At 66.7% G+C, this 57,281-nt stretch carries 49 protein-coding genes (1 of these 49 running past the window's edge); 29 read left to right on the plus strand and 20 right to left on the minus strand.

Annotated features, from left to right (window positions below; genetic code table 11):
* Positions 1-78 precede the first annotated feature (78 nt).
* Positions 79-1,524 (plus strand): dihydropyrimidinase, encoded by a 1,446-nt coding sequence (gene hydA, locus RSO01_RS25625; protein WP_147152769.1) that lies wholly within the window; start codon positions 79-81, stop codon positions 1,522-1,524.
* Positions 1,525-1,783: 259 nt separating this feature from the next.
* Here the strand turns inward: hydA and RSO01_RS25630 are convergent, their stop codons facing one another.
* The 3 genes from RSO01_RS25630 to RSO01_RS25640 form a co-directional block, all read right to left on the minus strand.
* Entirely contained in the window at positions 1,784-3,238 is a 1,455-nt protein-coding gene (locus RSO01_RS25630) for an HlyD family type I secretion periplasmic adaptor subunit (protein WP_147152772.1), read from the minus strand.
* Positions 3,225-5,366, minus strand: coding sequence for a type I secretion system permease/ATPase (locus tag RSO01_RS25635; protein WP_281291511.1), 2,142 nt, complete (start codon positions 5,364-5,366; stop codon positions 3,225-3,227). Before RSO01_RS25635 ends, RSO01_RS25630 begins: the two co-directional genes overlap by 14 nt.
* 171 nt (positions 5,367-5,537) lie before the next feature.
* Entirely contained in the window at positions 5,538-8,360 is a 2,823-nt protein-coding gene (locus RSO01_RS25640) for a beta strand repeat-containing protein (RefSeq protein WP_147152774.1), read from the minus strand.
* 302 nt (positions 8,361-8,662) lie between these two features.
* Between RSO01_RS25640 and RSO01_RS25645 the strand changes: the two genes are divergently transcribed.
* The 5 genes from RSO01_RS25645 to RSO01_RS25665 all read left to right on the plus strand — a co-directional run bounded on the left by RSO01_RS25645 (position 8,663) and on the right by RSO01_RS25665 (position 14,593).
* Positions 8,663-10,240, plus strand: a complete 1,578-nt coding sequence (locus RSO01_RS25645) for a winged helix-turn-helix domain-containing tetratricopeptide repeat protein (protein ID WP_147152868.1) — start codon at positions 8,663-8,665, stop codon at positions 10,238-10,240.
* A 157-nt stretch (positions 10,241-10,397) separates the two neighbouring features.
* On the plus strand, positions 10,398-11,633 hold the full coding sequence (locus RSO01_RS25650) for a carbohydrate porin (RefSeq protein WP_170303351.1): 1,236 nt from the start codon (positions 10,398-10,400) through the stop codon (positions 11,631-11,633).
* 129 nt (positions 11,634-11,762) lie between these two features.
* Complete coding sequence (locus tag RSO01_RS25655; protein ID WP_147152778.1) at positions 11,763-12,695, plus strand: LLM class F420-dependent oxidoreductase; 933 nt, start codon at positions 11,763-11,765, stop codon at positions 12,693-12,695.
* Between the two features lie 87 nt (positions 12,696-12,782).
* Positions 12,783-14,027, plus strand: coding sequence for a PQQ-dependent sugar dehydrogenase (locus RSO01_RS25660; protein ID WP_147152870.1), 1,245 nt, complete (start codon positions 12,783-12,785; stop codon positions 14,025-14,027).
* Positions 14,027-14,593: a Rossmann-fold NAD(P)-binding domain-containing protein gene (locus RSO01_RS25665; RefSeq protein ID WP_147152780.1), complete on the plus strand. Its 567-nt coding sequence runs from the start codon at positions 14,027-14,029 to the stop codon at positions 14,591-14,593. Before RSO01_RS25660 ends, RSO01_RS25665 begins: the two co-directional genes overlap by 1 nt.
* Positions 14,594-14,748: 155 nt before the next feature.
* On the opposite strand, the gene RSO01_RS25670 is transcribed toward RSO01_RS25665, so the two are convergent.
* The gene (locus tag RSO01_RS25670) at positions 14,749-17,601 is read right to left on the minus strand and encodes an FAD-dependent oxidoreductase (RefSeq protein WP_147152782.1); all 2,853 of its coding nucleotides are present in this window, start codon (positions 17,599-17,601) and stop codon (positions 14,749-14,751) included.
* A 184-nt stretch (positions 17,602-17,785) separates the two neighbouring features.
* Between RSO01_RS25670 and RSO01_RS25675 the strand changes: the two genes are divergently transcribed.
* Positions 17,786-18,688, plus strand: coding sequence for a dihydrodipicolinate synthase family protein (locus RSO01_RS25675; RefSeq protein WP_147152784.1), 903 nt, complete (start codon positions 17,786-17,788; stop codon positions 18,686-18,688).
* 29 nt (positions 18,689-18,717) lie between these two features.
* Here RSO01_RS25675 and RSO01_RS25680 read toward each other — a convergent pair whose 3' ends face one another.
* From RSO01_RS25680 to RSO01_RS25705, 6 genes are all read right to left on the minus strand, one after another.
* Complete coding sequence (locus RSO01_RS25680) at positions 18,718-19,422, minus strand: amino acid ABC transporter permease (protein ID WP_147152786.1); 705 nt, start codon at positions 19,420-19,422, stop codon at positions 18,718-18,720.
* 118 nt (positions 19,423-19,540) lie between these two features.
* A complete protein-coding gene (locus RSO01_RS25685; RefSeq protein ID WP_147152788.1) occupies positions 19,541-20,389 on the minus strand; it encodes an ABC transporter substrate-binding protein in 849 nt (282 codons plus the stop codon).
* Between the two features lie 149 nt (positions 20,390-20,538).
* Positions 20,539-22,038 (minus strand): amidohydrolase family protein, encoded by a 1,500-nt coding sequence (locus tag RSO01_RS25690; protein WP_147152790.1) that lies wholly within the window; start codon positions 22,036-22,038, stop codon positions 20,539-20,541.
* Positions 22,039-22,056: 18 nt separating this feature from the next.
* Complete coding sequence (locus tag RSO01_RS25695; RefSeq protein ID WP_147152792.1) at positions 22,057-23,220, minus strand: LLM class flavin-dependent oxidoreductase; 1,164 nt, start codon at positions 23,218-23,220, stop codon at positions 22,057-22,059.
* Positions 23,221-24,003, minus strand: coding sequence for an SDR family NAD(P)-dependent oxidoreductase (locus RSO01_RS25700; protein WP_147152794.1), 783 nt, complete (start codon positions 24,001-24,003; stop codon positions 23,221-23,223). It lies immediately after the preceding gene.
* Positions 24,004-24,016: 13 nt separating this feature from the next.
* Complete coding sequence (locus RSO01_RS25705) at positions 24,017-25,468, minus strand: amidase (protein ID WP_147152796.1); 1,452 nt, start codon at positions 25,466-25,468, stop codon at positions 24,017-24,019.
* Between the two features lie 98 nt (positions 25,469-25,566).
* Between RSO01_RS25705 and RSO01_RS25710 the strand changes: the two genes are divergently transcribed.
* On the plus strand, positions 25,567-26,841 hold the full coding sequence (locus tag RSO01_RS25710; RefSeq protein WP_147152798.1) for a serine hydrolase domain-containing protein: 1,275 nt from the start codon (positions 25,567-25,569) through the stop codon (positions 26,839-26,841).
* A gap of 5 nt (positions 26,842-26,846) precedes the next feature.
* On the opposite strand, the gene RSO01_RS25715 is transcribed toward RSO01_RS25710, so the two are convergent.
* Genes RSO01_RS25715 through RSO01_RS25725 form a run of 3 tightly spaced genes read right to left on the minus strand, consistent with a single transcriptional unit; the run spans position 26,847 to position 30,582 of the window.
* Positions 26,847-28,436: an acyl-CoA carboxylase subunit beta gene (locus tag RSO01_RS25715; RefSeq protein WP_147152800.1), complete on the minus strand. Its 1,590-nt coding sequence runs from the start codon at positions 28,434-28,436 to the stop codon at positions 26,847-26,849.
* A gap of 8 nt (positions 28,437-28,444) precedes the next feature.
* Positions 28,445-30,034 (minus strand): AMP-binding protein, encoded by a 1,590-nt coding sequence (locus tag RSO01_RS25720; protein ID WP_147152802.1) that lies wholly within the window; start codon positions 30,032-30,034, stop codon positions 28,445-28,447.
* The gene (locus RSO01_RS25725) at positions 30,031-30,582 is read right to left on the minus strand and encodes a TetR/AcrR family transcriptional regulator (RefSeq protein ID WP_170303352.1); all 552 of its coding nucleotides are present in this window, start codon (positions 30,580-30,582) and stop codon (positions 30,031-30,033) included. The genes RSO01_RS25720 and RSO01_RS25725 overlap by 4 nt, the downstream gene beginning before the upstream one ends.
* 158 nt (positions 30,583-30,740) lie before the next feature.
* On the opposite strand from RSO01_RS25725, the gene RSO01_RS25730 reads away from it, so the two are divergent.
* Together RSO01_RS25730 and RSO01_RS25735 are read left to right on the plus strand one after the other, a co-directional pair.
* Positions 30,741-31,751 carry a Bug family tripartite tricarboxylate transporter substrate binding protein gene (locus RSO01_RS25730; protein ID WP_147152807.1) on the plus strand — a complete coding sequence of 337 codons (1,011 nt, stop codon included), beginning with the start codon at positions 30,741-30,743 and terminating at the stop codon, positions 31,749-31,751.
* Between the two features lie 6 nt (positions 31,752-31,757).
* Positions 31,758-31,982 (plus strand): biotin/lipoyl-binding carrier protein, encoded by a 225-nt coding sequence (locus tag RSO01_RS25735; RefSeq protein WP_147152810.1) that lies wholly within the window; start codon positions 31,758-31,760, stop codon positions 31,980-31,982.
* Here the strand turns inward: RSO01_RS25735 and RSO01_RS25740 are convergent.
* Entirely contained in the window at positions 31,969-33,177 is a 1,209-nt protein-coding gene (locus tag RSO01_RS25740; protein ID WP_170303353.1) for an MFS transporter, read from the minus strand. The two genes, RSO01_RS25735 and RSO01_RS25740, sit on opposite strands and share 14 nt — an antisense overlap.
* 14 nt (positions 33,178-33,191) lie before the next feature.
* Positions 33,192-35,423: an arylsulfatase gene (locus RSO01_RS25745; RefSeq protein WP_147152815.1), complete on the minus strand. Its 2,232-nt coding sequence runs from the start codon at positions 35,421-35,423 to the stop codon at positions 33,192-33,194.
* Between the two features lie 86 nt (positions 35,424-35,509).
* Between RSO01_RS25745 and RSO01_RS25750 the strand changes: the two genes are divergently transcribed.
* From RSO01_RS25750 to RSO01_RS25795, 10 genes are all read left to right on the plus strand, one after another.
* Positions 35,510-36,274 carry an alpha/beta fold hydrolase gene (locus RSO01_RS25750; RefSeq protein WP_170303354.1) on the plus strand — a complete coding sequence of 255 codons (765 nt, stop codon included), beginning with the start codon at positions 35,510-35,512 and terminating at the stop codon, positions 36,272-36,274.
* Between the two features lie 5 nt (positions 36,275-36,279).
* Complete coding sequence (locus RSO01_RS25755; protein ID WP_147152821.1) at positions 36,280-37,011, plus strand: DNA-3-methyladenine glycosylase I; 732 nt, start codon at positions 36,280-36,282, stop codon at positions 37,009-37,011.
* Positions 37,008-37,751: an aspartate/glutamate racemase family protein gene (locus RSO01_RS25760; protein ID WP_147152823.1), complete on the plus strand. Its 744-nt coding sequence runs from the start codon at positions 37,008-37,010 to the stop codon at positions 37,749-37,751. The genes RSO01_RS25755 and RSO01_RS25760 overlap by 4 nt, the downstream gene beginning before the upstream one ends.
* Positions 37,752-37,918: 167 nt before the next feature.
* Positions 37,919-38,761, plus strand: a complete 843-nt coding sequence (locus tag RSO01_RS25765; RefSeq protein WP_147152825.1) for a fumarylacetoacetate hydrolase family protein — start codon at positions 37,919-37,921, stop codon at positions 38,759-38,761.
* Positions 38,745-39,986, plus strand: a complete 1,242-nt coding sequence (locus RSO01_RS25770; protein WP_147152827.1) for an MFS transporter — start codon at positions 38,745-38,747, stop codon at positions 39,984-39,986. Before RSO01_RS25765 ends, RSO01_RS25770 begins: the two co-directional genes overlap by 17 nt.
* Positions 39,974-40,813, plus strand: a complete 840-nt coding sequence (locus tag RSO01_RS25775; protein ID WP_147152829.1) for an NADPH-dependent oxidoreductase — start codon at positions 39,974-39,976, stop codon at positions 40,811-40,813. The genes RSO01_RS25770 and RSO01_RS25775 overlap by 13 nt, the downstream gene beginning before the upstream one ends.
* Before the next feature lie 189 nt (positions 40,814-41,002).
* A complete protein-coding gene (locus tag RSO01_RS25780; protein WP_170303355.1) occupies positions 41,003-41,497 on the plus strand; it encodes a Spy/CpxP family protein refolding chaperone in 495 nt (164 codons plus the stop codon).
* A gap of 11 nt (positions 41,498-41,508) precedes the next feature.
* Positions 41,509-41,796, plus strand: a complete 288-nt coding sequence (locus RSO01_RS25785) for a hypothetical protein (protein ID WP_147152833.1) — start codon at positions 41,509-41,511, stop codon at positions 41,794-41,796.
* 219 nt (positions 41,797-42,015) lie between these two features.
* On the plus strand, positions 42,016-42,513 hold the full coding sequence (locus tag RSO01_RS25790; protein ID WP_147152835.1) for a Spy/CpxP family protein refolding chaperone: 498 nt from the start codon (positions 42,016-42,018) through the stop codon (positions 42,511-42,513).
* Between the two features lie 10 nt (positions 42,514-42,523).
* Positions 42,524-42,790, plus strand: coding sequence for a hypothetical protein (locus RSO01_RS25795; RefSeq protein ID WP_147152837.1), 267 nt, complete (start codon positions 42,524-42,526; stop codon positions 42,788-42,790).
* A 45-nt stretch (positions 42,791-42,835) separates the two neighbouring features.
* Here RSO01_RS25795 and RSO01_RS25800 read toward each other — a convergent pair whose 3' ends face one another.
* Positions 42,836-43,717, minus strand: coding sequence for a LysR substrate-binding domain-containing protein (locus RSO01_RS25800; protein WP_170303356.1), 882 nt, complete (start codon positions 43,715-43,717; stop codon positions 42,836-42,838).
* A gap of 96 nt (positions 43,718-43,813) precedes the next feature.
* On the opposite strand from RSO01_RS25800, the gene RSO01_RS25805 reads away from it, so the two are divergent.
* The 8 genes from RSO01_RS25805 to RSO01_RS25840 all read left to right on the plus strand — a co-directional run bounded on the left by RSO01_RS25805 (position 43,814) and on the right by RSO01_RS25840 (position 51,566).
* A complete protein-coding gene (locus RSO01_RS25805; RefSeq protein ID WP_218037456.1) occupies positions 43,814-44,782 on the plus strand; it encodes a tripartite tricarboxylate transporter substrate binding protein in 969 nt (322 codons plus the stop codon).
* Entirely contained in the window at positions 44,779-46,011 is a 1,233-nt protein-coding gene (locus tag RSO01_RS25810) for a CaiB/BaiF CoA transferase family protein (protein WP_147152841.1), read from the plus strand. Before RSO01_RS25805 ends, RSO01_RS25810 begins: the two co-directional genes overlap by 4 nt.
* On the plus strand, positions 46,008-46,760 hold the full coding sequence (locus RSO01_RS25815) for an enoyl-CoA hydratase/isomerase family protein (protein WP_147152843.1): 753 nt from the start codon (positions 46,008-46,010) through the stop codon (positions 46,758-46,760). Before RSO01_RS25810 ends, RSO01_RS25815 begins: the two co-directional genes overlap by 4 nt.
* 9 nt (positions 46,761-46,769) lie before the next feature.
* Entirely contained in the window at positions 46,770-47,558 is a 789-nt protein-coding gene (locus RSO01_RS25820) for an enoyl-CoA hydratase/isomerase family protein (RefSeq protein ID WP_147152845.1), read from the plus strand.
* 1 nt (position 47,559) lies between these two features.
* Complete coding sequence (locus tag RSO01_RS25825) at positions 47,560-48,744, plus strand: CaiB/BaiF CoA transferase family protein (protein ID WP_170303357.1); 1,185 nt, start codon at positions 47,560-47,562, stop codon at positions 48,742-48,744.
* Positions 48,741-49,541, plus strand: a complete 801-nt coding sequence (locus tag RSO01_RS25830; protein ID WP_147152849.1) for an enoyl-CoA hydratase/isomerase family protein — start codon at positions 48,741-48,743, stop codon at positions 49,539-49,541. Before RSO01_RS25825 ends, RSO01_RS25830 begins: the two co-directional genes overlap by 4 nt.
* Entirely contained in the window at positions 49,538-50,521 is a 984-nt protein-coding gene (locus RSO01_RS25835; RefSeq protein WP_170303358.1) for a Bug family tripartite tricarboxylate transporter substrate binding protein, read from the plus strand. Before RSO01_RS25830 ends, RSO01_RS25835 begins: the two co-directional genes overlap by 4 nt.
* Positions 50,522-50,588: 67 nt before the next feature.
* Positions 50,589-51,566, plus strand: a complete 978-nt coding sequence (locus RSO01_RS25840; RefSeq protein WP_147152853.1) for a Bug family tripartite tricarboxylate transporter substrate binding protein — start codon at positions 50,589-50,591, stop codon at positions 51,564-51,566.
* Here RSO01_RS25840 and RSO01_RS25845 read toward each other — a convergent pair.
* From RSO01_RS25845 to RSO01_RS25860, 4 genes are read right to left on the minus strand one after another with little or no spacing between them, the layout of a single operon-like run.
* Entirely contained in the window at positions 51,538-52,020 is a 483-nt protein-coding gene (locus RSO01_RS25845; RefSeq protein WP_246158797.1) for a GNAT family N-acetyltransferase, read from the minus strand. The genes RSO01_RS25840 and RSO01_RS25845 overlap by 29 nt on opposite strands.
* A 39-nt stretch (positions 52,021-52,059) precedes the next feature.
* Complete coding sequence (locus RSO01_RS25850) at positions 52,060-52,515, minus strand: potassium channel family protein (protein ID WP_147152855.1); 456 nt, start codon at positions 52,513-52,515, stop codon at positions 52,060-52,062.
* Complete coding sequence (locus tag RSO01_RS25855) at positions 52,512-53,642, minus strand: zinc-binding dehydrogenase (RefSeq protein WP_147152857.1); 1,131 nt, start codon at positions 53,640-53,642, stop codon at positions 52,512-52,514. The genes RSO01_RS25850 and RSO01_RS25855 overlap by 4 nt, the downstream gene beginning before the upstream one ends.
* The gene (locus RSO01_RS25860) at positions 53,642-54,385 is read right to left on the minus strand and encodes an SDR family NAD(P)-dependent oxidoreductase (protein ID WP_147152859.1); all 744 of its coding nucleotides are present in this window, start codon (positions 54,383-54,385) and stop codon (positions 53,642-53,644) included. The genes RSO01_RS25855 and RSO01_RS25860 overlap by 1 nt, the downstream gene beginning before the upstream one ends.
* A gap of 75 nt (positions 54,386-54,460) precedes the next feature.
* Between RSO01_RS25860 and RSO01_RS25865 the strand changes: the two genes are divergently transcribed.
* Positions 54,461-57,281, plus strand: partial view of a transglutaminase family protein gene (locus tag RSO01_RS25865; protein WP_147152861.1) — the 5' portion only. The gene runs 533 nt beyond the window's last position; 2,821 of the gene's 3,354 nt are visible here — the first part of the coding sequence; its start codon is at positions 54,461-54,463; its stop codon lies beyond the right edge, outside the window.

Here is a 57,281-nt window from a genome sequence, read left to right on the forward strand (position 1 = left end):
GTCCTCCCCCGTCTTCGGGGGAGGAGAAGAGCGTGAGCGGCATGCCGCTTGCTTCAGTAGCCCCTCCGGGAGGAACACATGGCCGAGTATGATCTCGTCATCCGCAACACCACCATTGCGACGGCCGCAGACGTGGTGAAGGGCGATATCGGCATCACGGCGGGCCGGGTGGTGGCCCTGGGCGAGCGGCTCGACAAGGGCAAGAAAGAGATCGACGCCACCGGGCTTATAGCCGTGCCGGGCGGCATCGATGCCCATGTCCATTTCGACCAGGACACCGCCGACGGCTCGGTGTTCTGCGACGATTTCGAGAGCGGCAGCCGGGCGGCGGCGGCCGGCGGCACGACCACCATCATCCCCTTCGCCTACCAGAGCCGCGGCCAGGGGCTGCGCGACGTGGTCGACCGCTATCACAAGCGCGCCAACGGCAAGTCGCTGATCGACTACGCCTTCCACGTGATCCTGTCCGACCCCAGCGAGAAGATCATGGGCCAGGATTTCCCGGCGCTGGTGGCCGAGGGCTACACCTCGTTCAAGGTCTACATGACCTACGACGACATCAAGCTCACCGACCGCCAGATGCTCGACGCGCTGGCCGCGGCGCGGCGCGAGCAGGCCATGCTCATGATCCATGCCGAGAATTCCGACTGCATCGAATGGCTGACCGAGCGGCTGGAGCTCAAGGGCATGACGGCGGCCAAGTTCCACGCGACGTCGCGGCCGTTCGTGGTCGAGCGCGAGGCAACCCACCGCGCGATCTCGCTCGCGGAGCTTCTGGACGTGCCGATGCTGCTGGTGCACGTCTCGGCCAAAGAAGCCATGCACGAGATCCAGCGCGCCCAGGCGCGCGGCCTGAAAGTCTATGGCGAGACCTGCCCGCAGTACCTGTTCCTGAGCGAGGAGGATTTCGAGAAGCCGGGCGACGAGGGCAGCAAATGCGTGTGCTCGCCGCCGCCGCGTGGCACGGACAACCAGGAGCACATCTGGACGGGGCTGGCGGCCAACACCTTCCATGTCCTGTCGTCGGACCACGCCGCCTTCAAGTACGACGACGTGCGCGGCAAGAAGCTGCCGGGTGCCGACAAGAGCTTCCGCAAGATCCCCAACGGCGTGCCCGGCGTGGAGACGCGCCTGCCGCTCTTGTTCTCCGAGGGCGTCAACAAGGGGCGCATCACCCTGCAGCAGTTCGTGGCGCTCGCCTCGACCAACGCCGCGAAGATCTACGGCCTGCATCCGCGCAAGGGCACGATCGCCGTCGGCGCTGACGCCGATATCGTGCTGTGGGATCCGAAGCGAAAGGTGAGCCTCACCAACTCGATCCTGCACCACAATTGCGACTACACGCCCTACGAAGGCCGCGAGCTCACGGGCTATCCGGTGATGACCCTGTCGCGCGGCGAGGTCGTGATGGAGGAGGCGAAGATGAGTGGCTCGGCGGGTCGCGGTCACTTCCAGAAGTGCGATCGGCCCGAGGCGGCGCGGCCACGCGGCAAGCCGCTGATCGATCCGTCGATCTTCAGTTAGAGCGGCATCCATCCAAACCAACTCATCCCTCATCCTGAGGAGGCGCGAAGCGCCGTCTCGAAGGATGGCAACAAAGGTGGTGCTCGTGCCCACCCTTCGAGACGCGGTCCTGCGGACCGCTCCTCAGGGTGAGGTCATCAGGTTCGGCTTGAGTGGACAATGCTCTAGGCCAGGGACGTTGTCATCCTGAGCGCAGCGAAGGATCTCATGCCGGTGGCAAGCGGCGATGAGGTCCTTCGCTGCGCTCAGGACGACAGGATCACCGCTCGCGCAACGTCTCCTGCCGGTAGCGCAGCAGCGGCGACAGGAGATAGCTCAGGATCCGGCGCGAGCCCGTCTTGATTTCCACCGTCACCGCCATGCCCGGCGACAGGTTGACCAGCCGGTCGTCGATCTGCATCTGGCTGCGGTCGAGCGAAACGCGGGCGCTGTAGTTCAATTCCTGGCCCTTGGGCTCGCTGGTGTCGTTCTGCGTCCCCAGCGCGCGGTCGTCGGCACGGTCCTGCCGGCGGTCGCGGATGATGGCGTCCTGCGAGACGCTCAGCACCTCGCCGTGCAGCAGGCCGTAGCGGGTGAAATTGAAGGTATCGACCTTGATCTCGGCCTGCTGTCCCGGATGGATGAAACCGATGTCGCGGTTCGGCACCAGGGCCTCGATCTCGAGCCGGCTGTCGCTCGGCACCACGACCAGCAGGGCCTGCGCCGGCGTGACCACGCCGCCGACCGTATGGATCGCGAGCTGCTGCACCATGCCGTCGACCGGCGCCGTCAGAAGCTGAAGCCTGGTCTTCTGCTCGGCCTTGATCAGCTCCTGGGCCAATCCGATCGCCTTCTGCTCCGATTTCGCGAGCTCGTCGGACAGGGTGCGCCGGTATTCGGCCTCCGCCTGGCGGCGCGTCTCGTGAAGCGTGGCGATCGCCGCTTCCGCTTCCTGCAGATGGCTCTTCTGGACGCCAAGCTCCTTCTGCTGCTCGACCAGGAGCTGCAGCGTCTCCAGATAGGCGATCTTCGAACCCAGGTCCTTCTCCATCAGCGTCCGGCGCATGTCGACGCGCGGCTGGATGACCGGGATCACCGTCTCGAGCTTATGGATGGTGGCCGCCGTGGTGGCCTGCTCGGCCTCCTTCTGCGCCTGCTGGCGGCCGATCGCGGCGACCTTGGCGCGATGCTCGCCGACCTGGTTCACCAGAAGCTGGCGTTGCACGGCGACCAGAGTGGCGTCGGCGTTGGCCGGCGGCGAAAAGACAGCCAGGGGATCGTCTCCGCCGGCCAGCGCCGCGCGCAGGCGGGCGACATTGAGCTGCTCGGCCAGAAGATCGCTGCGCAGGTGATCGCGGTCCGCCGCGTTCGCCGTCGGGTCGAGCTCGATCAGCACGTCGCCGGCCTTGACCACCTGCCCGTCCTGCACGCGGATCGAGCGCACCACCCCCGTTTCGAACGGCTGGATGACCTTGGTGCGGATGCTCGGCACGATCTTGCCCGTCGCCGAGGCCACGATGTCGATCGAGCCCCACCAGGACCAGGCCAGTGCCGCGCAGAACAGCGCGATGAGGGTGAACCCGATCGCTCGGCCGACGGGCGACGGCGGTGTCTCGACGATCTCGAGTGCGGCCGGCAGGAAGGCCAGCTCTTCGCGGCGCCTGTCGGCCAGGCGCACGACGTCGTTGGCGGGCGGCACCGGCTGGCGAGGATGGGCAAGACTAGTGGACTTCATGGATCCCTGCCTGCAACCGGTGCAACGAGGCGTAGCGGCCGCCGACCTTGATCAAGGTATCGTGCGAGCCGTCCTCGATCACGCGGCCGCCCTCGAGCGTGACGATGCGATCCATCGCCCGCACGGTCGACAGCCGGTGCGCGATGACCAGGACCGTGCGGCCCTTGACGATCTCGCGCATGTTCTCCTGGATGATGCGCTCGCTCTCATAGTCCAGCGCGCTGGTCGCCTCGTCGAAGATCAGGATGCGCGGGTTGGTGACCAGCGCGCGGGCAATGGCGATGCGCTGGCGCTGACCGCCCGAGAGGGTCGAGCCGCGCTCGCCGACGACGGTGTCGTAGCCCTCGGCGAGCTCGAGGATGAAATCGTGCGCACCCGCCAGGCGGGCCGCCGCGACCACGCGCTCCATCGGCATGGCCGGATCGGCGAGCGCGATGTTGTCGCGCACCGAGCGGTTGAACAGCACGTTCTCCTGCAGCACGACGCCGATCTGGCGGCGCAGCCAGGCCGGGTCGGCCAAGGCGAGATCCATGCCGTCCACCAGCACGCGGCCGCTCTCCGGCACGTAGAGGCGCTGCACGAGCTTGGCGAAGGTGCTTTTGCCTGAGCCGGAAGGCCCCACGATGCCGACCGTCTGGCCGGCCGGTATGTCGAAGCTGACGTCGTGCAGGACCTGCTGACCGTCCAGGCGATAGCGGAAGCTGACATGGTCGAAGCGGATGCCGCCTTGGATCGCTGGCAGGCGCGCGCGTCCCGGCATGTAGGTCGACTCGGCCGTGGTGTTGAGGATGTCGCCCAGCCGCTGGACCGAGAGGCGCGCCTGATGGAAATCCTGCCACATCTGCGCCAGGCGCAGCACCGGCCCGCTCACCCGGCTGGCCAGGATATTGAAGGCCACCAGCTCGCCGACCGACAGGCTGCCGTCGATCACCAGCTTGGCGCCGAAATAGAGGATGGAGGCGGTGACGACCTTGCTGACGAACTGCACCACCTGGCTCGCGGTGTTGCCGAGGCTCAGCACCCGGAAACTGGCCGACACGTAGCCGGCAAGCTGTTCTTCCCAGCGGCGCTGCATCTGCGGCTCGACCGCCATGGCCTTCAGCGTCTCGATGCCGGTGACGCTCTCGACCAGGAAGGCCTGGTTCTCCGCGCCGCGCTGGAATTTCTCGTCGAGCCGGCGGCGGAACAGCGGCGTGGCGGCGCCCGAGATCGCGACATAGATCGGCAGGGATCCCACCACGATCCAGGTCAGCATTGGCGCGTAGAAGAACATCACCGCCAGGAAGACGAAGGTGAAGAACAGGTCGATGACCAGGGTTAGCGCCGAGCTGGTGAGGAAATTGCGGATGTTCTCGAGCTCGCGCACCCGCGCCACCGAATCGCCGACCCGCCGGGCCTGGAAGTAGGCCATCGGCAGGGCCAGCAGGTGGTGGAACAGGCGCGCGCCGAGCTCGACGTCGATGCGGTTGGTGGTGTGGGAGAACAGGTAGGTGCGCAGGATGCCCAGAACGGTCTCGAAAGCCGAGATTGCCAGCAGGCCGATCACCAGCACGTCGAGGGTGCTGAGCGAGCGGTGCACCAGGACCTTGTCGATGACCACCTGGAAGAACAGCGGCGAGATCAGGCCGAACAGCTGCAGGAAGAACGACGTGACCAGCACCTCGCCCAGCAGGCGACGATACTTGTGGATCGCGCCCAGGAACCAGGTGATGTCGAAGCGGCGCGCGACGTCCGCCAGGCCGGCCCGACGGGCCATCGAGATCAGCCCGCCGTCCCAGACAGCGGCGAACTCCTCGCGTGTCATGAGGCTGGGCTGCGCGGTCTGTGGCGACTGGACCAGCACCTGGTCCTTGGAAGCCTTGGCCAGCACCATGAAGCCGCCATCGCGCAGGGACGCGATGGCAGGAAGGGGAGTCCGCGCGAGCCGCGACCATTCGGTCCGCCGGGCACGCGCCTTCAGGCCGAGAGCCTTGGCGCAGCGGATCATCTCCGGTGCGCCGATCTTGTCTGTTCCCAACCGGTGGCGAAGCTGCCCGCGATCCGCCGCCACACCTTTCAGGTGCAGCAGCATAACGAGGGCCTCGAGTCCCGGATCGGCCGGAGCGGCGGGGCTTGGGGAGGGGCGCACGGGCGTTCTCCGGGACTCGAGACTTGGCGTCAGACGTATGGCTGCGCGAGCAGCGGTGGCTGGTTCTTCAAGTGCGGCAGCATTTGGAGGGCCTCGAGTCCCGGGTCGGCTGGAGCGGCGGGGTTTGGGGAGGGGCTCACAGACGTTACTCCGGGACTCGAGGCTTGGCGGTCAGGCGTGCGGCTGCGCGAGCAGCGGCGGCTGATTCGACGTCGGATCGGCCATCGGCGTGCCGGCCGGGCCCTGGCTCATCGGAGCGAAGCTCGAGGCCATGAACTGGCCCAACACGGCCGACTGGATGACGACGTTGCTGCCGGGGCCGCCGTCGAGCACGTCCTGCCCGGCACCGCCGATCAGAACGTCGTCGCCCGCGCCGCCCGTCAGGGTGTCGTTGCCAGGGCTGCCGATCAGGACATCGTCGCCGTCGCCGCCGTTGGCGGTGAGCAGAATGCCCGAGAGGCCAGACGCCTCGATGACGTCGTCGCCGCCGAGGCCGTTGATCACGAGGCGATCGTTGTTCGCCTCGAAGCCGGTGATCTCCACGTCGGCGCCGCCCAGGCCCGACACGGTGATCACGCCGTTGTTGTTGGTGACCACGATCGCATCGTTGCCGTTGGTCGCGTTGAGGACGATCGTGTCCGCCGCGCCATCGGCGCCGCCCAGGTCGATCTTGACCTTGCTGACGTCGGTCTGGCTGAGGTCGCCGACCGTGATGAGGTCGGCGCCGCCCTTGGCCTGGACATCGATCGTCTCGACGTTGTCGAGATCCATCGTGATGTTGGCGACATCACGAGTCAGCCGGGCGTGCCCGCCATTGGCCGAGATGTCGATCTTCTCGGCGATGTTGGCGCCATTGAACAGGAGGGTGTCGGTGCCCGCCTGCCCGTCGACCGTGTCGTTGTCGTCACCCGGGTTCCAGACGAACGTGTCGTTGCCGGCGCCCATCCTGGCGATGTCGTTGCCATCGCCGCCGTTGATGAAGTCGTCGCCCTTGCTGCCGGTGATCGTGTCGTTGCCGAGGCCACCGTTGATCGTGAGCTTGACCTGTCCGGCGTTGAGACCGGCGGCGTTGATGGTGTCGTCGCCACCCTGCCCGTTCACCACCAGCGAGTCGTTGGCCCCCTCGGCGCCGGCGATCGTCACCTTGGCCGCGAGACCATTGACGACCACCGAGGCGCCGCTGCTGGCGACGGTGATGGCGTCGCTGCCCTGCGTGCCGTTGACGGTCACGGTATCGGCCGCGCCATCGCCCTGGCCGCTGCCCGCCTGCGCCGACAGGTCGAGGTTGACCTGCTTGACGTCGGTGCCGGAGAGATCGCCGACCACGATATTGTCGGCGCCGCCCAGGGCGTTGAACTTGATGGTCTCGACGTCGTCGAGGTCCATGGTGATGTTGGCGACGTCGCGGGTGAACAGCGCCCGCCCGCCGTTGGCCACGATGTTGATGTTCTCGGCGATGTTGGCGCCGTTGAACAGCAGCGTGTCGGTGCCTGCCTGACCCTCGACGATGTCGCTGCCGTCGCCCGGGTTCCAGATGAACGTGTCGTTGCCCGCGCCGAGCTGGGCTACGTCGTCGCCGCGGCCACCGGTCACGGTGTCGTTGCCGTCGCCGCCCAGGATCGTGTCCTTGCCCTGGCTGCCGATGACGATGTCGTTGCCGGCGCCGGCATCGATGGTGAGGCCGATGACGCCCGCAGGCAGGCCGGCGGCGTTGATCGTGTCGTTGCCGTTGCCGGCATTGATGGTCAGGAGGTCGCCCGCCTCCGTGCCGGTGACATTGACCTGTGCGCTGAGGCCGATGACCGACACGCTGGTGCCGGCGCCGACCACGCTGATGTCGTCGTTGCCGTTGGTGCCGGTGACGATCACCTGGTCGGCTGCGCCGTCGCCGACGCCACCCGTTGCGGCCAGGTTGATGTCGACCTGCTTGACGTCGGTGGCGGCGAGGTTGTTGACCGTGATCTTGTCGGCGCCGCCCAAGGCGTTGATCTGGACGCGCTCGATGTCGTTGAAGTCCATGTTGATGTTGCCGACGTCGCGGGTGAGCCGCGTGCGGCCGCCATTGGCCGAGATGTCCATGATCTCGCCGATGTTGGAGCCGTTGAACAACATCGTGTCGTTGCCGTCGCCGCCCTCCACCGTGTCGCTGCCGTCGCCGGGATCCCACTGGAAGACGTCGTCGCCGGCGCCGAGCAAGGCAAGGTCGTTGCCCTGCTGGCCGTCGATGAAATCGTTGCCGTCGCCGCCGATCAGAGTGTCGGCGCCGTTGCTTCCGAGAATGGTATCGTTGCCGGTGCCGCCGTCGACCGTGACGTTGATCAGGGCAGCCAGATTGCCGGTGGCGCTGAACATGTCGTCGCCGCCGTTCATGTTGACGACGAGCTTTTCGGTCGTGCCGATGTCGAGGCTGAACGGCGCGGGATTGAGCCGATCGAAGCGCACGCGGGTGCCGTTGGCGGTGGCGGTGAAGACCTCGGCGCCGTTGCCGCCATTGACCTCCGCCGTGTCGGTGCCGTCGCCGCCCTCGAACAGGTCGGTGTCGTCGCCCGGATTCCAGATCATGCGATCGTTGCCGCCTTCGCCGAACACCTGGTCGTCGCCATCGCCGCCGGTCAGCGTGTCGTTGCCCGCGCCGCCGAACAGGAAGTCGTTGCCGCCTTTGCCGAGAAGGGTGTCGTTGCCGGCCTGGCCGAACAGCAGATCGCCGCCCGAGCCGCCGACGATCGTGTCGTTGCCGTTGCCGCCGAACATCTGGGCCGGCGGCAGGGCGCCGTTGCTTTCGTCGAGCACAAGCATGTCGTTGCCGGCCTGGCCGAACACGAGCATCTGTGTGGTATTTGCCACAGTTGGCTGGCCGCCGGTGATCTGTACTGCGCCACCGTTGATCAGGATCAGGCCGGCCGCGTTACGGCTGATCGTGACGGCGTTATCGAGATCGTCGCCGAACACAGACAGCAGGCCGGCGCCGGGGATGAAGCTAGCCTTGATCGCCATGGTGGTTGTCCTTTCGGGGATTTGCCGCAGCGCAGATGAAGAGAGTCGGATCGACGCGCCTTGGTACGGACGGACATGCTTACCCGGAGGCCGGATGGCCGGCTTGAAGCCGCACTTCGGACGGCATTGTTTTTTTCTGGAGATGTCCTGAATTTTTTGTGCGTGCGACGGCGAGCAGGGTCTGCTACCGGCCCGTGCGCAAACGACACAGGCAAACGGGAAAAGTGCAGAGGTCCCGCTTTGCCACGACAAGGTCGTTTTTGAGCGAAGAATGGCTTTGGCGGAACGGTGGGGACAGCAGCGTGCAATTCATCTTTGCCGATCACTTGCTCGATACCGACCGGCGCGAGTTGCACCGCGGCTCCGAAGCCATCTCGGTCGAGCCGCAAGTCCTCGATCTACTGATTTGCCTCGTTCAGAATCGCAATCGTGTCGTAACGAAGGACGATCTCATCGCGTCGGTCTGGCGCGGCCGGATCGTGTCGGACGCGACCATGACCAGCCGCATCTACGCCGCGCGCAAAGCGGTCGGCGACAGCGGCCAGGGCCAAAGGCTGATTCGCACCATTGCCCGCAAGGGATTGCGCTTCGTCGGCGACGTGCAGACCCAATCGGGCCGTGATCAATCTGTGGCCGGGGCCGATCCGCTGACGTCGGACGAAATCCGCGAGCCCGCGCATTCGGCCTTGCCGCTGCCCGAGCGGCCGGCGATTGCCGTGCTGCCGTTCGACAACATGTGTGGCGACCCGGCGCAGGAATATTTTTCAGACGGCATCAGCGAGGACATCATCACGGCGCTGTCCAAATTGCGCTGGTTCTTCGTGATCGCCCGCAATTCCTCGTTCACCTACAAGGGCAAGGCCGTCCACATCAAGCAAGTCGCCGAGGAGCTCGGCGTCTCCTATGTGCTCGAGGGCAGCGTGCGCAAGCTGGGCGAGCGCGTGCGCATTACGGCCCAGCTGAACGACGTCACCACAGGTGGCCACGTCTGGGCGGAACGCTACGACCGCGACCTTGCCGACGTGTTCGCGGTCCAGGACGAGATCACCGAGGCGATCGTCTCGGCGGTCGAACCGCAAATCTATGCCGCGGAAAACTTCCGCGCCCGGCGCAAGCCGCCCGAGAGCCTGGATGCCTGGAATCTGGTGATGCGGGCCATGTCCCACTTCTGGCGGGTGACCCGACAGGACAACACGGCTGCGCAGGAGTTGCTGGAAAGGGCAATCGCCATCGACCCGAACTATGGCCAGGCGCTGGGGCTGCTGGCGACCAGTCACACTTTTGGTGTCCATATGGGCTGGTCAGACAAGACGGTTGCGCCGATCGCCGAGCGTGCGGCGCTGGCGGCAATCCGCGCGGACAGCGAGGATCCCTGGGCGCATCACGCCTTGGGCTGTACCCATCTGTTCGCGCGCCGGTTGGACGATTCGATCGCCGAGTTCGAAACCGCGCTGCGTCTCAATCCCAACTTCTCGTTGGCGCATTGCTACTACGGCATCACCTTGGCCGATAGCGGCCGCTGGCAGGAGGCTGGGGAAGCGGTTCACCGTGCGCTGCGGTTCAGTCCACGCGATCCATTATCGGCGATTTACTTCGGCGCCGCCGCCTTCGCCCAGTACATCGGGCGCAACTATGAGAAAGCGATGGAGTTCGCGCGCGAGTCAATCCGGCTCCGCGGCGATTTCGTCGGAGCCCGGCGCCTGCTGACTGCCGCCGCCGGCATGGCCGGACAGACCGAGGTCGCCGCGGCTGCGCTGGAGGAACTGCGCCGCGCCCAGCCCAACGTTTCTCTTGCCTGGATCGCAGACCGAATGCCGATCAAGCATGACGCCGACCGGGAACACTACCTGGAAGGCTTCCGCCGCGCCGGCTTGGACTGATACAGGCACGCTGTCATCCCGAGCGTAGCGAGGGACCTTTCTTGTTGCTTTAAAGGCCCCTCGCTACGCTCGGGGTGACAGCTGTGACTCACAGTCTTCTAGCCGTCATCGAACAAGTATTGCATACGTCGGCAGGGGGAACCGATCGATGCGCTGCGTGGCAGGAAGCGTTGTTCTCGCCGCACTGGCGGTGGCGACGGGGCGCGCTGAGGCCCAGACCTACGATCCGCAGGGCCAGAAGCTGGTCGGCAGGATCCACGATGCCAATCGCGCCGCCAAGAAGCGGCAGGAGCTGTCGCTCAGCGAGGAGGTCGACAGCGCCCACGTGCGCTATGCCAGGACCAAGAAGGAGATCGAGGACACGACGGGCATCTCCTACTCGATGGAAACGTCTTTCATGAGCCAATGGGGAACGCCCAACGGCGGCTACGGCGCCGTGCAGGCGATGTTCACGCCGGCGGTGAACTGGGATGCGTTCTCCTCGCCCTCGATCGGCAGCGGCTCCGTGCAATTCCATTTCCTGTCGGCGCAGTACCTGTCGGGCGCCTCGGGAACGAGCCTCGGCAGCAACATCAACCTCATCAGCCCGATCAACAACCAGCCGGATGCCAACAACCAGTTCGTGCAGCTCACCTATACGCACGCCTTCCCGGGCAACTGGCTGGCGATCTCGGTCGGCCAGTACGCCTTCTCGAACTTCGACGGCAACGCTTATGCCAACGACCAGCAGGTGAACTTCATCGGCTACTCGCTGACGCAGAACGGCAGCCAGAACTACAGCCAGGCGGGCCTCGGCGCGTATGCGCAGCTCAATCCCACCAGGGAAATCACCTTCGCCGCGGGCTTCCAGGACGCCAACGACTTCAGCGGCAGCTACATCCAGTTCCCGACCGTGGGCCAGGGCCAGTATGCCTGGTTCGGCTACGCCGCCTGGTCGCCCACCGTCAAGGACTGGGGCCAGGGCAACTACGCCCTGCTCTACTACAACCAGCCTGGCGTCTCGCTGCAGCCACTGGCCAGCAGCGGGCTCTCCTTCAGCGCCTCCCAGCCGATCGGCGACAAGGTCGGCCTGTTCCTGCGCGCCAACACGGCCTGGCAGTCGAGCTTCGCCATCCAGTCGTCGATCGCCGGCGGCGCCGTCCTCAACGACCCGGTGCAGCACAGCAGGCACGATCAGATCGGCCTCGCCATGGCCTGGAATGCGACGAACATGTCGCTCTTCACCGGCACGTTCGTTCGGCCGAGCGAGATCATGCTGGAGGCCTACTGGTCGTGGTCGGTGTTCAGGGGCTTCCTGGTCACGCCGGACGTGCAACTCTACCTGCAGCCGGCTCTGGCGCCCTCGAGCGACCTAGCGGCCGTCTTCACGATCCGCGTGACGCAGCTTTTCTGAGGCTCATGCCTCTCTAGGTGAGGGGGCGTCGAACGCTCGTGCAACCCCCTCGCCCAACCTCTCCCCCTAGCGGGGGAGAGGGGCATGAAGATATGACGGGGGAGGAGAAGAAAAGAGGAGGGAGCCCCCATGAAGTTCGGCATCCACAATCCGTCCTGGCTGTTCGGGCCCGACTCGGCGGAGATCTTCGAGGCCGTGAAGACCAAGGCCCAGTGGGCGGAGGATCACGGCTTCACCTGGTTCTCGGTGATGGATCACCTGATCCAGATCGGCAATGTCGGCGCTCCGGACGAACCCTTCATGGAGGGCTGGACGGTCCTGTCCGGCCTCGCCGCAACGACCAAGCGCATCCGCCTCGCGACGCTGGTCTCGTCGGTGCACTATCGCAATCCGGCTCATCTGGCGAAGATTGCCGCCGGTGTCGACCAGATCAGCCGCGGCCGCCTGACCTTCGGCATCGGCGCCGGCTGGTTCGAAACGGAGTACCGGCAGTACGGCTGGGAGTTTCCACCGCGGCCCGCGATGCGCATCCGGCAGATGGAAGAGGCGGTCCGGCTGATCAAGAGCATGTGGACCGAGAAGCGGACCACCTTCCAGGGCAAGTACTTCCAGGCCCAGGACGCCATCCTGGAACCGAAGCCGATCCAGAGGCCACATCCGCCGATCATGATCGGTGGCGGCGGCGAGCAGCTGACGCTGCGCGCGGTGGCCCGGCACGCGGATGCCTGCAATGTCGGCGGCTCACCCGACCAGGTCCGGCACAAGTACGAGGTGCTGCGCCGCCACTGCGAGGCGGAGGGTCGGAAGTACGAGGAGGTCGAGCGCACCAACATCATCAGCTTCGTCATTGCGCGCGACGAGGCGGCTCTGGCGGCCAAACGCCAGAAGCTCGCAGTGCCGGCGAACTACTATGGTGTCGCCGGCACGGTCTCCCAGATCACCGACCTGGTCGGCCGCTACCGCGATGCCGGCGTGCAGCTGCTGATCAGCAGCGCCTACAAGAACGACGCCGAAACATTCGAATTGCTTTCCTCGGACGTGATGCCGGGATTTGCCGGCTAGCTTTCTCCGACATCAGGGAGGTCATCCGTGAACTTCTCGACCCTCTTTGCCCATGGTGTCGCCCTGGTCGGCGGCGCCGCGCTCCAGATGCGGCGCCTGACCGAAGGCTCACCCGAGCCCGCGTGGGGCAGCGCGCCGGCCATCCCAGCGGCGAAACCGCAAGGCAGCATCCCGACGCTGAAAATGCCGACGGCCAAGGGCTGGGAGGCGGGACGGACACCGATCGCGGCCCCCGGGCTCAAGGTCAACGCATTCGCCGGCGTCCTCGATCATCCGCGCTGGATCGAGGTGCTGCCCAATGGCGACGTGCTGGTCGCCGAGGCGCTCAGCCTCGACAGACCACCCCGCTCCGTCTTCGACTACGCCATGATCACCACGATGCGGCGCGCCGACGCCATGGGGGTCAGCGCCAACCGCATCACGCTGCTGCGCGACAAGGACAGCGACGGTGTCGCCGAGACCCGCGAGCTGTTCCTCGAGAACCAGAGCCAGCCGTTCGGGATGGCGCTGGTGGACGACACTTTCTATGTCGGCAACACGGACGGCGTGGTGGCCTTTCCCTACACGGCCGGCGCCAGTCGCATCGCCGCGCCAGGCCGCAAGCTGGTCACGTTCAAGCCAGCCGGCCATTGGACGCGAAGCCTCCTGCTCAGCCCTGACAGACGAAAGCTCTACGCCGGTGTCGGATCGCTCACCAACATCGCCGAGCAGGGCATGGAGGTCGAGGAAGGCCGCGCCGCCATCTATGAAATCGACCTTGCGGGCGGAAGCAGCCGCATCTTCGCCTCCGGCCTGCGCAACGCCGTGGGGCTCGCCTGGGAGCCGACGACGGGCGTGCTGTGGACCGTGGTCAACGAGCGCGACGGGCTTGGTGACGAAACGCCTCCCGATTATCTCACCTCGGTGAAGGACGGCGGCTTCTACGGCTGGCCCTATTGCTATTGGGGGCAGACCGTCGACGATCGCGTGCCCCAGGATCCGGCCATGGTCGCCAAGGCCATCACGCCGGACTATGCCTTGGGCGGCCACACGGCCTCGCTGGGACTCTGTTGGGTGCCCGCCGGCACCCTGCCCGGCTTTCCCGAGGGCATGGCGATCGGCCAGCACGGCTCGTGGAATCGCAGCAAGCTCAGCGGCTACAAGCTGGTGCACATCCCGTTCGCCAACGGCCAACCCGCGGGGCCGCCGCGCGACATCCTTTCGGGCTTCCTGTCGGCGGACGAGAAGGAGTCCTACGGCAGGCCGGTCGGGGTGACGCTCGGCCACGATCGCAAGTCCCTGCTGATGGCGGACGATGTCGGCAACGTCATCTGGCGCGTAACGGGCGCGTAATGATCGACCCCAAGACCGATCGCGTCCTCATCACCGGCGCGGCAGGCGCCATCGGCACGGCGCTGCGTGCCGGCCTGCGCAGCCATTGGCGCCACCTGCGCCTCACGGACATCCGGCCGGTGAAAGACCCTGGCAACAACGAGGAGCTGGTCGTCGCCGACGTCACCGACCGTCCCGCCGTCGAGACGATGCTGCAGCACAACTACGACCGCTACGGCATCCGCTCGGTGTCGTTGCGCATCGGCACCTTCCGCCCCGAGCCGATCGACCAGCGCTCGCTCGCGACCTGGCTCAGTCCCGCCGACGTGGCGCATCTGGTCGACGTCTCGCTGCGCCATCCCGATCCAGGCTGCATGGTGGTCAACGGGTACTCGAACAACACGCGGCTGAAGACCGTCGATCCCAACTGGGCGACGCTGGGCTACCAGCCGGAGGACAACGCCGAAGACCATCGCGAGGCGCTGCGCGCCAGGGGCATCAACGTTGACGCGCCGGACCGCGGCGAATGGGAATGGCCGGAGCACGGCGGCTCGTTCCCGCGCACACCCGATCGGCCGGTTCGTTAACTCATTTCCTCCCCCGTCATACGGGGGAGGATACAGGAGGGGGAGAGCCGCACAGACGGCGTCTCCACGAAAGAGATCATGATCTGAAATTGGCAAGGGCCGGTCTGTTGCCTGCCCCCTCCCTACCCTCCCCCGTAAGACGGGGGAGGAGAAGATCAGCCGAACCGCCTTATCGAGTAAGCTTCCACCGGCAGGCTGGTCGAGCGCCCGGCCAACATCTCCGCGGTGAGTCGCGACAGCACCGGGGCCAGCGTGTAGCCGTTGGAGCTGACGCAGTTGTAGAAGCCCGGCAGGCCCGGCATCTCGCCCAGGATCGGCGCACGGTCGATGTTAACGTTCATGCCGGCCCAGATGCGGATGGCATGGAGATCGGCCAGTGCGGGCACGGCGCGGCTCGCGATCCAGAGATTGCCCTCGACGCTGGGGCGTAGCGCCCGCGACAGGCGGTTCTGCTCGTCGAGACCCGCCGTCCAGCCGCCGCCGATCATGAAGGCGCCCGAGGCCATCTGCTTCAAGGTGAGATGGCGATGGGCGTAGGCGACCAGCCGCGACAGCGTCGGCGCCGTGGGCTCGGTGACGACCATCTGCAGCGGCGCGCCGCGCACGGGAATTTCCACGCCGGCCAGGCGCGCGACCTCGGCCGCCCACGGGCCGGCCGTGTTGACCACGCGCCGGGCGCGGATCTCGCCGCGGCTGGTCGAAACCTTCCAGCGCCCGCCGTCGCGTTCGATTGCTAAAACGTTGCTGCCGCGCCGAAAGCGCGCACCCAGCGCCTTGGCCTTGGCGACCACGGCGTAGGTGCCCTTCAGCGGATTGATCTTGCCCTCGCCCGGGCACCATTCGGCGGCGATGGCGATGTCGCCGATGCAGGGTTCCAGGGCGCGCAGCTCGTTGGCGCCGATGAGCTCGGCGTCAATGCCGCGGCTCTTCTCCAGCGCGATCTTGCCCTTGAGGAACTCGATGTCGCGTTCGCTCTCGGCCAGCATCAGCCCGCCACAGACCTTCATCTCGAGGTCCTGGCCGGTGTCGCGCTGGATGTCGGCCCACAGCGCCACCGAGGCCGGGCCCAATGGCAGGGTGTCGGCGGCGCGATTGTTGGGCGGCGCGCCGAGGGCGAAGTCGAAAGCGAGGAGCTGCACATGCAGCGAGCCGGCATTGGCGCCGGAGGCCTGCAGGTTCACGTCGTCGCGCTCGACCACCATCGCCTCGATGCCTTCGTGCGCCAGCCAATAGGCCAAGCATGAGCCCGCAACGCCGCCGCCGATCACCAGCGTGTCGACGGTCTCGGCCGGCAAAGGCTCGGTCTCGCGCGGCCGCGCCATGTCGGGCGGCACGAAATCCTTGTGGCCGGTCCATTCCGGCTGTTCGACCGTGAGGGCGCGGATCGGCACCGGCTTGGCCGGCGGCCGCGGCGCGAACAGGCCGAACTCGCCGACCTCGGCCGTGGTCATGCGCGCGACCACCGAGGCGCAGTAGCGGCCCTGGCAGCGGCCCATGCCGACGCGGGCCGCGCGCTTCAGCGACGCGGGCGAATCGTGGCCAGCCGCGATCAGCCGGCGCAAATCGCCCGCCGTCACCTCTTCGCAGCGACAGACGACGGCGCTGTCGTCGATCGCGTCGGGATCGATCGGCGGTGCCTCGAACATCTGCCACAGCGCGGCCTGGAAGCGCGCGGCCCGGCGCTGCGTGCGCCGGGCCTCCCGTGGCTCGGCGATCTTGAGCCCGAGGTCGCTGGCGATGGCGGCGGCGGCCAGTGCGCCCTGCGCCATCGCCGCGTGGGCGCCGCCGAAGCGCGCGCCGTCGCCGATGGCGAAGACCTCGGCCAGGCTGGTGCGGCCGTTGCCGTCGGTGAGCGTCTCCATCGAGCCGTTGCCGCGCGGCACGAAGCGATGGGCGCAGCCCAATGAGCGCGCCAGCTCCGACGACGAGGCGAAGCCATAGTTCAACGCCACGATGTCGGCGTCGAAGCTGAGGTCGCCGGCCTCGATGGCGCGCACGCGTTCGTCGCCGACGAGTCGTGCGGCCCGGCGGCCCCAGTGCAGCTTGCCGGCAAGACGGGCGGCGAGCGACAGGCCGTCGATCATCAGGAAGGGATCGGCCAACGCGGCGCTCGCCAGTGCCTGCCATTGCCCGAAGCCAGGCCGCGGCGCCGCCTCGAGCACGCCCACCACGTCGGCGCCGCCGTCCAGAAGCTCGACGGCGGTCTGCAGGCAGAGCGGGCCATTGCCCGCGATCACGATGCGCTGGCCTGGCGCCACGCGGTAAGAGCGCGCCAGCGTCTGCAGGCCGCCGACGGTCATCACGCCGGGCAAGGTCCAGCCGGGGATCGTCGGCGACTGTTCGTAGGCGCCGGTCGCCAGCACCAGCCGCTTGGGCCGGTAAAGCGTCGACTGGCCGGCGACGACGGCGGCAACCTCTTGGGCTGAGAAGGCCGCCCACACCGTCGCCTCGTTGACGATGCGCGCGCCGGCCCGCGACGTCGATTGCGCCAGCACGGCGCCATCACGGAACTGGCTGTCGAGCGTGGAGATCTCGGCCTGGTGCGAGGGCGCCAGCGGCTTGAAGAACTGGCCGCCGGGATGCAGCCGCTCGTCGAGCACGACCACGTCGGCGCCGACCAGTGCCAGACTGCGCGCCGCCGACAGGCCGGCCGGTCCCGCCCCTACCACCAGCACGTCGCAGGCGATCTCCTCGGCCGGCCGGGCAGGTTCGGCGGTCGAAGCGGCGGCGGTCGGCGAGGAGCGCACGTCCATGCCGGTCGAAACCTTGGTGAGGCAGGCGCGCTGGCTCGGCCGGCCGTCGACCGTCACCAGGCAGTCGAAGCACACACCCATGCCGCAGAACGGCCCGCGCGATGCGCCCGAGCGCGCCTGGCGTACGGCGACGATGTCCGACGCGGCAAGTGCAGCGGCGATGGTCTCGCCTTCCAGCGCCTCGATCTGGCGGCCATCGAAGCCGAACCGCACCGGTGAGCCGGTCGGCCGCATGTCGGGATGCTTCAGGCGCATGGCGAAAGGTCTACAATGAGTCGGCCGGTGAGAGAACCGACAACAACCTCACCCTGAGGAGCGCCCGAAGGGCGCGTCTCGAAGGGTGGCGCGAGCACCTCGTCTGCAGCCCATCCTTCGAGACGGCGCTACGCGCCTCCTCAGGATGAGGTCGTGTTGGGGCGCCCGCCGATAGGAGTTTGAGATGAAGAAGTTTCGCGGCACCTACACGGTGCTGATCACGCCCTTCACGGCCGACGGCAAGAAGGTCGACGAGGCGGCGCTGAGGCGCCTGGTCAATTTCCAGATCGAGGAAGGCATTCATGGCCTGATCCCACTGGGCAGCACCGGCGAATTTTTAAGCGTGACGCCTGACGAGCGGCGCCAGATCGTCGAAATTGTTGTCAAGGAGGCGGCCGGCCGCGTGCCGGTGCTGATCGGCACCGGCGCGGAATGGACCGACGAGGTGGTGCGGACCAGCCGCGAGGCCGAATCGATGGGCGCCGACGGCGTCATGATCATCCCGCCCTTCTACAGCGTGCCGACCGACGACGAGCTCTACACCCACTACAAGAAGGTGTCGGACGCGATCGGCATCCCGATCATGGTCTACAACAACCCGGCGACGGCCAATGTTGACATGATGCCGGAGCTGATCGCGCGCATCGCCGAGATCCCCAACTGCCAGTACGTCAAGGAATCGACCCTCGATCCGACGCGCGTGCGCGACATCATGCGCCTCGCCGGCGACAAGATGACGGTGTTCGCGGGCGTGCTGGGCTACGAATCGTTCTGGCTGGGCGCCGAGGGTTGGGTCGCCGTCTGCTCCAACGTGATCCCGCGCTGGTCGGCCGAGCTGTTCGAGTTGGTGGCCGACAAGCGCGACATGGATGCAGCGCTCGCGCTCTACAATAGGATGACGCCGCTGCTGTGGTGGGTCGGCGGACCGCGCTACGTCTCGGGCACCAAGGCCTGCTTCGAGTTGATGGGCATGCCGATGGGCCCGCCGCGCCCCCCGCGCCTGCCGTTGCCTGAAGCGCAACGGCCGGCGCTACGCGACGTGCTGAGGAAGATGGATCCGATTTACGGGCTGCGTAAGCTCTTCTGACGCGAAATCGTGTGGAGTCGCCGCTGAGCTCAGTGATCGTCCCGCGCCAGCTGCTTGTCGGCGGCGCCGTAGGCCTTGCCGTAATACGCCTCGATGCGACGCTGCACGAAGTCCCAGCAGGTGGTCATCACCAGGTAGATGATGGCCACGACCATGAACACTTCCAGCACCTGGAACTTCTGCTGCATCAGGATCTGGCCGCGCCGCAGGACCTCCTCCATGGAGATCACCGAGGCGATCGACGTGGTCTTGAGCAGCCCGTTCACCGAGTTGCCGAGCGGCGGGATGATGACGCGCAGCGCCTGCGGCAGCACGACCAGGCGGAAGATCTGGAACGGTTTCAGCCCGAGCGCCCGCGCTGCCTCGGTCTGGCCCTTCGCCACCGACAGGATGCCGCCGCGCAGGATTTCCGAGAGATAAGCCGCCTCGTTCAGCGCCAGGCCGAGGATCGCCGATTCCAGCACCGAGAAGCGCACCAGGCCGAGCTGCGGCAGGCCGGTGTAGATGATGATGAGCTGCACCAGCAGCGGCGTGCCGCGGAAGATCCACACATAGGCCTGGGCGCTGCGCGACAGGGCCTTGTGCTTGGAGAGCCGCATCACCGCCAGCAACAGGCCGAGCAGGCCACCCAGGATCAGCGTGCTGATGGTGAGCCCGATGGTCCACAGCGCACCTTCGAGCAGATAGAGATTGGTGAAGTAGCTCCAGAAGCCTTCCCAATTCCAGACTGTCATTTGCGGGATCTCAGTTCCTTGCTGTCATCCTGAACGCAGCGAAGGATCTCATGGCGCTTCCAGCGATGTGCTCGTGGAAATGCCATGAGGTCCTTCGCTACGCTCAGGACGACAAAGGTTAGGCCGGCCCCGGGCCTTTGATGGAGAAGGACGCCTCGTCGATCTTCAGCACGCCGTACTGGTCCAGGAGCTTGTCGTAGGTGCCGTCCTTCCTGAGCTCGTTCAGCGCGCCGACGATCGCATCGGCGGCGGTCTTGTTGGCCAGCGCAAAGCAGGCGGTCTGCGGGAAGACGCCGCTGATCGCGCGCGTGAAGTCGCCGCGGTTCTGCATGAACATCGCCGTGGCGTCGATGCTGGTGGCGGCATCGGCCTGGCCGGCGCGCAACGCCTGGAAAGCCTCGGCGAAGTTGTTGAAGGTCATGACGTTGATCGGCTTCAGGCCCTTGTCGGTCGCCATCTTGGCCACTTCGCGCGTGCGCCGCTCCTCGATGCCGCCCAGCTCGACGGCGATGCGCTTGCCGGCGAGATCGTCGATCGTCTTCAGGCCCTGCGGATTGCCCTTGGCGGCGAGGAAGGAGATGGCCGCCTGCTCGTAGGGGATCATGTACATCAGCTTGGACCGCTCCTCGGTCCAGAAGATGCCGGTGTTGATCATGTCCCAGCGCTTGGCGGCCAGGCCCGGGATCATGGTGGCGAACTCGGTGCGGATGTATTCCGGCGCCAGCCCGAGCTTCTTGCAGCATTCGTTGGCGAGCTCGACGCGCATGCCCTTGAGCTCGCCCTTGTCGTCGACGTACTGCAGCGGCGGCAAGGTCGGGTTGATCGACATGACGAGCGTGCCGGCCTTGATGATGTTGGGCGGCGCGATCTTGGGCTGGGCCGACGCGAGGCCCGGCGCCAGCGTCAAAAGCGGAGCCGCGGCGCCCGCTTTCAGCAGGCTGCGACGCAGAATCGTTGTCTTTGTCATGTCAGTCCCCCAATCGGTCCCCCGGCGGAATGCAAGTTTGACGCCGAAGGCGGGGCTTGTCCCCGGCCGATTGAGATCATGTTGCACCAACCGATGATTACGGCGGCCGCGACTTTGAACGCCCGTCGATAGGCATCACGCCCCCTTTCTCATGTGGGGGCGACGAACCCGTAGCGCAGGTTGGAGGGATCGCGGCCGCGCCGCTCGTAGTCGGTCTTGAGCGCGGCGAAGCGATCGTCGCGCCACGCCGCCTTCTTGACCTCGTAGCGATACATCTTCGCCGAGTTCTCGCCGAAGATGGCGCGCTTGACCGGACCATCGGCCGGACCGAGCTCGGCGAAACCGAACTTCTTGCGCATGTCCTCGGGGATCTCCAGCCGACGCAGGCCCTCGATCTGCCACTGCGGCGCGCCGGTCCACACCGCATCGGTGCCCCACACGATATGGTCGACGCCCATGCCCTTGACGAGTTGGCCCATCAGCGCGGCGCACAGACGCGGTTCGGTCACCGTGGTCTGGGCGAAGATCTGGCCGAGATCGGCGTAGACGTTGCTGACGCCATACTTGCCTGGGATCTCCGCGAGATCGGTCGTCCACTCGATGCGGCCGGTCTTCTCGAACTGGGCGTATCCCTCGGCCGACGCGCCGGGCGCGCCGGTCCAGCGGAAGGCCGAGTGATAGATTACGAAGCGAATGTTCGGCCAGTCCTTGGCCGCCTTGCCGACATCGTCGACCGTGGCGTAGGGCGTGAGATGCGGCCAGCGCTTCTCGACCGAGGTCGGGTAGAGGCCCTTGTGCACGCAGACGATGTCGTAGCCCGCCTTCACGATCTTCTCGTAGAAGGGATAGACCAGCTTCTCGTCGTCCATGCGCCAGGGATGGCGTGCCAGGTCCTTGTTGGTGTTGTCGCCGACCGTGTAGCCCTTCCACGAATCGGGCTTGAGGGTGGCGATGCACTTGTCGACCTCGTCCATCCAGCCGTCGTAGCCCGGCGTGAAGATGGCGTGCGACAGGAGCCGCTTCGATCCGGCCGCAGCGTTCACCTTGGCGCGCGCGTCGGCTTTCATCTCGTTGGTCAGGAACCAGTCGCGCGGATCCTCCGAGGCCGAGCCGCTGATCAGCGCCACCTTGGTGTCGCTGTCAAGGAAGACCTCCTTGAACCAGTTGGGATACTTCAGGTCGTCGATCGTCTGCGGCTTGTCGACGAGGTCGGGATTCCAGCCAGCCTTGCCGACGGCCTCGCGCCCGCGCACGAACCCTTCGAGCCGCGTGTCGTCGCGCAGGAAGTGCGTGTGCACGTCCATGATGAACTGGTCCTTCAGCCCATCGGCGCGCGCCTGGGCGAGATCGACGTTCTTCGCCTCGGCCGGCGAGGCGCCGTAGATTGGTCCGTAGACCTCGTTCATGGCGACGAAAGCCGTCGTCATGCCCGCCGCGGTCTGGAAGAAGCGCCGGCGCGACAGGCCGTTCTTCTTTCCGTACTCGTCGGCCAGCGCGTTCATTCGCGCCTCGACCTTCTTCTGCCGCTCGGTCTGCGGCACCGGCATGAACTCGTCGCTCGACACGACCTGCGTCGGCACCGGAGTCGGGTTGGCGATCAGTCGGGCCGGAGAAACGCTTGCACGTTCTTCATCGCTCAGCATACCCATGGCCATCCTCCAGGGAGTTCAGCGGAAACGCGGCATCACCTTGGTCCAGAACGTCTCGATGGATTTCATCAGGATCGGGTGTGGAACCAGGGCGTTGTAAGTGTAGCAGAAGACCCAATCGACGGGCTGGCGTTTTTGCTGGGTTTCCATGGCCCGCAGCACGGTGTCGACCGTGCCGACATAGGCATAGCCCATCTCGATCACCTCATCGGACGTCGGGCTCTTGCCGGTCTTGGGGTCCATCATGCCGCGGCGGAAGCCGAACGGCTCGAACCAGGCGCGGCCGGAGAACTGGCCGGAATCGCGCCACAGCGCCTTCGCCTCTTCGTCCGTGTCACAGATGATGACGTCACGCAGCACGCCCACGCCCTGCCCCTTGGGCTTGCCCGAAACCTCCGAATAGACGCTGTAGAGCTTCTCCTCATAGACCGGCAGCATGGGCGGCAGGATGGGCGTGATGCCCTCCTGGGCGCAGAAGCGCACGGTGTTCTCGGAGCTGGCGAAGGGCTGGAACAGCGGCGGATGCGGCTTCTGCAACGGCTTGGGCACCACGCCGACGGCGGTCAGGATGCCGTTGTCGACGCCCTTGCCCCACTTCTGCGTGGTATCGAGCGTCCACGGCGTGGGGCCCGCTGGCACCTTCCAGAACTTGCCGTCGAAGGTCAGCATCTCCTCGGTCCAGCACTTCTTGACGATGCGGAAGTTCTCCTCGAAGGCGAGCCGATTGGCGTTGTCGATCTCGTCGTGCTGATTGGGCAATGCGCCATGGATGCCGTGCGTCTGCTGCGCCATCACATCGACCCAGCGCCGTTGATACCCGCGGGCAAAACCCGCATTGGCGCGGCCGCCGGTCATATGGTCGAGCATGGCGATGTCTTCGGCGACGCGGATCGGGTTGCTGGCCGGCAACACGATGCCGAGCTGGCCGACGCGGATGCGCTTGGTCTGCATCGCGAAGTAGAGGTCGAGCAGCACCGGGTTGTTGGAGAGCTCGAAGCCCTCGATGTGGAAGTGATGTTCGGTGAAGCTCACCGAATCGTAGCCGAGCTCGTCGCCGAGCTTTATCTGCTCCGTGAGCTCCTTCAGCATGCGCTGATAGAAGTGCGGGTTCATGCCGGCCATACCGGCTTCGATCTCGGCGCGGCTGCCGATGCTCGGCAGATAGAAAAGCGAAGCCTTCATCTACTTTCCTTTCGGCGTCGCGGCCACGCCCGGCGCATGGTTGAGGATGGACCGCGTGAGCCCGCCATCGACCACCAGCGACTGGGCGGTGATGTAGCTGGCGGCGGGGCTCAGCAGGAAGGCGATGACGTCGGCGATGTCGCCCGGCTTGGCGATCCGGCCGAGCGGCACGATGCCGGCGCGCGCTTTCGCGAGCTTCGGCTGGCTGTAGATCGCCTCGGTCATGGAAGTGTGCACGAAGCCGGGACAGACGGCGTTGGCGCGGATGCCGTCAGGCGCCCATTCCATGGCCATCATCTCGGTCAGCATGATCAGCGCCGCCTTGGCCGGGCTGTAGGCGCCGGTCGGAAGCTGCGGCATGACGCCGGACATCGACGACACCATGACGATGGCGCCCTTGGACTTGGCGAGATGCGGGTGCGCCGCCTTGGCCAGCAGCCAGTTGGCGCGCAGGTTGATGTTGAACAGGCGGTCCCACGCCTTGACCTCGAGATCGACCAGCTTCGCGGGTGACGTGATGCCGGCATTGCCGACGATGGCGTCGATGCCGCCCATCGCCTTGGCGGCCGCGTCGATCACCTTGGCCGGCTCTTTGGGCTTGGCCATGTCGGCCCTGACCGTCTTCACCTTGCATCTCGCGCCGCGCAGCTCGCGGGCAAGCGCCTCCAGCTCGTCGAGATAGGCCACGTCGCACAGCGTCAGTGCCTGGGCGCCATCGGCTACAAGCTTCACCGCCGTGGCGCGGCCGATGCCTCGGCTCGCGCCGGTGATCACGACCCGCATGTTCCCTCCCGTCTTATGGAACGGAGGGTGGCACGGTTCCCGGCTTGGGGTCGATGGGCAGGAGCTTGTGCAGGCCGACGAGATTTTCGTAGAGCGACGCGGCCTGCAGCAACGCCGCCTCGCCGCGCGGCTTGCCGACGAGTTGCAGGCCGACGGGCCGGCCATACTGGTCGAAGCCGCAGGGCACGGCGATCGCCGGACTGCCGGTCACGGTGATGGCCGAGTTCAACGTCGAGCCGCCCATGTAGTTGTCGAGCTTCTTGCCGTTGATGGTGGCGGGCGCGCGCAGGTTGACGTCGAAGGCGCCCGTCGGCGCGGAGGGTGTGACCAGCAGGTCGTAGGTTTGGAAGAACACGGCCATGCGCCTGAACAGCGCGGCCCGCTCACGTTCGGCCCAGGCGAGCCGGCTGGTGGTCTGCTTCAGGCCGAGCTCGGTGTTCCAGATGATGTCCGGCTTGAACTTGTCGCGATGCTGCTGGATCTGCAGCTCGCGATCGACGACGAACTGCTGGCTGCGCAGCACCATGAAGACTTCGTCAACCGGGCCGAAATCCGGCGACACCTCTTCGACGACGCAGCCGATTTCCTCGAAGCGCCGCACCATCTTCGACGTGACCTCGCGGATCTCGCGGTCGAGCTCGCAGATGCCGCCAAGGTCGGCCGCCCAGGCGATGCGCCGGGGCGCCGTCGGATTGGCCACCGCCGCGCTGAACGACACAGCAGGGGCATCGAACGTCATGGCGTCATGGGGGCAGAAGCCCGCCATGGTGTCGAGGAACAGCGCGAGGTCGGGCACGGTGCGCGCCATCGGCCCCTGCACCGACTGCGGCGACCAGAGATTGTTGGAGGTGCCGCGCGTCACGCGGCCGGGCGACGGACGCAGGCCGACGACCGAGCAATAGGTGCCGGGCCGGCGCAGCGAGCCGCCATGGTCCGAGCCGTGCGCCAGCCAGACCTCGCCGGTCGCCAGCGACACCGCGCCGCCGCCAGTCGAGCCGCCGCAGGTCAGCGAGGTGTTCCAGGGATTGCGCGTGCGGCCGAAGACTTCGTTGAAGGTGCTGCCGCCCGCACCGAACTCCGGCGTGTTCGACTTGGCGACGACGATGCCGCCCTTGCGCTCGATGCGCTCGACCAAGGGATTGGACTTGGCAGGGACATGATCGGCGAAGATCGGCGAGCCGTAGGTGGTGCGCACGCCGGCGACGTCGGTCAGGTCCTTGATGGAAACCGGAAGGCCGGCCAGCCAGCCTGCTTCACTGGAAGCTTCGCAGGCCGAGCCCTGCATGATGCGTTTGGCGTGGTCGCGGGCGCGGTCGAGGCACAGGGTGGGCAGCGCGTTGACCGCGGGCTCAACCTCGGCGATGCGCCTGGCCGAGGCCTCGACGAGATCGAGGGGCGAAATCTCCCGCGTCCTCAGCCGCTTCACGGCCTCTACCGCCGTCATCCTGGTCAGTTCGCTGCTCATCGCGCTCCTCTCCATCCCAAACCGCGAAGCCACCTTTGCCGGACATTGACGAAATTGGCTATCCTGAAGGTGCGCTTCGAGCGCGACGGGGGAAACCAATGACATTCAGACATCTGCGGACCGCGCTTCCTGCCGCTGTCCTGGCGGCGCTTGTCGCCTCGGCGCCGGCCTTCGCCGAGACGCTTGCGGTCACCGCGCCGGAAAAGGTCGGCATGTCCAAGGAAAGGCTCGACCGGATCACCACGGTGTTCAAGGCCGAGGTCGACAAGGGCGAACTTCCCGGCGCGGTGATCGGCGTCGTGCGCAAAGGCCAGCTCGTCTATTTCGAATCCCTCGGCTACCGCGACCCGGTGGCCAAGGACGCGATGCCGGCAAATGCCATCTTTGCCATCGCCTCGATGACCAAGCCGATGGTGTCGATCGCGATCATGATGCTGCATGACGAAGGCAAGCTGCTTCTGTCCGATCCGGTCGGCAAGTTCATTCCGGCGCTCGCCGACATGAAGGCGGGCGTCGTGAAGGGCGACACGCTCGAGACTGTCTCCGCGATTCGTCAGCCTACGGTGCAGGACTTGCTGCGCCATACCTCGGGCTTCACCTATGGCGGCCGTGGCGACACGCCGGTTCACAAGCTCTGGCCGGCATCGTCGGGCACCTCGGGCATGACGCTGACCCCTCAGGACTTCGTGACCACACTGGCAAAGGCGCCGCTGCTCTACCAGCCCGGCACCGTGTGGGACTACAGCCTGTCGGTCGATGCGCTCGGCCTGATCGTCGAAGCAGTGAGCGGCAAGCCGCTCGCGGCATTCCTGCAGGAGCGCCTGTGGACGCCGCTCGGCATGGTCGACACGGGCTTCAGCGTTCCCGAGGCCAAGAAGGCCCGCCATGCCCAGGCCTTCGCCAACGACCCGCGCAACGGCAAGCCGCAATTCGTCCTGCAGGCCGACGGCAAGCCGCTCAAGTTCGATTGCGGTGGTGGCTGCGCCATGTCGACAGCACCGGACTATCTGCGCTTCGCCCAGATGCTCGCGAATGGCGGCATCCTGGACGGCAAGCGCATCATCGCGAACCGGACGCTGAAGATGATGACGACCGACCAGCTCGGCGCCGACGTCCGCGCCCGCACGACAAGCCCTGTCCTCCCCAAAGGCTATGGCTTTGGCCTCGGCTTTGCGGTGCGCACCCAACCCGGCATCGCCGCGTTCGCCGGCAGCGAAGGCGACTACTACTGGGGTGGCGCCTACGGCACCTATTTCTGGGTCGATCCGAAAGAGCAGCTGACGGCCGTTCTGATGGCTGCAGCCCCCGGCGAGATCCGCACCCAGAATTCCCCCACTCTGCGCAACCTCGTCATGCAGGCGATCGACCAGTGAACGCTTCAGATCGGCGTGATCGAGCGGAATTTGGGCGGATGATCGTGCGGGCGGCGCGGCTGCGCTGAATCGAGGATCTCGGCGAGGCGGCGGCGCGTGTCGCGCGGGTCGATGATGTCGTCGATGCCGAAGCCTTCGGCCGCGCGCAGGGCGCCAATGCGGGTGCGCGTCTCGTCGATCATCTGCTGGCGGCGGGCGGCGGGATCGGCTGCCGCCTCGTACTGCTTGCGGAAGGCGACGTCGATCGCGCCCTCGATCGACATGGCGCAGATTTCGGCCGACGGCCAGGCGAAGCAAGCATCGGCAGAGAAGCTGCGGCCGCCGCACATGGCGAAGTAACCGAGACCATAGCCCTTGCGCAGCACGACGGAAACGCGCGGCACCGAGGCGTGGCCCCATTCGAACACCAGCTTGGCGCTGCGGCGGCCGAGGCTCGTCCGCTCCGCGCTCGAGCCGATGGAGAAACCCGGCACGTCGACGAACGAGACGATCGGCAGGCCGAAGGCGTCGCACAGGGCGATGAAGTGAGCGCCCTTGTCGCAGGCGTCGCTGTTGATCATGCCGCCCAGCCGGAGCGGCTGGTTGGCGATGAAGCCCACCGGCCGGCCGCCCAGCCGCGCCAGGGCCGTGATCATGTTGCCGGCAAAGGTGGGCTTCAGCTCGAAATAGCTGCCGACGTCGGCGAGCTCGCGCAGCACCTTGCGCACGTCATAGGCCTTGCGCGTCGAGACCGGCACCAGGTCGAGGATCGAATCAGGCAGCTGCGCCAGCGGCCGCGGCTCGTCGACGACTTGCTGCGGCGCCCGCGCATTGCCCGGCAGATATCCGAGGAAGCGGCGCGCCGCGGCAAAGGCCTCGTCCTCGCTGTCGACGCCGAGGTCGGCGATGCCCTGGCGATCGACCTGCACCTCGGCGCCGCCCAGCTCCATGGCGTCTACCTCCTCACCGGTCGCGGCCTTCACCAGTGCCGGGCCGGCGATGCCCATGGTCGAGAGACCTCGCACCATGACCACGAGGTCGGCCATGCCGGCGTAGTTCGTCGGGCCCGCGAACCCTGCGCCCAGCATCAGCGCCACCATGGGCACCCAGCCCGAGGCGCGCGCGAAATTGTGGAAGGTGGCGTTGGCGTTGGCGAAGTGGCGCGCATCCTGGCCGTCCTGGATGCGATGGCCGCCGCCGTCGAGGATCATGACCAGCGGCAGGCCGCGCGTGATGGCGACCTGCAGCGCCCGCTGGATCTTGGCGCTTCCCAGCCGGCCGATGCTGCCGCCGTGCACCGAGAAGTCCTGGGAGAAGACCACGACCGGCCGACCGTCCACCAGGCCTGTGCCGGTGACCACGCCGTCGGCTGGCGAGGCCGTGCGCACGGGAAAATTGTCGGCGCCGATGCCGTCGTCCTCGGCTGTAACCAACCCGCCGACCTCGCTGAACGAGCCGGGATCGACCAGGCGCGCGATGCGCTCGCGGGCACTGAGGCGGCCGCGCTTGGCGAGCTTTTCCATGGCGCCCTGCCGTGCGGCGTCACTCAGCGTGTTGCGCACGGCGTCCACACGATCGATCAGGTCGCGCATGGTGGGAGGATTGGTGGTCGACATGGTCTCTCCTAGCCGGAGGCTTTCGCCAGCCGCTCGCGGCGCACGCGAATGCCGGCGGCTTCGCGGTCCCAGGTGTCGGACGTGACACCGTCGGCGCGCAGCAGGTTCTTCTGCACCTTCTGCGTTGGCGTCTTGGGTAGCACCGGCAGCACGCGTACGTAGCGCGGCACCATGAAGTGCGGCATGCGCGGCACGAGGAAACCCAGCAACTCGACGGGATCGACCGCGTGACCTTCGATAGGCGCCACGACGGCCAGCACCTCGTCCTCGCCGTGCTCCGACGGCACCGCGACGGCGGCGGCCTCGCGCACCGCGGGATGCGCCATCAGCTCGGCCTCGACCTCGAAGGACGAGATGTTCTCGCCGCGACGGCGGATCGCATCCTTCAGCCGGTCGACGAAGAAGAAGTTGCCGTCCTCATCGCGGCGGAAGGCGTCACCGGTATGGAACCAGCCGTTGCGCCAGGCCTGTGCCGTGGCCTCGGGATTGTTGTGGTAGCCGTGATTCATGGTCCACGGTGTGTCGGCCCGCAGGATCAGTTCGCCGATCGCGCCCGGCGCCACCTCGCAATCGTTGTCGTCAACGATGCGGGCCTCGATGCCCTCGCGCGGCCGGCCGCAGGTCCCGCGCACCGCGGGATTGCGCTCCGACACCAGCGGCCAGGACGTCTCGGTCATGTTGAAGGTCGTGTAGACGTCGACGCCGAAACGGTCGGCGAAGGCCTGGGCGTCGTCGCTGAGCGGCACCAAAACGACCTTCCGCAGCGTGTGCTGGCGATCGCCGGGGCCGGGCGGCAGCTTCAGCAGGAACGGCACCATGGCACCGAGCAGCGTCAGGCAGGTCGTGCCGGTGGCGCGCACCGTGTCCCAGAAGCTGTTGGTGTTGAAGGACTCGACCAGGGCGATCGAGCCGCCCTTGACCAGCATGCGATAGATCGCACCGGTGCCGCCAGCATGGAACAGCGGCAGGTTCACCATGTTGCGATCGTCGGCCGTCGCCGCATAAAAGGCATTGGCTGCCGAAGCCGCGTGGAGATAGGAGCAGAGGACGCCCTTCGACGGACCGGTCGTGCCCGACGTGTAGATCACCGACTGGGTATCCCACGGCATGACGTCACGCTCGGTTGGCGTCGACGCCTGGCCGGCTGCGCGCAGCGACTCCGGGCAGGTGACGGCGACGCGCCGTTCGAGCCGGCCGCAATCGATGACATCGAGGCGCGGCAGCAGGTCGGGATGGCCGACGATCAGTCGGGCGCCCGAGCTCTTCACGGCGTGTTCGAGGGTCTGGCCACGATAGGCGAGGTTCAGCGGCACGTAGATCGCGCCGACATAGTTGATGGCGAACCAGATGCGCAGGGCGTCCGGACCGTTGGGCAACCATGTCAGCACGGTCTCGCCCTGTCGAACGCCTTCGCCCTGCAGCGCCGCCGCCGTCTCGCGCACGTGGTCGTACAGCTCGGCGTAGGTCCAGGTGGCGCCGGTATCGGCGAACTGCACGAACACCTTGTCCGGCGTCTCGCGGGCACGGCGGTCAAGCAGCGGCCGCAGGACGCAGTCCTCGGGCGACGGAATGCGCGGATCGCGCCAGGTGGCAGTCATCGCAGGCTCTCCAGGCGTGACAGCAGGATGGCCTTGGAGCGGGCGAAGTCGGCGGCCGAGCGATCGAGCAGGTATTGGATGACGAGGCCACGCATGGCCGCGAGCAGGAACCGCGCCTCGCCCTCGCAATCGACGCGCTTCCCGATCTCGCCGGCGCGCCGAGCCTCGCGCAGATTGGCCGCCAGTCCCTCGCGCCAGCGTCCGGTGACGGCGGCGACATGCGGCTGCAGCTCACTCATGACGAACAGCGATTCGGTATAGACCGAGTACAGTGCGGCCGTGGAGATGGCGTCGCGATCGACACTCGCGAGATGGGCCTCCATGCGCAGCCGCACCGCCTTCATGCCGCTGGCGCCTTTCAAAACACGGCCGATGTGCGCCTGGAACCATGCGTCCATCGCGTCGAGCAGCGCCGTGATCAGGCCGAGCTTACTGCCAAAGCGCTCAACCGGCAGGCCGCGGCTATAGCCGGCAGCGACGCCGACATCGGCGAGGCTGGTACCCGAGACCCCGCGCTCGGCGAACAGCCGCGCGGCGGCGCGCAGCATGCGCCGGTCGGATTCCTTACGACGCGTCGCTTGGGTGCGGCGCACCGGGGCAATGACAGTTTCGTCGGTCGATAGGTTCATGCGGGTTTCCTCGAAACTTGCTTGCTACCTAGCAAGTTTCTAGGCTGTAATCAAAGCCACAAGAGTAAGAGGAAACGATGACGGGACATTCGAAGCTGCAGCGCCGTCGCTTCATGAGCGCGGCTGCAGCAACCGGCGTGCTGGCGCCGACGCTGGTGCGCGCGCAGACCGCGCCGCCGGTCGGCGATTGGCCGAACAAGCCGGTGCGTTTCGTCTGCGGCTATGCTGCGGGCGGCCTCACCGACCTGTTTGCAAGACTCGCCGCCGAGCATCTGACGAACAAGTACGGCAAGACTTTCGTGGTCGAGAACAAGACCGGCGCAGGCTCGATCATCGCCGCCGACATGGTCGCGAAGGCAGCCCCCGACGGCTACACGATCCTGTTCACCAACTCGACGGCGATGTTCCAGAACCAGGTGATCTTCAAGAACGTGCCGTACGACACCGCCAAGGACTTCATTCCGGTCTCGATGCTGTCGGCCGGAAAGGTGCCACTGTGCATCCACAAGTCGGTGCCGGGCGGCAACGATCTCACTGCCCTGGTGGCCTACGCCAAGACGAACAAGACCAGCTTCGGCACAACCGGCATCGGTTCGCTGGCCCACGTGTTCTGCATGAAGCTGAACGACACTTTCGGCATCAACATGGAACCCGTGCACTATCGGGGCGAGGCGCCGATGTGGGCCGATCTGTCGGCGGGCGTGACGCAGGCCGCCTGTTCGACCCTGCAGGGAGCCACCTCGGCGATCCAGGCTGGCAACGCGCGGCCGGTCGCCGTGCCCACCAAGACGCGCTCGCGTCGCCTGCCAGAGGTCGCGACGTTCTTCGAACAGGGCGCCACCCACCCCTACTTCCTGCTGGAGAGCATGGTGTGCTGCGTGGCGCCGACCGGCACGCCCGCGCCGATCGTCGAGGCATTGTCGGCCGGCATGGTGGAGATGAACAGCGAGCCGCGCATGAGCGAGTTCGTCGACAAGTTCGGCCTCGACAACGGCGCGCAGGGCCGGGCCGATTTCGCCGCCTTCATCCGCGACATGGGCCCGCTGCTGACGCAGGCGGTGAAGGATCTCAACATCGAGCCACAGTGAGAGGCCATGAACACGGTAACGATCAAGTCGGAGATCGCAGGCACGGTCTGGAAGATCGAGGCCAAGCCCGGCGATGCGGTGGAAACGGATGACACGCTGCTCATCCTGGAATCGATGAAGATGGAAATTCCAGTGCTGGCGCCGCGCAGGGGCTCGGTCGCCGAGTTCCGCGTCAGCGAAGGCGAGCCGGTGACCGAAGGTCAGGTCTTGGCGCTGTTCACGGCAGGCTGACGGCCCGTCGCCGCGGCGTGAAATAGAGCGTCCCGAGCAGCATCAGGTTCAGCACGTTGAAGGCCAATGCCGCCTGGAAGGCCGCGCGATAGGAGAGCGTCGCGTCGAAGATGGCGCCGCCCATCCAGCCGCCCACCGCCATGCCGGCCATGGCGAACAGCATGATCACGCCCAGCCGCCAGCCGGCGATGGTCGGCCCGTAGAGCTGGCGCAGGATCAGGGCATAGCCCTGGACGATGGCGATGTAGGGAATGCCAAGGACGATCGACAGGGTGTAGATGCCCATCAGGCTGTCGACGAAGACGAAGCCCACCAGCGAGGTGATCTGGATCAGCGAGCAGAGGATGCTGACCCGCAGCGGGCCGATGAAGTCGCTGAGGCGGCCCATGGCGAAGACCGACGCGACCGCCGTGGCCAGGATCAGCGACACTGCCTCTGCACCGCGCGCGGCGCTGAAGCCGAGGTCGCCGCAGAATGCCACCATGTGAACGAAGGGCATCGCCATGGCGATGCAGCAGCAGAAGCCGGCGGCCGACAGCAGGCCCATCAGCGTCAGCGACGGCATGGGCAGGACCGACAGGTCCTCGGGCGGGCGCTTGCCGCCATGGTGGCGGACGACCGGCGCTGGCCGCACATAGAAGGCGCAGGCGAACAGCAGCGTGCCGGCAATGACGCCATAGATCATCAGCGTCTGGCGCCAGCCGACATCGGGCAGCAGCCAGCGATAGACCTGTGGCCAGACGAAGCCCGAGAAGGCAGGCCCGGCCGAGATGATGGAAACAGCGGTGCTGCGGCGGCGCTCGAACCAGCCCTGGACGTTGTTCATCGCCGGCGTGAAGGTCGCGGCATTGCCTAAAAAGCCCAGCGGCAGGGCATAGCCGACATAGAGCGCCAGTTCGCCGCCGCTGCTCGCGACGAAGCCGCCGATGACGATCGAGACGCCGGCGATCATCAGCGGCACGCGCGGGGACGTGCGATCGGCCAGCCAGCCCATCACTACGCCGCCGACGCCCATGCAGAAGAAGCCCAGCAGATAGGCGAGCGAGGGCACGCTGCGGCGATCGCCGAACTCGGCCGCGATCTCCTTCAACGCCACCACCGGCAGATAGATGGAACCACCGCCCAGGCAGATGCAGAAAGCGGAGACCAGCGCGAGTCGCCAGGCGTAACCACTGTCGACTCCAGGACGCGACACGACAGCGACCATTTTTACTCTGTGGCCAATGTCGCTGTTGCCGCCGCCTCGGCGTCGAGCGCCTGGTCGTCGTCCATGGTCATGGTGACCTTGCGCAGCTTGCCGGTGAAGGCGAACGGCGCCTCGTAGTGCGACACCGGGCTGTTGCGATCACGGCCGATGTCGAGGCCGGACCAGGAGATGAAGGCGACGAAGCCGACCGTGGTCTCGAAGCCGCCGCAGGGTTCGCCGTCGATCAGCAGGGTCGCGATGTTGGTGTGGTTGCGATAGCGCATGCTCATGCCGAGCCGGCGGTTGCCGGCCGGCACGGGACGGTCCGACACGATCAGGTGATGCAGGCCGCCGACATTCATGTCGTAGCAGAGCCGGTTGTCCTTGATGTAGAGCGCGTAGCCGCAGGTCATGTCGCCGTGGGAGATCAGCACCCCCTCGGTCGCGGGCCCGTCGATGCGGGCATCGGCCTCGATCGTGTAGCTGCGATTGCGCACGTCGGGCGCCACATCGGTCGGCAGATGGCCCATGCCGGCATGGAACACGAAGCGCTTGCGCGGTCCGTGGAAGCGCTTGGCGTTGTCGCCGAAGCGGGCGGCAAACCGGTCGTCGAGCGGCAGCACCTTGCAGGCCTCGGCCTGGCGCCACCATTCGTCGATCATGGCCTTCAGCCGCTCGGGCTCGCGCTCGGCGAGATCGTCAACCTCGTTGAAGTCGCGGTCGAGGTGGTAGAGTTCCCACTTGTCGTGGTCGAAGGCGTTGCCCGGCGGATGGAAGCACACGGCCTTGTAACCGTCCTGCACCAGGCCACGATGGCCGAACATCTCGAAATACTGCGGCTTCTTCTTCGACGGCGCCTTGGCCCGGGCCAGGCTTTTGGCAAAGCTGGTGCCCTCGATCGGCATCTGCTTGACGCCGTTGATCGCCTTAGGCGGCTTGATGCCGACGATGTCGAGCAACGTCGGCGCGAGATCGCTGGCGTGACAGAACTGGTGGCGCAACTCGCCTCTCGCCGCGATGCCCTTGCCCCAGGCCATGACCAGCGGATCGCGGATGCCGCCGCCGTGGGTGTTCTGCTTGTAGCGGCGCAAGGGCGTGTTGGCGGCCATCGCCCAGCCCAACGGGAAATTGGAATGGGTGTCGGGGCCGCCGATATCGTCGATGCGGGCGATCTTCTCCTCGATCGGCTCGCGCTTCAGATTGTAGGGGCCCATGGCGTTGACCATGCCGAACGGCCCGCCCTCCTGGCTGGCGCCGTTGTCCGACATGATGATGACCAGCGTGTCGTCGAGCTGGCCCGCCGTCTCGAGGAACGCCATCAGGCGCGCCAGATGCTGGTCGGCATGGTCGAGCATGGCGGCGTAGGCCGCCTGCAGACGCGTGAACAGGCGCTGCTCGCCCTCGGGCACGTCGGCCCAGGCGCGCACCACGTCGTTGCGCGGCGGCATCCGTGTTCCCTTCGGCACGATGCCGAGCTCGATCTGGCGGGCGAGCCGCTGCTCGCGCTCGACGTCCCAACCATGGGTGAACAATGCATCGTACTTCTTGATCAGGTCGAACGGCGCCTGGTGCGGCGCGTGGCAGGCGCCGAGTGCCACCCAGGTCAGCCACGGCGTCTTGTCGTTGTCAGCCACGTGGTCGGCGAGATAGCGGATGGCCTGGTCGACGAGATCCGACGTCAGATGATAGCCCGAGGCGAAGTTGCCCGGAGGATCGACCGGCGTGTTGTCGCGCACCAGTTCGGGCGCGTACTGGTCGGTCTCGGCATCCATGAAGCCGTAGTAGCGGTCAAAGCCGCGGCCGAGCGGCCAACCGTCGAACGGGCCGGTGGCGCCGGTCTCGGTGAGCGGCGTGACGTGCCATTTGCCCAGCATGTAGTTGCGATAACCGTGGGGACGCAGCATCTCGGCGAGGGTGCCAGCCTCGCGCGCGATCTTGCCGCGATAGCCGGGATATCCCGAATCGAAGTTGGCGAGGCAGCCGACGCCCACCGAATGATGGTTTCGGCCGGTAAGAAGGGCGGCGCGCGTGGTCGAGCACATCGCCGTGGTGTGGAAGCCGGTGTAGCGCAGGCCGCGGCCGGCAATGGCGTCGATGGTCGGCGTGGCGATCGGCGAGCCGTAGCAGCCGAGGTCGGAGAAGCCGACATCGTCGAACAGGATGACCAGGATGTTGGGGGCGCCCTTTGGACGGGCAGGCGCCTCGGGCCAGTGGGGAGTGGACTCCCTGACCGTCTTGCCGATTGTCGCCGCCATGCGTTTCCCCGATGTTTCACCAGTTGTCCGACACCCCGGCCTCGCAAGCAACTTGTGAGGCCTCATGGCTCAGGCTAGGGAAAGTTATGGCTCAGTTCACTTCGGACGGGCTTACGCTCGCCTACGACGAATTCGGACCCAGCGACGCGCGCAAAGCGATGGTGCTGGTCCACGGCTTCTCGTCCAACCGCTATGAAAACTGGAAGCGCATGGGTTGGTACGACGCCATCGCCGGCAAGGGCATTCGCGGCTTCGCCCTCGATTGCCGCGGCCATGGCGAGAGCGCCAAGCCGCACGAGCCCGAAAAATACGACCGCCAGGCGATGGCGCGCGATGTATTTGCACTCATGGACCATGCCGGCGTCGAGCGCGCGCACCTGCTGGGCTTCTCCATGGGGGCGCATATCGCACTGACCGCTGCCATGGCCGACGGCGGGCGCATCGATCATCTGGTCGTAGCAGGCGTTGGTGGTCGCATCTTCGAGCCACCGCGCGATCCCGACGGCATGGCCAAAGCGATGGAAGCGGCGACGCCGGACGAGATCGGCGATCCGATGCTGAAAAGCTTCCGCCACTTCGCCGACGAGCAGAAGGAGGACCGGCTGGCGCTGGCCGCCTGCTCGCGCGCGCCGCGCGCGCCGATGACGCGCGATGCATTGATGGCGATCCGCCGGCCGGCACTGGTGATCGCCGGCGCGCGCGACCAGCTCGCCGGGCCGCCGCAGGGCCTGGCCGACGCCATCATGGGCGCCAAGGCGGTGACCATCCCGGGCTGCGACCATTTCTCGATGATCGCGCACGGCCTGTTCAAGGCGAGCGTGTTCGACTTCTTCGACGGATGGCTGGAGTAGCGGCGATGGCCCCCAAGGGAGCTAGGATCACGTTCAAGCGCATCCGCGAGCGCGCCGCCAAGCGCAAGGGCGGCGACAAGGTCTTGGCAAGCCTGATGCCCAAGAAGCCCAACAACAAGTCGTTGGCGAAACTCTCAGACGATCGCGTGCTGTCGGAAATGGCGGCGCGCGTGTTCTCCGCGGGCTTCGTGTGGAGCGTCATCGACAACAAGTGGCCGGGCTTCGAGGAAGCGTTCCTCGAGTTCAATCCCAAGCGGCTGTTGTTCCAGCCGGCCGAGTTCTGGGAGAAGCTCGCCTCGGACAAGCGCATCGTGCGCAATCCGCAGAAGATCAAGTCGGTGCGCGACAACGCCAGGTTCGTGACCGAGATCTCGGCCGAGCACGGCAGCTTCGGCAAGTTTCTGGCCAAGTGGCCGGCCGACGATCAGGCCGGCCTGCTGGAGTTGCTGGGCAAGCGCGGCTCGCGCCTGGGCGGCTTCAGCGGCCAGTACCTGCTGCGCTTCCTGGGATGGGACGCCTGGGTGCTGTCGGGCCATGTGCTGATGTGCCTGCGCGATGCCGGCGTCCCGATCAGCGCCACCGGCACATCGAAGAAGGACCTGCGTGCGGCACAGGCGCAACTCAATGCCTGGCGCGAGGGAAGCGGATTGCCGATGGCCTGGGTGTCGCGCACCTGTGCGCTGTCGATCGGCGAGAACTACGACGTCGCGAGATTGAAAGAGATCATGCAGCTATGACCGACATCCTGCTGATCAATCCCAACACCACGGCCTCGATCACCGATCTCGTCCTCAAGACTGCGAAACGCTTCGCCTCGAAGGGCACCAACCTGCGCGCCGTCACGGGCGCCTTCGGGCCGCGCTACATCGCCAGCCGCGTGGGCTATGCCATCGCCGGACACGCCGCGGTCGACGCCTTCGCCAACGATCGTGGACGCAAGGATGCCGTGGTGCTCGCCTGCTTCGGCGATCCAGGCCTCGCCGCGCTGAAGGAGATCGCCAAGGTACCGGTGGTCGGCATGGCCGACGCCTCGATCCTGCAGGCCTGTGCCATGGGCAACCGCTTCTCCATCGTCACGGGCGGGGAACGCTGGCAGGCGATGCTGGAGGAGTTCGTGGCGAGCCATGGCCTCTCCTCTCGCCTCGCCTCCATCCGCACCGTCGCGCCGACCGGCGCCGACATCGCGCGCAATCCGAAAGCCGCGATGGCGCTGCTCGCCAAAGGCTGCACGGCGTGCGTGCGCGAAGACGGCGCCGACGTCGTGATCCTGGGTGGCGCAGGCCTGGCCGGCCTTGCAGCCAAGCTGAAGGACGCCGTCGATGCGCCGCTGCTCGACGGCGTGGCCTGTGCGATCTCGATGGCCGAGGCGCTGGCCAAGCAGAAGCTCGCGAAGGCGAAGAGCGGTGCGCTTGCGCTGCCTGCGCCTGTCGAGAGTGTTGGTCTGTCGCCGGCGCTGGCGAAGCTGATCGCATCTTAACCGTCATCCCGAGCGAAGCCGCCCGTAGGGCGGCGCAGTCGAGGGACCTGTTTTGTCGATGCATCGACAAAACAGGTCCCTCCGCTTCGCGTCGCTGCGCTCGGCTCCGGTCGGGATGACGGTCGTGTTGGATGACAACCCCGCCTCCTTTTGACATGGTCCCACCCATGCGGTTGGTCAGTTTTCGCCATGCGGACGCAGCCAAGATCGGCGCGATCGTCGACGGCGGCATCGTCGATCTGTCGGGACGGACGTCGTCGCGCTGGCCGAGCTTGCGCGATGCCATCGCGGCCAAGGCGCTGCCGGCGCTCGCTGCCGCGGCCAAGGGCGCCAAGGCCGATCTCTCGTTCGACGAGGTCGAGCTCAGCCCGGCCATTCCCAACCCCGACAAGATCCTCTGCATTGGCCTCAACTACGCGAGCCATGTCGGCGAGGTCGGCCGCGCGCTTCCCACCGTGCCCAGCGTCTTCTCCCGCCTGCACAACACCTTGGTGCCGCACGGCGGCAGCATCGTGCGGCCGCGCGCCTCGATCGACTTCGACTTCGAGGGCGAGCTCGCGGTCGTGATCGGCGAGCGCTGCCGGCACGTGCCGCGGGCCAGCGCCTTGTCGGTCGTGGCGGGCTACACCTGCTTCCTCGACGGCAGCGTGCGCGACTTCCAGAAGCATTCGGTGACCGCCGGCAAGAACTTCCCGGCGACCGGCCCGCTCGGGCCCTGGCTGGTCACGTCGGACGTGATCACCGATCCGCAGCGGCTCGAGCTCACGACTCGACTGAACGGCAGCGTGGTGCAGCACGACACGACCGATCACATGATCTTCGACGTCGCCACCATCATCGAATATCTCTCGACCGTGACCTGGCTCGAGCCGGGCGACATCATCGCCACCGGCACGCCCGATGGCGTCGGGCTCGGCCGCAAGCCGCCGCTCTGGATGAAGGCTGGCGACAAGGTCGAGGTCGAGATCTCTGGTATCGGGGTTTTGGGCGTCAATGTCGTCGACGAGTGAGCAACTGCGCGCGCCCGCTGGGGCAGAGACCGGCTGGGGTCGCGACGCCAAGGTGATCGGCCTGATCTCGGCGGCGCATTTCACCAGCCACGTCCATCTGATGCTGCTGCCGCCGATCTTCGGCCCGGTGCGCGAGGCCTTCGGCGTCTCCTATATCGAGATCGGCATCGCGCTGACCGCCTACAACGTCATCTCGGCGGCCCTGCAGACGCCGGCAGGCTTCCTCGTCGACCGCATCGGACCGCGCCTCATGCTGACGGGCGGGCTGGTGCTGGCCGCCATGGCGCTCCTGGTCGCCGCCCTGCTGCCGCACTACTGGATATTCGTGGTGGCCTACGCCTTCCTCGGTCTCGCCAACACCGTCTACCACCCGGCCGACTACTCCATCCTGTCGGCGACCATCGACGAGAAACGCATCGGCAAGGCCTTCTCGATCCACAACTTCGCAGGCTTCTTCGGCTCGGGCGTGACGCCGGCCATGGTGCTGACCATCGCCGCGGTGTGGGGCTGGCAGGGCGCCTTCTTCGCGGCGGCGGCGCTCGCGATCTGCTCGGCGACGCTGCTGATCGTGGCCGGCGGCATCCTGCCTAAAAGCGTACGGCTGCCCAAGAACGCCCGTCCGGGCGCCAAGGTCGGATTGGAACTGCTGCTGAGCGGCCCGGTGCTGCGCAATCTCCTGTTCTTCGTCTGCATCGCCATGGCCAATGGCGGCATCCAGACCTTCTCGGTCGTGGCCCTGGGCTCCCTGCACGGCACGCCGGCCTCGGTCGCCAACATGGGCCTGTCGGGCTTCCTGCTGTTCAGCGCCGCCGGCGTCCTTTTGGGCGGCATCATCGCCGACCGCACGCCGCACCATGAGTGGGTGGCCGCTGTGGGCTTCGCCTTCACCTCGGCCATGGCGATCCTGCTGGGCTGGGTCGACATGCCGTCGGCCATCCTGATCTTCGTCATGTCGCTGGGCGGCCTTTTGAACGGCATCATCCAACCCTCGCGCGACATGATGGTGCGGGCGGTGACGCCCGTCGGCTCGTTCGGCAAGGTCTTCGGCTTCGTCTCGACCGGCTTCAACCTCGGCGGCATGGTCGCGCCCTTGCTCTATGGCTGGCTGATGGATCGCGGCCAGCCGCAGATGATCTTCGCCATCGTCACCGGCTTCATCATCCTGGCGCTGCTGACCGCCGTCACGCGCCGCAAACCACAGGCTGCTGCATCATGGACGCGCTGACCCCGACCGACACGCAGGACAAGCAGGCGGCATTGGCCCGCCGCTACGGCGCCGCCGCCCCGCTGGCGGGCCCCTGGAACGAGACCATCGCCACCCTGCTCGACCACCGCTCGGTGCGCGGCTTCCTGTCCGATCCCGTACCGGCGGGAACCCTGGAAACCCTGATCGCCGCCGCCCAGTCGGCCGCCACCAGCTCCAACATGCAGCTGTGGTCGGCGATCGCCGTCACCGATCCCGGCAAGCGCAAGGTGCTGGCCGAGATCGCCGGCAACCAGAAGCACATCGAGCAGTGCCCACTCTACATCGCCTTCATCGCCGACATGTCTCGCAACGAGCGCATGTCGCAGGCCGAGCAGGTAACCTTCGAGAACCTGCCCTATCTGGAAACCTTCATGGTGGCCTGCATCGATGCCGCCCTGGCCGCCCAGAACGCCGTGGTCGCCGCCGAGTCGCTGGGACTGCGTACTGTCTATATCGGCGCCATGCGCAACGACCCGGCCCAGGTGCACGAACTGCTGGGCTTGCCGCCCAAGGCCTTTGTCGTGTTCGGCCTCTGCGTCGGCTATGCCGATCCGGCCGCCAAGAACGAGGTCAAGCCGCGCCTGCCGCAATCGACCGTGTTGCATCACGAGCGCTACGACGCCGCGCCGGAGGCCCGCGACCGTCCCGCCTATGACGCGGAAATGGCCCAATTCTCGTCGCGCAACGAGATGCAGGCCACGACCTGGACCGCCCGCATGCTGAACCGCATGGGCCCGATCAAGTCGATGAACGGCCGCGAACGCATCCGCGCCACCCTGGCCAAGCTCGGTTTCGAGATCCGTTAGCGCCGATAGCGCTTCAGGCCCGGTACAAACGGCCGCTCGCGCTTCATGACTTGTGTCCAAAGGATGTCCGCCCGGTAAGCCGCCGGACGATTAAATGCGGAACGCTGGGTCAACGAGGCCGTTCCTTAGAGAGCGACCGGCTGACCCAGGATGGGTGCGCGCGGCCGTACTCTTCCAAAGGAATTATGCATGACTCATTTCTTCGCTCCGGTGGCGCGCTCGTTCGCCATCGCCTCCCTGACGGGCGCCGCCCTGCTTGCCGGCTCCGTGGCGCCCACCTGGGCGCAGACAACCGACAGCAAGGACAGCAAGACGCCGCCCGCAGCCGCCGCGGCCACCAGCACCAAGCCCGAGACCGTCGAGCAGCGCATCACGACGCTGAAGACGGCGCTCAAGATCACGCCCGACCAGGAGCCCAAGTGGACCGCAGTCGCCCAGGCGATGCGCGACAGCTCGGTCCAGATGGAAAAGCTGGTCGCCACCAAGCGCGCGATCCCGCCGGAGAAGACCACGGCGGTCGATGACCTGAAGACCTATCAGGAGTTCACCGAAGTCCGTCTCGACGGCCTGAAGAAGGTCAATTCGGCGTTCAAGTCGCTCTACGACTCGATGCCGGCCGAGCAGAAGAAGAATGCCGACATGGTGTTCGAGAAGTACGGGCCGACGAAGTCGAACCAGGGCTAGGAGGTTCCATCATGACAAGCAGCAAACGCATCGGCCTGGGCGTAGCCCTCGTGCTGGGCATGCTATCCGTCGCAGCGATCACCGTTCCGGCCAACGCCGCCTGGTGGGGCAATGGCCAGTGGAACAACGATACGCGGTACGACAACCGGTACAACAACAGCAACGACTGGAACAACCGGTACTACGGCTACCACTATCGCCAGCCGCCGGTCGTCTACTCGACGCCCTACAATTACGGCTACCAGCCGCCGCCCGTCATCTACGACAACACGCCCGGCTTCACGATCCGCATCCAGTAACGGCTGGAAACGGAAGACGGCGGGCAGCTACTGCCCGCCGTTTCCTTGAGCGACCGCCCGGCCCCCAAATCCTGTCGGGATTGCGGCAGATTTGCGCTGTGACCGACGCATGCCCGGGACCTGATTTGGGTGTCTTTTTTCGCCGCAACGCTTCCTCGCCGCGGCACGTTTTCCCCGCTAGCGGCCGACCTCGGCCGTCCATTGGAAGAGGAAGCACGCATGACCCATTCCTTGTTCTTTAAAGTGACCCGCCCGGCTGCGATTGCGTCGTTGGCCGGTGCAGCCTTGTTGGCCGGTTCCTTCACCCCGGCGATGGCCCAACCGAAGGAAGCCGACAAGCCGCCGGCAGCGGCGGCGGCCACCAGCAACAAGCCTGAGACGGTCGAGCAGCGCATCACCACGCTGAAGGCCGCCCTCAAGATCACGCCCGACCAGGAGAAGAAGTGGGACGGCGTGGCCCAGGCGATGCGCGACAACGCCAGCCGCATGGAGAAGCTGGTGGCGGAGAAGCGCAAGATCCCGCCCGAGAAGACCACGGCGGTCGACGACCTGAAGACCTATCAGGAGTTCACGGAGGCCCGTCTGGACGGCCTGAAGCACCTGACCTCGGCCTTCAAGTCGCTCTACGACTCGATGACGCCTGAGCAGAAGAAGAACGCCGACACGGTGTTCGAGAAGTACACGCCGCAGCAGCAGCAGCGTGCCAACCAGGGTTAAGGAGGCAGCCATGACGATCAGGAAAGGCATCGGCCTGGCGGTTGGCGCCATCGTCGCCGCCCTCGCCGTGGCCACCCCGGCCAGCGCGGCCTGGTGGGGCAACGGCCAATACTACAACGACAACCGCTGGAACAACTATAACGACCGCTACTACGGCTACTACTACAGGACGCCGCCGGTGGTTTACTCGACGCCGTACAACTACGGCTACTATCCGCCGCCGGTTTACTACAGCCCGAGCCCTGCCCCGGGTTTCTCGATCCAGATCCGGCCGTAGCGGCTGTTTATATGAAGGGCGGCGGGCAGCGATGCCCGCCGTTTTTCATGCCGCCAGCCGCAGCGCCGACAGCGCCCGCTTCAGCACCGGCGAGCGATTGTCGGGCTTCCACAAGGCCGAGACCTCCGCGACCGGCGCTTCGCCCTTGATGCGCATGAAGGTGACGCCGGGAAAGCCCGATGCGGCCAATGTGCTCGGGACCACGGAAACCCCGGCGCCGACCGACACCAGGCTCAGGATCGTGAGCAGGTTGCGCGGCTGGTGCGGTGGGATGGTGGGGCTGATGCCGGCGGCGCGGCAAGCCGCGATGATGCTGTCGTAGAAGATCGGCGACATGTGCCGGAGCGGCAGCACGAAATCGTCCAACGCGAAATCCGAGAGCGCGGCGCGCTTGCGGCCCGCCAGCCGATGGCCGTCGGGAACGGCCATGACCATCGGATCGCGAACGATCACCCGCGCCGTCAGGCCGGGATGCTGGGCCGGCGTGTGCAGGAAGGCGATGTCGATCTTGTCCTCGTGCAGCGCCTCGATCTGCTCCGACGAATTCATCTCCTGCCACATCACTGTGACGCCCGGCACGCCGCGCGACATCGTGGCATAGAGCTTGTGCGTCTCGGTGAAGACCGATGAGGTGATGAAGCCGGCGCGCAGATAGCCGCTGCGCCCCTTGTCGGCGCGCTGCACGACGTGCCGCAGCCCGTCGACCTGGCCCACCAGGCGGCGTGCTTCGTCCAGAAGGGCGGTGCCCGCGTCGGTGATGCGCACCGAGCGCTTGGTGCGATGGAACAGCGTGACGCTGAGCTCCGCCTCCAGCGCCTTGATGTGCTGGGTGAGCGGCGGTTGCGACAGGTTCAACCGCTTGGCGGCGCGGCCGAAATGCAGTTCCTCGGCCACGGCGAGGAAGCAGCGCAGGGAGCGGAGGTTCACGTCTGATTTCCTTGGACTATTAGTCTTATAGCAAAAATATAATTCCAAAATGACTGCCTCCGGCGAATCTTCCGGTCCGGAGGAAAAACAGCAAGAATGATCACCAGACGGTTGGCGCTCGGCGCCGCCCTGGCCGCCCTGCCGATGGCACGGCTGGCCGCGCAGGATTATCCGAACAGGCCCATCAAGCTCGTCATCCCTTTCACGCCGGGTGGCGTGACCGACAACATCGGTCGCGTCTTCACCGAGCGCATGGGGCGCGAGCTCGGCCAGCAGTTCATCATCGACAACCGGGCCGGCGCCAACGGCCGCATCGGCACGGACGCCGTCGCCAAGGCGGCACCTGACGGCTATACGCTGCTGCTGGGCGGCATCGGCGCGCTGACCATCCATCCCAACATGATGAAGCTGCCGTACGATCCGGTCGCCGACTTCATCCCGATCAGCCTGATTGCCACCAACGACGTCGTCATCGTCATCAATCCCAAGCTGTCGCCCAAGACGCCGGCCGAGCTGTTCGCCTTCTGCAAAGCGAACTCCGGCAAGCTGCAATACGGCTCCTCGGGCATCGGTGCGCCGACCCATCTGGCGGCCGAGCTTTTCAAGAGCAGAGTCGGCTTCGACATGGTCCACGTGCCCTACAAGGGCGACAGCGCCGCCATAATGGACGTGGTGAGCGGCACCGTGGATATGAGCTTCTCGACCGTGTCGGCCACCATCTCGCTGATCCGCGGTGGCAAGCTGCGGCCGATCGCGACGACCGGCCTGGTGCGCTCGCAGTCCCTGCCCGACGTTCCCACGCTCGACGAATCAGGGCTCAAGGGGTTCAACGCCGAGAGCTGGGTCGGCCTCATCGCGCCGGCGCATACGCCTGCCCCCATCATCAAGCGGCTTTACGATGCCACGAAGGTGACGCTGGCCGATCCCGAGGTGCGGCAGAAGCTGATTGCCGGCGGCAATACCATCGTCGGCAACGATACCGAGCAGTTCCGCGCCTTCCTCGCCGCCGAGACCAAGAAATGGGGCGACGTGATCCGCGCGGGCAACATCAAGTCGGACGAATGACAACCGGCGCGATGCGGCCGCTCGAGGGTGTGCGCATTCTCGATCTCAGCCGCGTGCTGGCCGGTCCGACGGCTGCCCAGACGCTGGCCGATCTCGGTGCCGAGGTCATCAAGATCGAGCGCCCCGCGGTCGGCGATGACACACGCCTAATGGGTCCGCACTTCCAGGGCGACACTGACCTGGTCGACCGCTCGGCCTATTTCTGGGCCGTCAATCGCGGCAAGAAGTCGGTGGCTATCGATCTCGCCATCGCCGAGGGGGCCGATCTCGTCCGTGGCCTGGCGGCGCGCGCCGACGTCCTTATCGAGAACTTCAAGGTCGGCGCGCTCGACCGTTATCGCCTGGGCGTCGCCGATCTGGCGGCGATCAACCCGCAGCTGGTCTATTGCTCGATCACCGGCTTCGGCCAGACCGGTCCCTACCGCCATCGCCCCGGATACGATTCCATCATCCAGGCCGTAGGCGGCCTGATGAGCATCACCGGCGAGCCCGACGGCAGCCCGGGCGGCGGCCCGCAGCGCGCCGGCGTACCCATGATCGACATCATGACCGGCCTCTACGCCTCGACCGCGATCCTCGCCGCGCTGCGTCATCGCGATCGTACCGGGCAGGGCCAGCACATCGACCTCGCTCTGCTCGACGTCATGGTCTCCTCGCTGTCCTATTTCGGCGTCAGCCACCTTGCCTCGGGTCGCGTGCCGCAGCGCACCGGCACGCGCAACCCGGTGACCCATCCCAGCGGCATCTACGACTGCAGCGACGGCCAGATCATGATCATCGCCGGCAACGACGACCAGTTCCGCAGGCTCTGTGGCGCGCTCGGCGTGCCGGCACTGGCCGAAGATCCGCGATTTGCGACATCCCCTGATCGCGTTGCCAATGCCCACGCTCTCGACGAGATCGTCGGCCCGGTCCTGGCGGCGCGTACTCTGCAGGATTGCCTGGCCGCGTTCGAGAAGGCGGGCCTGCCCGCCGGCCCGATCAACGACCTCGGGCGCGTCTTTGCCGACTGCCATGTCCGCGAACGCGGCGCCGTCGTCTCCTTCGATCACCCGGCGATCGGCGCGGTTGGCTGTCTCGCCTCGCCGATGCGCCTTTCCGCGACGCCGGTGCAATACGACCAGCGGCCGGCAATGCTGGGCGAGCACACCCGCCGTACGCTGAGCGAGCTACTCGGTCTTTCCGACCGCGACCTGGACGGCTTGCAGGCCAAGGGAGCGATCGGATGACCGACCCTGTTCTCTACGAGATGCGGGGGCCGATCGCGGTCATCACGTTGGACCGGCCGGAGAAGCGGAACGTCGTCAACACGGCGATGCGCGACGGCGTGCTGGCCGCCTGGCAGCGTTTCGAGGCCGACCCGGCGGCACGGGTGGCGATCCTGACGGCCGCGGGCGACAAGGCGTTCTGCGCCGGCCGTGACCTCTCTGAAGCGGCAAGCGGACACGGTCACGGCTTCATTCCCATCCTGCGCGACGAGATTTCCGTCTCCAAGCCGGTGATCGCCGCGGTCAACGGCGCGGCCCTGGGCGGCGGCTGCTTCCTCGCGATCTCCTGCGACCTCTGCGTCGCGGCCGAACATGCCAGCTTCGCGCTGACGGAAGCGCGGGTCGGACGCGCGCCGATCTATGCTTTCTGGCTGAACGACATCATCCCGCAGAAAGTGGCGCTCGAAATGTCGATGACCGGCAATCCGATCGGCGCGCGACGCGCCTACGAGCTCGGCCTCGTCAACCATGTCGTGCCGGCCGCCGAGCTGATGGACAAGGCGATGGCGCTGGCGACCGACCTCTGCGCCGCCGCGCCGCTCAGCGTCGCGGCGACCAAAGCCATGCTCTACGAGACGGCGGGCCTCGACACGGTGTCCGCCCTGGAGCTCGCGCTCGCCCGCTTCAAGCCGGTGTTCGAGAGCGAAGACGCGATGGAAGGCATGCGGGCCTTCCGCGAAAAGCGCCCTCCGCAATGGAAGGGTCGATAGGAGGAAGACATGCCTTTGCTGAGCGAGATCCGCGGCCACGTGGCCATCCTGACCTTGAGCCGTCCCGAGGCGCGCAACGCCTGGGACGAGGACTTCAACGAAGGCCTCGAATCCAAGCTTGCCGAGCTGGAGAAGAATCACGAGGTCCGCTGCGTCATCCTCACGGGTGACGAGAAGGGCCGCGCCTTCTCAGCCGGCGCCAACCTGGCCGACACCGACACCCATACCGTGGCGTCTCCCGCGGCCTTCATCACCGGCATCCCTCATTGGCGCAAGTTCGTCGCCAATCTTTTGACCGACTTCCCCAAGCCGGTGATCGCCGCGGTCAACGGCTACGCCATCGGCATTGGCTGCATCGCGACCTACTGCTGCGACCTGATCGTGGCGTCCGACCGCGCCGAATGGCGCCTGCCCCAGGTGCGGCTGGGCATCATGCCGGCCTACGGCGGCGCCGTGCGACTGGCGCGCTGGGTCGGCAAGGGCAACGCCATGCGCGCCGCCCTCGGCCATCCGATCGACGCCACCGAGGCCTATCGCATCGGCCTCGCCCAATGGCTGGTGCCGCACGCCGAGCTGATGGAGCGCGCGCTCAAGGTGGCGGACGACATCGCGGCCCTGCCGCCGCTCGCGGCGCGGATCGCCAAGGAATCGCTGACCAAGGGCCTGGACATCCCGAACATCCAGGATGCGTCCGAGGTCGACGTCTACCGCTTCATGGCGCTGAGCCAGACCGAAGATTCAAAGGAAGCGCACAATGCCTGGCGGGAGAAGCGCACCGCCACGGTGCGCGGCGTCTGACATGAGCGCCTTCTCGGGCATCCGCGTCCTCGACCTCAGCCGCGTGCTGGCAGGGCCATCGTGCGGCCAGCTGCTGGCCGACTTCGGCGCCGACGTCATCAAGGTCGAGGATGTCGGCGGCGACGAGAACCGCAAGTGGGCGCCCGTGGTCGACGGCGAGAGCGCCAACTATCTCAGCGTCAATCGCGGCAAGCGCGGCATGACGCTCAATCTCAAAAGCGGCGCCGGCCAGCAGATCCTGGCCGGCCTGGTGCGCAAGAGCGACGTCGTGATCGACAGTTTCCTGCCGGCCGTCGCCGAACGGCTGGGTGTCGACGACGCGACGCTGCGCGCGCTCAAGCCCGACCTGATCCACGTGACGATCAGCGGCTACGGCCATGACGGTCCATTAGCCGCCAAGCCGGGCTACGACCTGATGCTGCAGGCCTTCAGCGGCATGATGGCGATGACCGGCGAGCGCGGCGGCGGGCCGATCCGCGCCGGCGCCTCCTTCATCGACATGGCGACGGGCATGCTGGCCTTCTCGGGCGTCTCGGCGGCGCTCTATGCGCGACTGGCCGGCAAGGCTAGCGGCCAGCATATCCGCGTCTCGCTGCTGGAAACCGCGATCGCCCTGCTCGGTTATCACATTCCCGCCTACACGCTCGCCGGCAAGCTGCCGCCGCGCGACGGCTCGGGCGTGTGGCACATCGTGCCCTATCAGGCGTTCCGCACGCGTGACGGTTATGTGCTGGCGGGCGCCACCAACGATGCCGCCTGGCAGCGGCTCTGCACCGCCATCGGCGCTGCCGAGCTCGGCGGCAACCCGGCCTACGCCACCACGGTCTTGCGCATCGAGAATCGCGAGCCGGTGATCGCCGGCCTGTCGAAGATCTTTGCGACACGCGAAACGGCAGCGTGGGTCCGCCTGCTCGACGCCGCAAATGTGCCGTGTTCGCCCGTGAATGACATCGCTGAGACGCTGGCCCATCCGCAGGTGGCGGCGATGCAGATGGTGGTGGACGTGGAACGCAAATCGGGCGGGACGTTGCGACTGGCGGGCGTGCCGCTGAACCTTTCGGCGACACCGGCCGAGCCGGGCGGCGCGCCGCCACGGCTCGGCGAGCACACCGACGACATCCTGAAGAAAGAGCTGGGCCTGGACGACGCTGGGATCGCGGCCCTGCGCAAGGAAGGAACGATATGAGCGGCAAGATCGACCTCGAGCGGCAGGACAACGGCGTCGCCACGCTGTGGATCGACAATCCGGCGCATCGCAACGCGCTGAACAACAGCCTGATCGAAGCCCTGACCGGCCACTACAAGGCGCTCGCCGCCGACCCGGCCTGCCGCGTCATCGTCGTGCGCGGCCGGGGAGGCATCTTCTGCGCCGGCCGCGAACTGCGCGACCTGCGCGCCCTGCAGGACGCCGACAACGCCACCATCGTCGCGACCTACGAGAAGCTCCGGGCGTTGAACGAGGCGGTGTGGTTCTGCCCGCGCCCGACCGTGGCGGTGATCGAGAAATACGCCTTCGGCGCCGGCGCCACGCTGTCGAGCTGGTGCGATATCGCCGTTGCCGAGGACACGGCACTGTTCGCCTATCCCGAGGTACATCACGGCTTTCCGCCTTCGCCCGCCCTGATGGCGCTGTTTCTCGCCGTCGGACGCAAGAAGGCGATGGAGCTCGTCCTGACCGGCCGGCGCATCGACGCCGTCGAAGCCGATCGCATCGGCCTGATCACGCGGGCCGTGCCCCAGGCCGCACTCGACGAGGATCTGGCGAAGCTGACCGCGGGCCTGCTGCGCAGCGGCCCCGACGCCGTCAAGCGCACCAAGGAATTCGTCTGGCACAGCGACGAGGCGGGACACCGCGCCGCCATGGCCAGTGCCGTCGACAGCATCAGCCTGGGGCTCGCCAGCCCGCAGGCGCGCGAAGGCATCGCCGCCTTCTTCGCCAAGGAACAACCGGGCTGGGCCAGCCCCTCGAGGAGGAAATCGTGAACAGACGCAAACTGCTGATCGGCGCCGGCGCATTGGCCGGCGCGGGCTTCGCGGCCCCCACGGTCTTCGGCCAGGACACCTACCCATCCAAGCCCATCAAGCTCGTGATCCCCTTCCCGCCCGGCGGCCCGACCGACGTGCTGGGCCGGCGCTACGGCGAGAAGCTGTCGGCCGTGCTGGGCCAGCCGGTCGTGATCGACAACAAGGCGGGCGCCGGCGGCATCGTCGGCGCCGACATGGTCGCGAAGTCGAAGCCCGACGGCTACACGATGCTGCTGGGCTCGTCGTCGACACAGGTCAGCAGCCCGCTGCTGATGCCCAACGCGCCCTATCATCCGGTGAAGGATTTCACGCTCTTCATCATCGGCTTCGTGCCGATGGTGATCGCCTGCAATCCGGAGCTGCCGGTGAAGACGCTGCCGGAGCTGGTGAAGCTCCTGAAGGACAATCCGGACAAGTATCGCTACAGCTCGTCCGGCATGGGCAGCATCAACCACCTGGGCGGCGAGCTCTTCAAGATGAAGGCCGGCAACCTCGTGTCGCTGCACGTCCCCTACAAGGGCAACAGCCCGGCGCTGCAGGCCGCCCTGTCGGGCGAGGTCGACTGGCTGCTCGACACGTTCGGCACGTCGTTCGGCCACTACAAGTCGGGCAAACTGCGCTATCTCGCGATCTGCACCGAGAAGCGCTCGCAGGTCGCGCCGGAAGTGCCGACGGTGGCCGATTGCGGCCTGCCCGACGTCCTGGTCTCGACCGTCAATCCGGTCGGACTTCCCGCCGGCACGCCGCCTGAGATCGTGAAGACGATCGCCGACGCCACCCGCAAGATCATGTCGGACGAGAAGCTGCAGGCCGACCTGCGCGCCATGTCGATCGAGCCCGTGGCCGACGCCGACGCGGCGAAATCGGCCGCCTACTTCACGGGCGAGATGGAGCGCTGGGAGCCCATCATCAAGGCGAGCGGCGCCAAGATGGAGTAGATCCGCCATCGCGAAAGGTTGCTCCCGGCGTGCGCGGCAGGAAAGATGACGTCACGCGGAGGAAACCATGAACAGGCGTAAATTGCTGGCCGGCGCGGCCGCCCTCGGCGGAGCGGTGGCCGCGCCAGCGCTTGCCCAGGACAAGTATCCATCCCGGCCGATCCGGCTGGTGATCCCGTTCCCGCCGGGTGGCCCGACCGACCTGATGGGCCGGCTCTACGGCGAACGGCTCGCGGCCCTGCTCGGCCAGCCCGTCGTGATCGACAACAAGGCGGGCGCCGGCGGCATCGTCGGCGCCGATCTCGTCGCCAAGTCGAAACCCGACGGCTATACGCTGCTGCTGGGCTCGTCGTCGACACAGGTCACGGGACCGCTGCTGATGCCGCAGCCGCCTTACGATCCGGTACGCGACTTCACGCTGTTCATCATAGGCTTCGTGCCCATGGTGATCTCCTGCAATCCCAGCCTGCCGGCGAAGACGTTGCCGGAGTTCGTCGCCCTGCTGAAGGCGAACCCCGACAAGTATCGTAGCGGCTCCTCCGGCATGGGCAGCATCGGGCACCTGGGCAGCGAGCTCTTCAAGCTCAAGGCCGGCAACCTCGTCTCATTGCACGTGCCCTACAAAGGCAACAATGCCGCCGTGCAGGCCACGCTGTCAGGCGAGGTCGACTGGCTGCTCGACACTATCGGCACGACGTTCGGCCACTACAAGGCAGGCAAGACGCGCTACCTCGCGGTGTGCGCCGACAAGCGGACCTCCGTCGTGCCCGACTTGCCGACCACCGCGGAGTGCGGGTTGCCCGACGTGCTCGTTTCGACCGTGAACCCGGTCGCATTGCCGGCGGGCGCGCCGCCTGAGGTCGTGACCATTCTCGCCGCCGCCACTCGCAGGATCATGGCCGACGAGAAGCTGCAGGCCGAGCTGCGGGCGCTGGCGGTGGAGCCGGTGGCCGATGCCGACCCGGTGCGGTCCGCCGCCTATTTCACCGCCGAACGCGAACGCTGGGCGCCGATCATCAAGGCGAGTGGCGCGAAGATGGAGTGAGCTGCTTCTCGTAGAACACCGACCACTTGGAATCGGGATAATCGAGCACCGCGCCACAGCGCGTGAAGCCGGCGCGTTCGTAGACCGTCCACGCCGCCGGATGCTGGTCGCCGGTCTCCAGCACCAGGCGCCTAAGACCTTCCTGGCGGGCCAGGGCCTCGACCCGCTCAACGATCATCGCGCCGATCTTGCGCCCGCGATGCGACGGCCGCGTATACATGCGCTTCACCTCGCCGACCCCGTCGGCGTGGCGCTTCAGCGCGCCGCAAGCGACGGCTTGGCCATCCTCGCGCGCGATGAACACGGTCGTGTCGGGCTCGGCCATCTGCTCGGCGGTCATGTGGAACACGAATTCCGGCGGCGTCAGCTCGAGCAGCGTGGCGTTCAGTTCCTTGATGAGGCCACGAACGTCATCCTGCAGCGCGCTTTCGGCAGCGATGGAAATGCGGCTCAACTGTTGCTCCTTGCTTTCTGTCACCAGGGGCCAGCCTGTTCACAGCCGCCGCTGCTTCGGATGTTCCAGCCAATCGTGTTCCAGGGTGCGCATGCGCGCAGTGACCGAGAACAGGAAGGCGGTCGACCAGCCGAACAGCAGCAGGCCGTTGGCGCCCTCGATGGCGCTCACCAGGCGCCACTGCTTGTCGAGCACGACGTCGCCGTAGCCGATGGTCGTGAAGCTGGTCGTGGAGAAATAGAGCGCCGCTTCGAAATCGGCTAGCGCGCCCTGGATGAAGTACACGACGGCGTAAAGCCAGATCTCCGCGGTATGAATGCCGACCAGCCCCAACACGACGACCACAATGGCCGCGCCCTGGCCGATCGCGCTTTCGTGCGCCCGGAAGCGATGCCCGCGGGCGCGCAGCAGCCGGATCAACAGCAGCAACCCGGCAAAATGCACGACGACCGTGAGCCCCACCATGAATGCGGCGAGGGCGAGGTTGCCGATCATCCGTGCGGCACAAGCACCTGGCGCACGGTTGCCACGTCCTGCAGGCGATCGAAGCCCGCGTTGACCTCGTCGAAACCGATGCGTTGGCTCATCATGCGGTCGACCGGCAATTTGCCCTGCTGATAGAGCGAAATGAAACGCGGGATATCGCGCACGGGCACGCAGCTTCCCATGTAGCTGCCCTTGATGGTCTTCTCCTCGCTGACCAGTACGCTCTGCTTGAAGGAAAAATCGGCCGCGATCGGCGACAGGCCAGCCGTCACCGTCGTGCCGCCCCAGCGCGTCACCAGGTAGGCCGTCTCCATGGCCTTGATGGTACCGGCAAGGTCGAAGGCATAGTCGACGCCGCCGTTGGTGAGGTCGCGCACCTGCTTCACGTGGTCGGCGTCCTTGGCGTTGACCGTATGAGTGGCGCCGAGCTGGCGCGCCAGGCCAAGCTTCTCGTCGGAAAGGTCGATGGCGACGATCTGGCTGGCGCCGCCCAACACGGCACCCATCAGGCCACTCAGGCCGACGCCGCCCAGGCCGACGACGGCCACCGTGCTGCCCGGCCGGATCTGCGCAGTGTTGACCACGGCGCCCACGCCGGTGACGACGGCGCAGCCGAACAGGGCGGCGATGTCGAGCGGCAAGCTGGGATCGATCACCACGATCGAGCCGCGATCGACCACGGCATACTCGGCGTAGCAGGAGACGCCCGACTGGTGGTTCACCGGCTTGCCGTCGAGGTGCAGGCGATGATTGCCCGACAGGAGCTGGCCGGCCGAGCGCGGCGTCACCGAGCGCTCGCAGATATAGGGCCGGCCCTCCAGGCAACGCCGGCAACGGCCGCAGCTCACGTTGAAGGTGAAGCAGACATGATCGCCGACCTTGACGTCGTGCACACCGGCGCCCAGTTCGACGATTTCGCCCGCGCCCTCGTGGCCCAGCACGATCGGCACCGGCCGCGGCCGGTCGCCGTTCACCAGCGACAGGTCGGAATGGCAAAGCCCGCCGCCGCCCACCTTGACCAGAACCTCGCCCTCGCCCGGCGGATCGAGATCGAGCTCGGCGATCTGGATCGGCTTCGACTTGGCGAACGGCCGTGGCGCGCCGCAGACAGTGAGAACGGCAGCTTTGGTCTTCATCAGGCAATCCCTCCGTCGACCCGGACCAAGGATCCGGTGGTGAAACTTGACTTGGCTGAGGCCAGATAGAGCGCGGCCGTCACGATCTCTTCAGGGCTGCCGCTGCGCCTGAGGGCGGCCGTTGGGTTGAGCTTATGCTCCTCGCTCCAGGCCTTGGAGACGTCGGTCAGGAAGCGGCCGGGCGAGATGGTGTTGACCCGGACCTTGGGCCCGTACTCGAAGGCAAAGGCCTCGGTGATGGCGTTCAGCGCCGCCTTGGCGCCGGCATAGGGCGCGATCTGCGGCCGTGGCCGCAGCGCCCCGGCACTGGAAATATTGATGATCGAGCCGCCCTCACCAGCCGCCATGCGGCTGCCGACCAGGGACATCAGGCGGAACGGACCCTTGAAATTCAGCGACACGATGCGGTCGAAGAGCTGTTCGGGCGTCTCCAGCGACGAGGGCGCCAGCGGCGAGGAACCGGCATTGTTCACCAGGATATCGACCTTGCCGAAGGCGGCGTAGGCCGCGTCGGCCAGGCCCTCGAGCTCATGCCAATTGGCGACGTTGCAGGCATAGGTCCCGGCCCGGCGGCCCATGACCCGCACCTCGGCGGCGACCTTCTCACAGGCGTCCAGCTTGCGGCTGGTGACGAAGACGTCGGCGCCGTGGGCGGCAAACGCCTTCACCATCTGGTAGCCCAGGCCGCGGCTGCCACCCGTCACTAGGGCGACCTTGCCCGTAAGGTCGAAGTAGTTGCTCATGCCCTAACTTCTGACGTTTGACGCTGGCATGTCACTTGCTAAGTGTACCTGTAGAGCGGAATTGGGCGGGTCGGCATGAGCATCCACGTCGCGCTGCATCATCGGACGACCTACACTTACGACCGACTGGTGGCGCTCGGTCCCCAGATCGTGCGCCTGCGTCCCGCCCCGCATTCCCGCACTGCGATCCTGTCCTATTCGCTGCGGATCGAACCCAAGCAGCACTTCATCAATTGGCAGCAGGATCCGCAGGGCAATCATCTCGCCCGCCTGGTGTTCCCCGAGAAGACCGACCGCTTCGAGGTGGTGGTCGACCTGGTCGCCGACATGACGGTGATCAATCCGTTCGACTTCTTCCTCGAGCCCGAGGCAGAGCAGTGGCCGTTCGCCTACGATCCCTCGCTCGCCGCCGAGATCGCGCCGTTCCGCAAGGTCGAGCCGCCGGGTCCGCTGCTCGCGGCCTGGCTCGCCAAGGTCGATCGCTCCAAGCAGCGCACCGTCGACTTCATCGTCGGCCTGAACGCGCGCCTGCAGAAGGAGATCGGCTACATCGTGCGCATGGAGCCGGGCGTGCAGAGCTGCGAGGAGACGCTCGGCCTCGCCAAGGGCTCGTGCCGCGACACCGGCTGGCTTCTGGTCACCATCATGCGTCATCTCGGCTTCGCGGCGCGCTTCGCCTCGGGCTACCTGATCCAGCTCATGCCCGACGAGAAGCCGCTCGACGGACCGGAAGGCCCGACGCACGACTTCACCGACCTCCATGCCTGGTGCGAGATCTACCTGCCGGGAGCAGGATGGATCGGCCTCGACCCGACCTCGGGCCTGCTGACCGGCGAGGGCCACATCCCGCTCGCCTGCACGCCCGAGCCGTCGAGCGCGGCGCCGATCGAAGGCGCGGTCGACGAGAGCGAGGTCACCTTCTCCTACGACATGAAGGTGACGCGCGTGCGCGAAACGCCGCGCACCACCAAGCCCTACAGCGACGAGCAGTGGGCCGGGCTTCTTGCCGTCGGCGAGGCGATCGAGGGCGACATCGGCAAGCACGACCTGCGGCTGACCATGGGCGGCGAGCCGACCTTCGTGTCGATCGACGACATGGACGGCGCCGAATGGAACACGCTGGCGCTGGGGCCGGAGAAGCGGCGCAAGGCGGGCGTGCTGTTCCGCAAGCTCGCCGACCGCTTCGCCTCCGGGCCGCTGCTGCATTTCGGCCAAGGCAAGTGGTATCCCGGCGAGCAGCTGCCGCGCTGGGCGCTCAACTGCCATTGGCGCAAGGACGGCGAGACGATCTGGCGCGACGCCCATCTCTATGCCCTGGAGGACAAGCCGACGGGCGCCACGCCGGAGATCGCGCATCGCTTTGCGCTCGCCTTCGCGCAACGCCTGCAGCTCGATCCCGGCTATCTCTTCGGCGCCTTCGAGGACACCTGGTACTACCTGTGGCGCGAGCGGCGACTGCCCAGCAACGTCGCGGTCGATGACGCCAAGATGAAGGACCCGCTGGAGCGCGAGCGTTTGGCGCGGGTGTTCGAGAAAGGATTGGAGAGCCCCGTCGGCACGGTGCTGCCCATTCAACGCGAGCACAACGGCCGCGGCCGCTGGCGCAGCGGACCGTGGTTCCTGCGCTCGGAGAAGTGCTACCTGATCCCCGGCGATTCGCCGCTCGGCTACCGCCTGCCGCTCGATTCGCTGCCGTGGGCTGCGCCGGCGGACATGGATGTCATGGTCGAGCCCGATCCCATGGTGTCGCATCCCGCCCTGCCACCACTCGATGCCTTCCGGCGCGCGCCGGTGCTGCGACGCCAGGAGCGCGGCCGGCCCGACGACAGCAACGGCGACGGTGAGGCGCGACGCGAGGCCTGGCGGCGTGCGCTGGCGCCCGATCTCGGACAGCATCCCGGTGTCGGCCATTCGGCCGGCAACATCGTGCGCACCGCGATCTCCTTCGAGCCGCGCGACGGCCATCTCTTCGTCTTCATGCCGCCGACCGAGCGCACCGAGGACTATCTCGACCTCGTCACCGCCGTCGAGGACACCGCCGAGGAACTCGGCCAGCCGGTGTTCATCGAGGGTTATCCGCCACCGGGCTCCGATCCACGGATCAACCACTTCAGTGTCACGCCCGACCCCGGCGTCATCGAGGTCAATATCCATCCCTCGATGAACTGGCGCGAACTCGTGGACAAAACCGAGATCGTCTACGAGGAAGCCCGCACCACGCGGCTCGGCGCGCAGAAGTTCATGATCGACGGCCGCCACACCGGTACCGGCGGCGGCAACCATGTGACCCTTGGCGGACCGTCAGCGGCGGATTCGCCACTACTGCGCCGGCCTGATCTCCTGAAGAGCCTTTTGGGCTACTGGCTCAACCATCCCTCGCTGTCCTATCTGTTTTCCGGCCTGTTCATCGGCCCGACCAGCCAGCATCCGCGCGTCGATGAGGCGCGCAACGATGCGCTCCACGAGCTCGAGATCGCCTTCCGCCAGATCAAGTCCGGCGAACAGGCGCCGCCCTGGCTGGTCGACCGCATCTTCCGCAACCTGCTGGTCGATGCCACGGGCAACGCCCATCGCACCGAGTTCTGCATCGACAAGCTGTTCACACCCGACGCGGCGTCGGGCCGGCGCGGGCTGCTCGAGCTGCGCGCCTTCGAGATGCCGCCGCACTGGCGCATGAGCGTGGCCCAGCAGGCGCTGCTGCGCGGCCTGGTCGCCAAATTCTGGGATCGGCCGTACGAGCGCACGCTGACGCGCTGGGGTACGCGACTGCACGACGACTTCATGCTGCCGCACTTCGTCTGGCAGGATTTTTCGGATGTGCTGGCCGATCTTTCAGAGGCCGGGTACCGCTTCTCGCCCGACTGGTTCGCACCGCACTTCGAGTTCCGCTTTCCCA

The organism is Reyranella soli (genome assembly GCF_007992495.1).
Lineage (GTDB): Bacteria > Pseudomonadota > Alphaproteobacteria > Reyranellales > Reyranellaceae > Reyranella > Reyranella soli.

Excerpts from the sequence above, each read along its gene's own strand:
- hydA (WP_147152769.1), top strand. The coding sequence starts at position 79 with ATGGCCGAGTATGATCTCGTCATCCGCAACACCACCATTGCGACGGCC.
- RSO01_RS25630 (WP_147152772.1), bottom strand. The coding sequence starts at position 3,238 with ATGAAGTCCACTAGTCTTGCCCATCCTCGCCAGCCGGTGCCGCCCGCC.
- RSO01_RS25640 (WP_147152774.1), bottom strand. The coding sequence starts at position 8,360 with ATGGCGATCAAGGCTAGCTTCATCCCCGGCGCCGGCCTGCTGTCTGTG.
- RSO01_RS25655 (WP_147152778.1), top strand. The coding sequence starts at position 11,763 with ATGAAGTTCGGCATCCACAATCCGTCCTGGCTGTTCGGGCCCGACTCG.
- RSO01_RS25660 (WP_147152870.1), top strand. The coding sequence starts at position 12,783 with ATGCGGCGCCTGACCGAAGGCTCACCCGAGCCCGCGTGGGGCAGCGCG.
- RSO01_RS25665 (WP_147152780.1), top strand. The coding sequence starts at position 14,027 with ATGATCGACCCCAAGACCGATCGCGTCCTCATCACCGGCGCGGCAGGC.
- RSO01_RS25670 (WP_147152782.1), bottom strand. The coding sequence starts at position 17,601 with ATGCGCCTGAAGCATCCCGACATGCGGCCGACCGGCTCACCGGTGCGG.
- RSO01_RS25675 (WP_147152784.1), top strand. The coding sequence starts at position 17,786 with ATGAAGAAGTTTCGCGGCACCTACACGGTGCTGATCACGCCCTTCACG.
- RSO01_RS25680 (WP_147152786.1), bottom strand. The coding sequence starts at position 19,422 with ATGACAGTCTGGAATTGGGAAGGCTTCTGGAGCTACTTCACCAATCTC.
- RSO01_RS25685 (WP_147152788.1), bottom strand. The coding sequence starts at position 20,389 with ATGACAAAGACAACGATTCTGCGTCGCAGCCTGCTGAAAGCGGGCGCC.
- RSO01_RS25690 (WP_147152790.1), bottom strand. The coding sequence starts at position 22,038 with ATGGGTATGCTGAGCGATGAAGAACGTGCAAGCGTTTCTCCGGCCCGA.
- RSO01_RS25695 (WP_147152792.1), bottom strand. The coding sequence starts at position 23,220 with ATGAAGGCTTCGCTTTTCTATCTGCCGAGCATCGGCAGCCGCGCCGAG.
- RSO01_RS25700 (WP_147152794.1), bottom strand. The coding sequence starts at position 24,003 with ATGCGGGTCGTGATCACCGGCGCGAGCCGAGGCATCGGCCGCGCCACG.
- RSO01_RS25705 (WP_147152796.1), bottom strand. The coding sequence starts at position 25,468 with ATGAGCAGCGAACTGACCAGGATGACGGCGGTAGAGGCCGTGAAGCGG.
- RSO01_RS25710 (WP_147152798.1), top strand. The coding sequence starts at position 25,567 with ATGACATTCAGACATCTGCGGACCGCGCTTCCTGCCGCTGTCCTGGCG.
- RSO01_RS25715 (WP_147152800.1), bottom strand. The coding sequence starts at position 28,436 with ATGTCGACCACCAATCCTCCCACCATGCGCGACCTGATCGATCGTGTG.
- RSO01_RS25720 (WP_147152802.1), bottom strand. The coding sequence starts at position 30,034 with ATGACTGCCACCTGGCGCGATCCGCGCATTCCGTCGCCCGAGGACTGC.
- RSO01_RS25725 (WP_170303352.1), bottom strand. The coding sequence starts at position 30,582 with ATGCTGCGCGCCGCCGCGCGGCTGTTCGCCGAGCGCGGGGTCTCGGGT.
- RSO01_RS25730 (WP_147152807.1), top strand. The coding sequence starts at position 30,741 with ATGACGGGACATTCGAAGCTGCAGCGCCGTCGCTTCATGAGCGCGGCT.
- RSO01_RS25735 (WP_147152810.1), top strand. The coding sequence starts at position 31,758 with ATGAACACGGTAACGATCAAGTCGGAGATCGCAGGCACGGTCTGGAAG.
- RSO01_RS25745 (WP_147152815.1), bottom strand. The coding sequence starts at position 35,423 with ATGGCGGCGACAATCGGCAAGACGGTCAGGGAGTCCACTCCCCACTGG.
- RSO01_RS25750 (WP_170303354.1), top strand. The coding sequence starts at position 35,510 with ATGGCTCAGTTCACTTCGGACGGGCTTACGCTCGCCTACGACGAATTC.
- RSO01_RS25755 (WP_147152821.1), top strand. The coding sequence starts at position 36,280 with ATGGCCCCCAAGGGAGCTAGGATCACGTTCAAGCGCATCCGCGAGCGC.
- RSO01_RS25760 (WP_147152823.1), top strand. The coding sequence starts at position 37,008 with ATGACCGACATCCTGCTGATCAATCCCAACACCACGGCCTCGATCACC.
- RSO01_RS25765 (WP_147152825.1), top strand. The coding sequence starts at position 37,919 with ATGCGGTTGGTCAGTTTTCGCCATGCGGACGCAGCCAAGATCGGCGCG.
- RSO01_RS25770 (WP_147152827.1), top strand. The coding sequence starts at position 38,745 with ATGTCGTCGACGAGTGAGCAACTGCGCGCGCCCGCTGGGGCAGAGACC.
- RSO01_RS25775 (WP_147152829.1), top strand. The coding sequence starts at position 39,974 with ATGGACGCGCTGACCCCGACCGACACGCAGGACAAGCAGGCGGCATTG.
- RSO01_RS25780 (WP_170303355.1), top strand. The coding sequence starts at position 41,003 with ATGACTCATTTCTTCGCTCCGGTGGCGCGCTCGTTCGCCATCGCCTCC.
- RSO01_RS25785 (WP_147152833.1), top strand. The coding sequence starts at position 41,509 with ATGACAAGCAGCAAACGCATCGGCCTGGGCGTAGCCCTCGTGCTGGGC.
- RSO01_RS25790 (WP_147152835.1), top strand. The coding sequence starts at position 42,016 with ATGACCCATTCCTTGTTCTTTAAAGTGACCCGCCCGGCTGCGATTGCG.
- RSO01_RS25795 (WP_147152837.1), top strand. The coding sequence starts at position 42,524 with ATGACGATCAGGAAAGGCATCGGCCTGGCGGTTGGCGCCATCGTCGCC.
- RSO01_RS25805 (WP_218037456.1), top strand. The coding sequence starts at position 43,814 with ATGATCACCAGACGGTTGGCGCTCGGCGCCGCCCTGGCCGCCCTGCCG.
- RSO01_RS25810 (WP_147152841.1), top strand. The coding sequence starts at position 44,779 with ATGACAACCGGCGCGATGCGGCCGCTCGAGGGTGTGCGCATTCTCGAT.
- RSO01_RS25815 (WP_147152843.1), top strand. The coding sequence starts at position 46,008 with ATGACCGACCCTGTTCTCTACGAGATGCGGGGGCCGATCGCGGTCATC.
- RSO01_RS25820 (WP_147152845.1), top strand. The coding sequence starts at position 46,770 with ATGCCTTTGCTGAGCGAGATCCGCGGCCACGTGGCCATCCTGACCTTG.
- RSO01_RS25825 (WP_170303357.1), top strand. The coding sequence starts at position 47,560 with ATGAGCGCCTTCTCGGGCATCCGCGTCCTCGACCTCAGCCGCGTGCTG.
- RSO01_RS25830 (WP_147152849.1), top strand. The coding sequence starts at position 48,741 with ATGAGCGGCAAGATCGACCTCGAGCGGCAGGACAACGGCGTCGCCACG.
- RSO01_RS25840 (WP_147152853.1), top strand. The coding sequence starts at position 50,589 with ATGAACAGGCGTAAATTGCTGGCCGGCGCGGCCGCCCTCGGCGGAGCG.
- RSO01_RS25850 (WP_147152855.1), bottom strand. The coding sequence starts at position 52,515 with ATGATCGGCAACCTCGCCCTCGCCGCATTCATGGTGGGGCTCACGGTC.
- RSO01_RS25855 (WP_147152857.1), bottom strand. The coding sequence starts at position 53,642 with ATGAAGACCAAAGCTGCCGTTCTCACTGTCTGCGGCGCGCCACGGCCG.
- RSO01_RS25860 (WP_147152859.1), bottom strand. The coding sequence starts at position 54,385 with ATGAGCAACTACTTCGACCTTACGGGCAAGGTCGCCCTAGTGACGGGT.